Consider the following 57,671-nt stretch of genomic DNA (forward strand, 5'->3'; position numbering starts at 1 on the left):
CATTTCTGTCGGTACGTTTGAAATTATCTTTTTTGTCAAAAGAACGTTCTGATCTGTCGAATTTATTGAAGGAATCTTTTTTATCAAAAGATCGTGAAGAATCATTTTTATCAAATGAACGAGATCCTCTACCGAATGATTTTTCTGAATTATCTTTTGAACGGGAGGAATTATTATCTTTTTGGAATGATGGTCTGTCTGAGAATTTTTTAGATCCGAATGATCTATTTTCACGATTATCATCTTTTCTGAAAGATCCTCTTTCAGAAGAGTCGTTTGACCCGTATGATTTTTTTCCGAAACTATTGTTCTTATCGCTTCTAGATTTGAAGCCGTCTGAGTTGCCTCGTGACTTTCTGGAGTTGTCATCACGACTGTTCCTTTTATTGCTGAATGGCATTGTGTTTTACTAAAAATGTGAACAGCAAAGTTAGGTATAATTTTGGGTTTTGCGAAAAAATCCTTATCTTTTTGTCTTTTCCTGAATTTACTTCATTTTTAAACTAAAAAAGCCGCTTTAAAGTGCTTAGGAGGTAACTATTTGTTTTTTAAATAAATAGTGTTTACCTTTGTACCCTTGAATTTGAACCAAGCTATTTTTTGATCGATTAGAGTCGTGGATAGGATAGCATTAAGGGAGTAAATGATAAGAAAGAAAGTTTTATGTAGTAGTGTGATTTTGTTTGCTTTATTGCTGTCGAAATTATACTCAACCCCACACAACAACGCTTCGAACGGCGGTCAGATCGCCGAGCCAAAGCTCATCTTAATTCCAGCTCATTCTGGAAAAGATGAAGAGAAGAAAGAAAAAAGCAATTCGTTTGAATCTTATATGAGTTCATTGACATTTGCCGAAGATTCCTTACCTATGGATCGTCCGCTTGTGGAAAGTAAATTGCGCAAATTTTTCAATCGATTCTCGTTTAAAAAGACAGGATCATACGATATGCATAGAAAGGCAGAAACCTATTTGCCGATGATCGCAAAGATCCTTAAATCACATGGTATTCCGGAGGACTTTAAGTACATTCCATTGGTGGAAAGCGGGCTCAGTAAGGCTGTAGTTTCCTCCAAGGGGGCAGGTGGCTATTGGCAGTTTATGCCTGCAACAGCCCGTTTGTATGGATTAAGAGTCAATGGTAAAGTAGATGACCGGAAAGATCTTGTCAAATCTACGCATGCTGCTGCCAGGTACCTTAAATATCTGTATGCCCAATTTGGAAACTGGACTTTGGTGGCTGCTGCATACAATGTCGGTGATGGTAGTCTAAAGGGCTCCATGAGGAGGCAAAAAAAGGACGATTATTTTGCGTTGAAGTTGAATAATGAAACTGGTTCCTATGTATACAAGCTAGTTTCGATGAAGGAAATTATTGAACATCCGCAGAAACATGGCTATTCGCGTTATGCAAATAAAGAATTGGAGACTTTAGATAAGGAACCTAATATGCTGTAAAATCAGTTGAATTAAAATAATGGCTACAGTGCAATAGAAAAGGCTTNNAAGCCTTTTCTATTGCACTGTATTTCTAAGTAGTGTATTATCGATGGATTCTTATCTTAAATCGACTATATCGAATCCTTTGTAGTCATTTTTGTTAAATACGAATAGATTGTCTGAAAGTACCTTATTGCCCTGTTGTGAAGCTAATGTATATGTATAGCGGTTTCCACTTTTATCGAATATAGTGGTATCATAGATCAAATTCGTTGCTTTATTGATGCGTAGCTTTATCTTTGAATAGTTTTTTTTGCTATCCACTGGGGTTAAATTGACGACATTCAGTGTAAGTCCATTGATCTTTTCGGTATTGGTCAATGTATACTTAAAACCAGTTGTATAGAAGCTAAAGATGTTTGTTGCGTTGATCTCATTGGTCGAATTGCTGGCTTCCGAGATTTCAACTTCCTTTTCGGCTTTCATGATATTCCACTGTGTCTTGGAGTCTGATATCAATACTTGATTTTTGGTGTTCACCTGATATTTGTTGTTAGCCTTGTCCAGATATAGGGTTCCAGCATCAGCATGTGATCCTCCGTTCGCTTGTTTAATATGCAATGAGAAATTGGCCTGTATTGTTTTGTATGAATTGTACTTTTGGCTTACTTTCGTCAATAGCGTCTTAGCAGCCGCATCATTTTGTGCATAGCTGTTTTGACTGTATATCATAAATAGCAGCCCTACAATAAACCATAATTGTTTTTTCATTTTAGTTGTCCTTTTTTAACGTCTCCAAAAATTGTTCTAATGAATACTCATCTGGATAGAGCACTTCGCGTGCTTTACTTCCTTCAAATGGACCTACAATTCCTGCAGCTTCCAATTGATCGATGATTCGTCCTGCTCTGTTATAACCCAATTTTAATTTACGTTGGATTAATGAAGTTGAGCCTTGCTGATGCATGACAATCAATCGGGCAGCTTCTTCAAACAATTGATCGCGGTCTTTGGGATCGAAATCTGTACTACCAGAACCATCACCGTTTTCATCTACGTATTCCGGAAGCATAAATGCCGAAGGATAGCCTCGTTGTGCACCGATGTAGTCGGAAATCTGTTCAACTTCAGGCGTATCGACAAATGCACATTGGATACGTATCAGATCACTTCCAGTTGCCAGTAGCATATCACCTCGACCGATCAACTGATCTGCACCTCCTGTATCGAGAATGGTCCGTGAATCGACTTTTGATAAAACACGGAATGCAAGACGAGCAGGGAAGTTGGCCTTGATTGTACCGGTAATGATATTAACAGAAGGTCGCTGGGTCGCTATGACTAGGTGAATACCCACTGCACGGGCTAATTGGGCCAAGCGCGCAATTGGTGTTTCTACCTCTTTTCCTGCTGTCATCATCAAGTCGGCAAATTCATCAACAATAAGAACGATATAAGGTAAGAATCGATGACCCTCCTCAGGGTTTAATCGGCGATTGATAAATTTTGCATTATATTCCTTTAAATTACGTACCTGAGCATTTTTTAACAAATCATAACGTTGATCCATCTCTATACACAAGGAATTTAGCGTGTTAATTACTTTTTTAGTATCGGTAATAATGGCGTCTCCGTCATCAGGTAATTTCGCAAGGAAGTGTCGTTCCACTTTTTTGAATAAAGACAGTTCCACTTTTTTAGGGTCAACAAGTACAAATTTGAGCTCAGCCGGATGCTTTTTGTACAGCAAAGAGGTCAGAATGGCATTAATACCGACTGATTTACCTTGGCCGGTAGCACCTGCAACCAAGAGGTGGGGCATTTTCGCCAAATCTGCAATATACACTTCATTAGAGATTGTTTTACCTAAAGCGATAGGGAGATCCATTTCTGTTTTTTGAAACTTTTCTGTAGCCAGGACCGATCGCATGGATACCATCTCCGGATTGGAGTTTGGTACCTCAATACCGATTGTTCCCTTTCCGGGCATAGGTGCAATAATTCGGATGCCTAAAGCAGCAAGACTTAAGGCAATGTCATCTTCCAGATTCTTGATTTTTGAAATCCTTACGCCTGGTTTCGGTATAATTTCATACAGCGTTACCGTTGGACCTATGGTTGCTTTGATGCTTTCGATCTCTATGCTATAGTTTCTCAGGGTATCAACAATCTTGTTTTTGTTTGCTTCAAGTTCGTGTTGATTGATTGTTATTTTACCCCCACCATAGTCTCTCAATAAATCCAAAGTTGGGTGTTGATAACCCGAAAGATCCAATTTTGGATCATATTGTCCGAATTGCGCCACCAGGTCGCTGGCAGTAATTTCTTTTTCTTCTTTGATATCTTCGACAACCAGACCTGGTACTGCTTCCACTTCTAGTGATGGTTCAGGTTCTTTTTGGGACGGAGTTGCAACAGCTGGCGGTTGGTATTCACGTATTAGCGGTACTTCTGCGTCTTCAAATTCTTCATTCGGCTGGTCAATCGTAAAACTGATAGATGGTGTATTATCTGTTCGATCCATCGGACTATCATCAAATGATAGTACCACTTTGTCTTTCGGATCAATCTGTACATCAGGTATTGGATGATGGGTAAATGCAGGGCGTTGAAGCTCTTCTTGTACTTCTTTTTCCCGGGCAGATTGAAAACGCTCGTTGATGGATGTCGGCCGCTGGATAGATTCCCGGACAGATTGGATGGAATCATCTTCAATATGAATTTTATTCCTTAGGTTTTGCGTAGCGTATTCATCTTCGTCCTCCTGATCTATATCCTCCGAAAATGACTTGGATTTTCTATTGCTGAAAAGAACAAATTTGAAATCGAGGTTGTAAAGTAAGATTAATGTGGTCAGATAGGCAAAACCTAATATACACCCAACGCCCACAATGCCAACTTGCGCTTCCAATAATTTATTGGTCCAAAAGCCAAATTTACCCTCGAGCATATGTGGAGTGTCGGCCATAAATCCATGTAAGAAACCCAGTGTTACGGAAATAAAAACGATGGCGACAAAGGAATAGACCACAGTACGGTACAATGGAAGCAAAGATTTTTTAAACAGCAAGCGATATCCTAAAATAAAGAGCACTGGAATAAAAAGAAACGATGCAACGCCAAACCATTCGTACATGAACTGGTTGGCAAGCAATGCTCCAAACTTTCCTAATTTATTATCGACAACAGGTAGATCCACTGCTTCATCATTGATTTCTTCTACAGACCGGAATAATGTAGACCAGCCGCCATTGGTTTTAGCGATATAACTTTGATCGTCTTCCCAAGTGAATAGATAGGAGACGAAAGCTGTGGCAAAAGCCAACGAAAGGAAGATCAATAAAATTCCTAATATCTTGACCGCCTTTTGCTGTGCATCAGAATAATCTGTTGGTACAGCGTTTTTTAGACTTTTTTCTTTTTTAAATGTTGTCGATTCCTTTTGAGGGGCACGTTTGCCAGAAACTGAATTTCCTGTCTGCCTAAATGTATTTCCTTTGTTTGACATTGAAAAGCTCACAATTATACTGCGTACAAACTTAGTTATTTTGATAGTATTTTAAGGATGCCTATGACCTATTATTTTAAGTTTGTCGTTTTTTATGAATGAATAAATTTAGATGTCGCTAAAAAGCGTGATAGGTATAAGGACTAGCAAATACTATGCCCTGCAAATAGGTCGGTTAAAAGAATGGCGAATAGCTGTAATGGATTGCTGGTGCTTTGTATATTCTTGGAGTTGCAGTAAAATATGTAGTTTTACGAAAAATACAAAAGATAGCATGAACAAGTTTGAGATACGTAAAGCGACATTAGCTGATAAAGGACGAATTTGGGAAATTATACAGCAGGCAATTGCCTTAAGGAAGGAACAAGGCAGCAGGCAATGGCAAGATGGGTATCCGAATGAGGATGTCGTGCAATCGGATATTGATAAAGGATATGCCCATGTCGTTGAAGTAGCGCATAGGATTGTAGGTTATGTTGCAATCATTTTTGATGTGGAGCCTGCTTATGATGATATCGATGGGAAATGGTTGAGCAATGGTCCCTATGTCGGTATACACAGACTTGCCTCGGCGCAAGACCCCCATATGAAGGGTGTGGGAACGGCTATTATGCGGGGTGTTGAGGAGATTGCAATTGATCATTCGGTTTATAGTATCAAGGTAGATACTAATTTTGATAATGGCGGTATGTTGCATGTGTTTGAAAAATTGGGATACCAATATTGTGGTGAGGTGCATTTTAGAGGTGCGTCACGTAAAGCTTTTGAAAAACTACTAAAATAATCGGCTCAATTTTTTCATAATGAAAAAAAGCTTTCGACTGCATAATAAAAAGCCCCTTTTGATTTGCTCAAAAGGGACTTTTTTACCTATAGGGTTCAATAAACCACAAGCATTAATCTACAATAATCAGGTAGTAATTCTTTTTACCACGTTGTGCAACAATATATTTATTGTTTAGCAGGTGATTGATTGTAATTGAGGCGTCAATATCCGTAGCTTTTTCTCTATTGATAGAAACTCCCCCGCCTTGTAGCATTTTTCGGGCTTCGCCTTTTGAAGGGAATACTTGGGTCTGAACAGCCAGTAAATCAAGAATATTAATTCCTGCAGCGAGATCTGTACGAGCGATCTGGAATTGCGGAATACCTTCAAATACTTCTAGAACAGCCTCATGATCTAAGTTGTCCAAGAATTCCAACGAACCATTTCCAAAAAGAAATTCAGAAGTTTTGATAGCTGTTTCATAAGCTTCTTCTGAGTGTGTGCGAATGGTGATATCTTTTGCTAATGCTTTTTGAACTAAACGTAGATGAGGTGCAGCATCATGGTCTGCAATAATAGCCTCTATTTCGTTCTGAGGTTTTAGCGTAAAAATTTTGATCCAGTTTTTAGCATCATCATCGGACGTATTCAACCAAAATTGGTAATATTTATACGGCGAAGTTTTCTTTGGATCTAGCCATACCGCCCCAGATTCTGTTTTTCCAAATTTTTGGCCATCCGCTTTTTTGATCAATTGTGTGGTGATAGCATAGGCTGTTCCTTGATCCTGGCGACGAATCATTTCACTTCCTGTTACGATATTACCCCATTGATCGGACCCACCCATCTGAATTTTGCAGTTGTGGTGCTTCCAAAGGTAATAGAAGTCATATCCTTGAATCAATTGATAGGTAAACTCTGTAAATGAAAGCCCATTGTCACCTTCTAAACGTTTTTTCACAGAATCTTTTGCCATCATATAGTTAACGGTAATCATTTTACCAATATCACGGATAAAATCCAAAAATTTAAAATCTTTAAACCAATCGTAATTATTAACCATTTTGGCGTCATTTTCACCTTCTCCAAATTCGAGAAATTTGCCTAACTGTTTTTTCAGACAAGCTACATTATGCTGTAGGGTAGCTTCGTCCAACAAGTTACGCTCTGCAGATTTGAAAGAAGGGTCCCCAATCATCCCCGTTGCTCCTCCAACCAAAGCAACCGGCTTATGGCCCGCATTTTGGAAGTGGATCAAGGTCATGATTTGAGTTAAGTGTCCTACGTGTAGAGAGTCTCCTGTGGGGTCAAAACCGATATAACCAGCGACTTTTTCCTTATTTAGTAAGTCTTCAGTTCCCGGCATAATGTCTTGTAACATGCCTCTCCAACGTAATTCTTCTACAAAGCTCATTGTTAAATGGATTTAATTTTTTAATTTACAAGATGCAAAGATAGGAGATTAAGCGTATATTGAGCGAATAAATCCGTATAAAACCACACGCTAATAAGCTGGTATGAATTTTTTATCACATTTTTATTTTGAACGGTTTGCCACTAATCCCGAACGTATTGTAGGTGGATTACTACCCGATCTATTAAAGAATGCTGATAAATCTTTTATGCTAAAGCCTCGTCAGTATGAAGATGAGCTTTTGAATAATCCTTTATTGGAACAAATGTATATCGGTTGGAACCGTCATATTGAAGTGGATCGGCTTTTTCATAATTCAACTTATTTTTTTCATCATACGCATCAGCTAAAGTTACAAATTCAGCCGAGTTTGGTGGGATTGCCTATCCGGCCTTCCTTTATGGCACATATTGGGCTAGAGCTTTTGTTGGACCATATACTCACGCAAAAGAGTGCTGTTTCAGTCGATAAATTCTATGCCGCGTTAATACACGTCAACCAAGATGCCCTGCGGAAGTTTTTAGCAGTAAACCAGCTTCATGACATTCCGAAGTTTGAAAAATTCTATCATCAGTTTATAGACTGGAAGTATATTTACGACTATGCACAGGTGGAAAAAATTGCCGGGGCGCTTTTTAATATTTGTAGGCGATTGTGGCATTTTGACGTTTCAGCGCAGCAAAGACAGGCGCTTACGGAACAGCTGATTTCTTATCTGCATATACAGATGGCCGATTATCAGGAAATTTACCAGTATATTCAATATGAGCTGATGGACTTTAGTTAGCCTATCAGAAAATACCAATAGTATAAGACCTTGAAAATATTTATTTTCGCATAATTTTAAGTATCAAAACTAAATTTACATGTCACATAGACTTTTTCGGAAGAAAAGTGTTGATCAGATTCTCCATGACACTCAAAAAGAGGAGGGAACAGGCCTTGCAAAGGTATTGGGTGTAACCGATCTGGTTTCTTTGGGTATCGCCGCCATTGTTGGAGCTGGAATCTTCAGCACAATTGGATTGGCCAGTTATGAAGGTGGACCTGCAGTATCACTTCTCTTCGTTTTTACAGCTTTTGCCTGTGTTTTTACGGCATTGGCTTATGCGCAATTTGCCAGTACAGTTCCTGTTTCGGGCTCTGCGTATACCTATGCTTATGTGGCATTTGGTGAATTGTTTGCCTGGATCATCGGTTGGGCATTGGTTTTAGAGTACGCGGTTTCGAATACAGTGATTGCGATTTCGTGGTCGCAATATTTTGTCTCCATGCTGGAGGGCTTTGGGGTTCACATACCGCCTTGGTTATCCATGGCTCCAGGCTACGCTTACGATGCTGTAGACAAAATGAACCAGCATGGCGCGGCTGCCTTAACTGCAATCGATCAGCATGGGTTAGATGCTTTTAATAGTGCTCCGCGAATCGGAGGGCTACCCATTATTTTCGATTTACCAGCGGGAGTTATTACATTTTTGGTCACATGGTTGGTTTATATCGGTATAAAGGAATCTCAAAAAGCGAGTATGATCATGGTGATGATCAAAGTTGCTATTATTCTGGCGGTAATATTTGGTGGAATATTCTTCATAAAGCCCGAAAATTGGACACCATTTGCACCTAATGGCCTTAAAGGTGTACTCGGAAGTGTTGCCGCTGTGTTCTTTGCCTTCATCGGATTCGATTCGATATCGACAACTGCTGAAGAGTGTAAAAATCCGCAGCGCGACCTGCCTAAAGCCATGATTTATTGTTTATTGATTTGTACGGTACTGTATGTAGCCATAACCTTGGTATTGACAGGAATGGTCAACTATACAGAATTGAACGTAAAGGATCCATTGGCTTTTGTCTTTAAGTATGTCGGCTTTGATCATATGGCGGGAATTATATCGGTGACTTCTGTAATTGCCATCACTAGTGCCTTACTGGTATATCAACTGGCTCAACCAAGAATCTGGATGACTATGAGCAGGGATGGCCTGTTGTGGAAGAAATTTGCAACGATCCATCCCAAATATAAAACGCCTTCTTTCGCTACGATCGTCACGGGGTTGGTGGTAGCCATCCCGTCGTTATTTTTTAAAATGGACTTCTTTGTGGATCTGACGAGCGTGGGCACCTTTTTTGCCTTTATCCTTGTTTGTGCAGGCGTATTGTATATGGACTATTCCGGCTTATCTGCAAAATCGAAATTTAAGGTTCCTTATATCAACGGTAAATATTTGGTCGGTGGTGGACTGTTAATTGCTATTGTGCTCATTTTAATCTACGGCCAGGGAACGGTGCAAGAATGGAAATCGCTGTCGGCACTTGAAATTATAGAACATAAAATGCTCGTTATTATATTTTGGCTGATTTGGCTTGGGCTAAGTGTTTACAGTTTCAAAATGAATTTTTCTTTATTGCCTGTCGTTGGCATCCTGATCAACCTGTATTTAATGACCGAATTGGGCGCCAGCAACTGGATTATATTTGTGATCTGGCTCGTGGTCGGCCTGGCTGTGTATTTTATGTATGGCTATAAACATTCTAAGTTAAACAAGTTGACGCAAGTATAACAGATGACATCCTATTCAAAAAAGGAGCTATCTGTCGTAAGATAGCTCCTTTTTTGAATCCTTTATATAGTTATTAGAATCTCCATAGGAGGATCCGGCTTACTTTGTTGCCTTGTTCCATGCGGATCACCTCGGTCTCTTTTACATTTATTTTCTTTAGTTTGTGTTGTAGAAAGCGGATGTCTTCACGATGTGCTACTAACGTCGTAAACCATTTTACTTGATCTTTGTGAAACTGGCTTTCAAAGATCATGCGTGACAAGAAGGCTTTTTCACCGCCATCGCACCATAATTCGCTTCCCTGCCCCGAAAAAGTTTGTGTCACCGGTTTTTCGTCTATTTTAGCATCTTTTATACCTGTGGTTTTGCGGATGGATTGTTGTAAAGCTTCGGTTTGAGAGCTAAAAAATGGCGGGTTACAGATCACTACATCATATTTTTCACCTGGAAGGATAATATCTTTGAATATGGCCTTTGGATTATTTTGTAGGCGTATTTGTATGCTCTTTTTTAGGCTCATGTTTGTCCGTGTTATCTCGATTGCATTTTTGTATGCGCTCTTAATAATTTCGGAGCCTACAAAGCTCCAGCCATATTCCTGATGACCGATGATCGGGTAAATACAATTGGCACCAACACCGATATCGAGGATATGGATATTTCCGCCTTTTGGAATTTCATTGTTGTTGTCGCGCGCAAGCACATCCGCGATATAATGAATATAATCTGCACGACCTGGGATAGGAGGGCAAAGATTCTCTTTGGGAATGTCCCAGTGTTGAATATGATAGTATTTCTTTAGAAGCGCCTTGTTTAATGTCTTAACGGCATCAGGATTGTTAAAATCGATGGATTTTACTTTGTAAGCGTTTTCTATTACAAATTCCTTGAGCGAGGGTTCTACTTTGCTCAGTTCTTCAAAATTGTAGTTATCGAGATGTCTATTTCTAGGATGTAATTTCTTTTTTGGATTAGCGTCTGCCATGATGTATTATTTGCAACAAAAGTAATGCAATTCTATTGAATAAAAAAGGTGATGCTTTGGCATCACCTTGAGAAGTATTAATCTTTGCGTATGAGATGGACTTCTGAAGTCTGCGGAAAATTGAGCGGTACGCGCTCTATCGTAACAAAACTGGAATCCAAACCGAAACCTTTTTCTTCGGATAAGCTCATTTTTTTGAGGTAACCATAGATGTCCATAATAACCTTCTCTATCCATGTCATCTGATTGGTTTTGGAAAGTACTTTTTCTAAAACAACAAATTTAAAATCGCCTGGTATATTATGTTTACGTAAGGTATCGTACTGGCTAGTGATGTCAATTTCACCTTTTTTCACCATTTCTTCCACAACTTTTCTAAACAATAAACTGATGCGTTGCTCTTCTCTAAAGCCAAGTTTGAAATCAATTCGTATTAACTTCCCTGGGATAAGTTGATCGATCGAATATTCTTTGGTGTGTGGATGATCCATCACGTCAACATGTACCAGCCAATAGACGTCAGCCCGCTTTGGTTTTTTATTTATAATGGAATAAATAATTTTAGCTTCTATCTCTGATTTAAAATTTGCGCTTGTTAGGTACACTAAATGCGATGCATATGGTGGAACAGATTTGTCTTCGCTTAATTCTGAGATGATGGGGTAATATTTGTTGATATTGATAAAGTTGACATAGCGATTTTTAATTTTTCGCGCTGTATACCAACAGTACATCGTTACGAATAATGCCGTGGCAAGCATCAGGGTTAACCAGCCTCCGTGGGCAATTTTTACCCCATTTCCGACTAAGAAAGTTATCTCGATGACAAAGTAGGCGATCAAGAATAGGGCAATCACTGCTCGATTGACTTTTTTCATCGACAGAAAATAACCCATTAAGACTGTCGTCATCAAAACGGTTAGATTGATAGCGAGACCATAGGCTGCATCCATTCGGCTTGATTCTTCGAAAACCCAGATGACAATCATACAGCCTATCCATAAAATTAAATTTATGGAAGGAACATACAGCTGTCCTTTATGTTCGCTTGGATAGCGGATAGCAACTTTAGGCCATATATTCAATCGCACTGCTTCGGAAATCAATGTATAAGATCCGGATATCATGGCTTGACTCGCTATGACGGCCGCAATTGTCGCAATAGCGATACCATAGCCGATAAACCAATCGGGCATGATCGAGTAGAAGGGGTTTGATCCTCCTAGAACACGTCCCTCCTGGGTCAATAACCAGGCACCTTGTCCGAAATAATTTAATATCAGCGTGATCTTTACATAAATCCAGCTAATACGGATATTGTTTTTACCACAGTGCCCCATATCCGAATATAAAGCCTCGGCTCCGGTAGTACATAAAAACACCGCGCCAATCAATAATAGCGAATGCGGGTACGTAATCAGAATATGAAAGGCATAATAGGGGTTGATTGCTTTCATCACTTCCGGTGCAAGGTGGAGATGGGATAAACCAAGCACGCCAATAATTGAAAACCAGATGGTCATCAGCGGTCCAAAAACCTTTCCAACAACGGATGTTCCAAATCGCTGAATAATAAATAACAAGGATATGATTGTAACGACGATAGGAACTGTAGGTAACCCTGGGAATTTGATGTCTAGACCTTCAATAGCCGAAGATATTGTAATTGCAGGTGTGATCATTCCATCAGCCAATAAGGTGGCTGCACCTATCATCGCAGGGAAGATCAACCAAGGTGCGCGCTTACGTACCAAAGAATAAAGGGATAAGATGCCACCTTCACCTTTATTGTCTGCCCGTAGTGTAATCCAAACGTATTTAATCGTTGTTTGGAGGGTCAGCGTCCAAAAAACGCAGGATAGTCCTCCCAAGACCAGGTCTTTTTGGATGGCTCCTTGTCCCATGATTGCTTTGAAAACGTATAATGGGGAAGTTCCTATATCTCCAAAAACAATTCCTAAACTGATCAATAATCCGGCGAAACTCACCTTATTGATACTGCTGTGATGACTATTGTCTGCCATTTATCAATTATTTTATTTCAAAAATATACTGCAAAAATATACTTTTTGCCTGTACTTTAAGTAAGTACATTTGCTGCGCCAAATTTTAGCATTTCCTTTGACATGCGCAATAGCTGTTAAAATTTGTTAAAAGAAACTTGGAAAGGCTCTTCTTGATAAAAAACTTTTAAACAAAATACTAACTTTGTTGTTGATAATTCAAATAGTTAGCGTTATATTTGATTAAACCGTAACCAGTATTTGAAGTCTAATTTAACACTATGGGGAGAAATCTACTTAAAGCAGCTTTTTTAACACTATTATCCGCACTGACATTGTGCAGTGGAGGGGCTCGGGTGTATGCAAAGTCTCCTTATGACCCTACTTTTTCGCAACATATTTGGGACGGCAATGAGGCATTCGGAGGTGATAAAACGATCAAAGAGACCGAGAAATTGATCAATAATGTTAAAGTATTCTATAATCCGATTGCTGAACAGATAAACCTTTCTTTTAAATTGGCAAAATCCTCGGGTGTTTCTATCAAAGTCATGGACGCATTGGGCAATGAGATTCTTCAATTAATGAATGGTAATCTGGATTCGGGAATTCAAAATCTTTCTTTTGAGCATGGCGGAAAATTAACCACAGGATTTTACTTCGTAAGGGTAGTGGCTGGTTCTGAAACTGTTGTTAAAAGATTTTCTATTCGATAAGGAGATAATTTACAGCGTAATTCGTTAGTATACAAAAACAGCAGCGGGNNCCCGCTGCTGTTTTTGTATACTTTTAGTTGTAGGCTTTAGTCTTGTAATTCTTCGATCCAAAGGCCATCATCTTTAATGATTTTGATCAATTCGTCCAAGGCATGTGCAGAACTCACATTTTTCTTGACAACCTGCTGGCCCCTATACAATGTAACTTTATCAGGTCCCGCTCCAACATAGCCATAGTCTGCATCAGCCATTTCACCAGGGCCATTAACAATGCAGCCCATGATACCAATTTTTAACCCTTTTAAATGGTTCGTGCGGCTTCGAATCATTTGAGTAGTTTCTTGTAGATCAAACAAGGTTCTGCCACAGCTTGGGCAGGATATATATTCGGTCTTGGATATTCTGGATCGTGTTGCCTGCAAAATTCCGAAAGATAATGAGGCTATGTTTTCTAATGCTGTTGCAGGAGAATCAATCCAGATTCCCGATCCTAAGCCATCGATCAATAGCGCCCCTAGATCTGTCGATGCATAAAGCTGTATTTTGGAGATAGGTTCTTCGGGATTCATATATTCACCAATAGGGCCTGAGAAGTCTTCTTTTGGATAGGAGCGTTTGATAATGACGGGATTGTTGATGCCTATTTCCTGTAAATTACGGAAAAATTGCCTTTGATCTGCCATTCCGTGCAAGTAATCGGTTTCTACTATAAATACGACAGTTTTGTCAAGCTGTAAAGATTCAAACAATGGGGTCAATAAATCTGAATTGCAGATTTTGACCATATTCAACACCTTATCTTTATGGTCCGATGCTATGAATTGGTCCAAGGTAAAGAGGGGATGAATGTTGGTTTTATCCGCAAGTTTGAACCAGGTGTCGTAGTTGTAAATTTGCTTCAGGTTGGCTGGCATGGTGAAAGACGGTAAAGTATCTGCGAGATAGACAAAGTCTACAGACTGCTCCCCCATGTGATATTTATCTAACAGGATATCATAGCGATAGCCAACTTTGGTGAGTATCTGGGCGTCTTTCAAATTTTCTTTTGAGATATCAACGACAATCCTGGGAACTAAAGCCCCTCCGATGAATGTATTTACTTCTTGGCTGGTATAAGGGACAACGGGTGTGTCTGTGGATAATTGAACAATTTCTTGTTTGGGGTGGAGCTCGAGGTTTGCCTGCCGTTTGCTATATCGATTGACAAGTGCTATTGCAACAGGGGCTTCGCGTTCGGGCTCTTCGGTTAACGATACGCGTACAGTATCTCCCAGTCCATCCTCCAGCAGTGTTCCAATGCCGACGGCAGATTTTACACGACCGTCTTCACCGTCTCCGGCTTCGGTTACTCCGAGATGTAGCGGATAGTTCATGTTTTCGGAAACCATTTTTTCGACCAACAAACGGTAGGCTTTAACCATGACCTGCGGATTGGATGATTTCATCGAGATACAGAGATTATAAAAATTTAGGTCTTCGCACATCCGGATAAACTCCATGGCCGATTCGACCATGCCTTCAGGCGTATCGCCATAATGGCTCATAATTCTGTCGGATAAGGAACCATGGTTGGTGCCAATGCGCATGGCGGTACCGTTTTCTTTACAAATATTGACAAGTGGTGAAAATTTGTGATAAATGCGCTCCAATTCGAGTTTATATTCAGCTTCGGTATACGACAGCTGATCGAATTTTTTCTTGTCCGCATAGTTTCCGGGGTTGACCCTTACTTTTTCTACGATACGGGCGGCTACCTCGGCAGCATTCGGTGTAAAATGAATGTCAGCAACCAAAGGAACTTGATATCCTCTTCGCCGGAGTTCATTCTTTATATTGGCTAAATTATGTGCTTCTTTAATACTGGGAGCGGTAATACGAACGTATTCGCAGCCCGCTTCGACCATCCGAATGGTCTGTTCAACTGACCCAATCGTATCCATCGTATCTACCGTTGTCATACTTTGAATACGAATGGGATTATTGCCACCCATGGGGGTATCACCGATTTGAATTTCCCTTGTTTTCCATCTCGAATAATCTACCTTGGAATTGCAATAGATTCCAGGCAATGTCAACATATTACTTGTGTCCATATCTAACACAAAGTTAACTTTTCTTGACTAAAAATCGGCTGTCAATTAATATCTTCTAATTTTTATTGATGCAATACCACCGTTGATGTCAAAATCGAATTTTTGAGTAGCTGTTTCGTAATTTATCGATTTTACCTCTCCTTCGCTTTTGAGGAAATCGCCCTCATAATCTGTAGATGATAACGCATTGTCGCTTGTAATACGGCAGGCAGCGTTTTTTGGGATCATGATTTCGATAGAGGAGGCTCCGGCGTCTATTGAAATTTTTGTTGTAGCTAGTGGCTGACCTAATTTTAGTTTTAAACTTGTTGCACCGGCATCGATATCTAATGCCTCTATTTTATAGGGGGAAAGATCCAGCTTGGCATCGATCGCGCCGACATCAAAATTCAGGTTCCATACGATGTTGGGGTTTAAAGCAATAAAAGTATTATTATTTTTGCTATTGAAATCCTTGTTTTGGAATTTCCCTTTTAAGTTGATGTCAACTTTTTCGGTAGACTCTCCATTTACTGTTACGCCCAGTAAATATTCTTTTGAGGTATTATATGCCGAGAAGATATGTGACGTCGTGCTGCTATCATTTCTTAATGAGGTGGCGCCCAAATCAAGATTTAAGGTAGCACTATGGATTTTATCGTCCAGTGGTACGTTTAGCTTTTCTGTCGTATAATTCGTTTTATCATTTGGATCATCGTTATATTTGACGCCAAGGGTTTTACTTTTTAATAGCTGTGTTAAAAGTGGTTCTTTGGGTGTAGATAGGCCGATGTATGTCAGAAAACCTAAAATGACCACGGTAGAGCCAATGGTAACAAATTGTCCAATCTGTTGATCTTTGGGTACCAGCATACGAATTCCGGCAAGAACGATGAACAGCGGCCAATATCTAAAAATACCGGCCCAATTGAATGAAATTGTGTCAAGCTGTGACAATAATAAGACAACGCCTATAAAGAGAATGGTGATACCAGTTGTTATTCTTCGTGTATTCATAACTAATTCTGTTTGTTAATATATCTCAAAAGTAATTTGATTTGAGAGATACCGTATGAATGTTTAGGCTATTATACATAAAAAATCGGTAAATGTGACTAATTGATCGGTAAGTAATTTCGTTTTTCCTTTACTTTTTGGCTTTTCGCTTGTTTATATATTAGCGGGAATTAATTACCTTTAATGGATATCTCGGCTTAATATAGTCCTATAATTGACGTAATACATTGAAATTAAATAGATAACATGATCTTTCATCACATTGGTGCATATCTTATACTCCTTAAATCAGTATTTAAAAGACCGGAGAAGAGCCGGATTTATTGGAAGGAAACCGTATTGGCAATGACCGATATTGGTATTGGCTCGCTCGGCCTGATCGTCATTATCTCCACGTTTATTGGTGCTGTTATGACCATGCAAATAGCCTTTCAGATGGTTTCGGACTTGATCCCTAATTCGATTATAGGTTCTATCAATCGGGATTCAAATATCTTGGAATTGGGGCCAACGATCTCTGGATTGGTTTTAATGGGGAAAATTGGTTCGTCCATATCTTCACAGATTGGATCTATGCGTGTTACAGAGCAGATTGATGCCTTGGAAATTATGGGGATCAATGCTCCTGGCTATCTGATTTTGCCCAAAATTTTGGCTGGTGTCACCATGATTCCAATGTTGGTTATTATTTCCATCGTGTGCGCCCTGGTGGGCGGCTTGTTGGGGGGATCCCTTTCGGGAGCGGTTACGCAGGCCGATTATATTTTGGGGATTCAAGATGGCTTTAATGGTTTTACCGTAACGGTGGCGCTTGTGAAGGCAGTGGTCTTTGGATTTATTATTACATCGGTTTCTGCTTATAAAGGATATCATGTGAAGGGCGGGGCTTTGGAAGTTGGGCAGGCGAGCACGGAAGCTGTTGTGGTAGGCTGTATTACCATTCTAGCGGCGGATTATGTAATTACGGCACTAATGCTTTAAAAAGATTTTATGATTCAAATCGAAGATATTAACAAGTCGTTTGGTGATAATCATGTGCTGAAAGGTATCAGCGCGAATTTTGAACCCGGTAAAGTAAGTTTGATTATTGGTGGTTCGGGGTCGGGAAAGAGCACCTTACTGAAGTGTATCGTGGGGTTACATCAACCGGAAAAAGGAAAGGTCATTTTTGACGGCAAAGATTTTACACGGATGAATTTTGAAGAACGTGTTCCCATTCGTAAAGAAATAGGTATGCTTTTTCAGAATTCAGCATTATTTGACTCAATGACTGTTGAACAAAATATTATGTTTTCTTTGGATATGTTTACGGACATGTCGAAAGCGGAGAAATTAGACCGGGCAAACCATTGTCTAGAACAGGTTAATCTGGAGGGAAGGAATAAGCTATTTCCTGCCGAGCTCTCTGGTGGGATGAAAAAGCGGGTAGGTATTGCGCGTGCAATCAGTATGAATCCCAAATACCTTTTTTGTGATGAGCCTAATTCGGGTCTGGACCCTGAAACTTCTATTGTTATCGATGAGTTGGTTTTGAAGATTACCCAAGAATTAAAATGTACAACAGTTGTTGTTACGCATGATATGAATTCTGTGATGGGAATAGGGGAATATATTTTGTTTCTTTACCAAGGGGCGAAATTTTGGGAAGGTTCCAATAAGGATATGATGCGCTCGGATGTGAAAGAATTAAACAACTTTGTCTTTGCAAGTCCATTGATGAAAAGTGCTAAGGCCTCAATGGGGTAATAGTGGGTAAGATGATTGTTTTAGTGCGCCCGATTTTAGGCGTTGATCAGGGTTAGGATCATGCAGATTTCTTTTATATTGAAATTTAGCTTAGTTTTGTCGGAAAATTTTGATTTTGGCAGCAACAAATATACAACTATTGACTCCACAGCATTGGAGGGACTATGAACTCATTGATTGTGGTGATTTTGAAAAATTGGAACGCTTTGGTGATTTAATTCTGATCAGACCAGAGCCTCAGGCTGTATGGCCTAAGGCGTTGAGTGAAGCAGAGTGGAACAAGAGTTATCATATCAAATTCAAAGGTCGGTCGGCTACTTCTGGAGAATGGTTGAAGAAAAATCCGAAGGTTCAGGATCGTTGGCATATCGAATATAAAAATAGCGACGTGGCCATCAAATTTAGATTGGGCCTGACATCTTTTAAGCACGTGGGGATATTTCCGGAGCAGGCTGTAAATTGGGACTATATTTCGGAATCTGTTCGTTCGTTTAAAACGGAAAAACCGAAGGTTCTCAATCTTTTTGCATATACGGGAGGAGCATCTCTAATAGCGAAAGCTGCTGGCGCGGATACAACGCACGTGGATTCGATTAAACAGGTTGTTACCTGGGCGAATGAAAATATGGAAATTTCCAACTTGGATAACATTCGTTGGGTTGTTGAGGATGCGTTGAAGTTTGTAAAGCGTGAACTGAAAAGAGGTAATACCTATAATGGGATTATTTTGGATCCACCAGCTTATGGACATGGACCGAAAGGCGAGAAATGGAAATTAGAAGACCACATTATGGAAATGATGACAGAGGTTGTTCAGCTATTGGATCCTAAAGAACATTTTTTGATTTTAAATACGTATTCTTTAGGTTTCTCTTCGGTTATTGTGGAAAATTTAATTAAGACTGCTTTTCCGAAGGTTGAAAACTTAGAAATAGGCGAGCTATTTTTACAAGCAACTGCAGGGCCGAAACTTCCACTTGGCGTATTTGGTAAATTCCGTAAGATAGCGAAGTAAGACGGTCAAAAGATTGCTTATAACAAACACGGGGCGCTNNAGCGCCCCGTGTTTGTTATAAGATACAATTGTTTTAATATGCATTAGGCATTACATATGGATATCCTTCAACCGTAACGATGCTAGTTCCAACTGCTTTGGAATAGCTGTAATGATGTTCTGTGGGATATGTGATAAGTGTTGAGCTAGCTCATCATAGTAAGCAATTCCAGCTTGTAACTGCGCTTTAAACTTGGCTACGTACTTTATCTTTTTATCATTAATGATGTTTTGATTGTCTGTTACATATTTTTGAATATGATCAATATAAAGGTTGAGCTCGTTGATCAGGACAAATGGCCGATTGTTATTTTCAAAGACTGAGATACGGCCATAGATATGGTCTATCATTTCCCGTAAAGTATATTGTTTTTTAAACCAGACGAGATTTGGACCCGGGCAAATGGCTACGGCAGTCTGTTCTTTAGTCTTCTGGATATTGTATTTGAGATAGGCAGGCGCTGCGAGCCCTTCACAAAGGCAGGTTTTTTCGGTAATGGCCTCAAAAGCTTTTTCGTATTCAACAGCAGGCAGGTTCTGTTGTTTTAGTTCCTGTATCTTTTGATGTTGATATACGCGTGATGCGGTACATATGGGCTTGTCACTGAACTCTGTGTTCGAAATAAGATATTCTTTTTTGCAGGGGCTACCAGGACGGCCTTTTTTAATTCGTTCCACTCGTAAGTGCTCAGCGCCACTTTTTCTGAAGTTGTTGAAAGGAATCCCTAATGGAGATGCTCCACTGCAGTAGAAGTCTTCTTTTTCGGCAAGTTCCAATGCTTTCAACGTTTCTTGATCTACCGTGGTTGCTTCGGGTACCATTAGAAATGGAGATCCCCAGCCCACAGCATCAAATCCATAATAATCTAATAAAAATTGATGTTCTGAAGCGGTACCCACCCCGCCTTGAACCGTATATTTGATAACGGGAGGTATGGTTAGAAAGCGCTTTTGAGCAGTCCAATAATCTTGGTATATCTCGAAAAGTTCGGCTTTTAAACTTTCTTTCTTTTCTTTAAATTCTTGAAGGATTGGACCTAGAAGAAAGCCATCCGTTGCGAAAGCATGTCCACCACAGTTCAAACCGGATTCTATTCTGAATTCAGATACCCAAACCCCTCGTTTGGCGAGATATTTTGCCTGAATGAGTGCCGATCGGAAATCACTTACTTTTAATGTGACCTTTTTGTCGAACATACTTTCATTATCGGGGAAGAAAGCTGGCAATTCAGCAAGGTAAGCATATAAGTGTGGATTCATTCCGGCAGAAAGGATAAGCGAAGAATGAAGATTGGAATTTGCAAAGCCACGTAAGGCTGCTAGTGCATCAGAAAAGCGCTCGTCCAATACCTTGCCATCTTTATAATTTATCTTGTCAACTTTGGACATGATATTAACATCAATGTCACCCGGTTTTAGATAAGTGATCAATAAGTCTTGGAGTTCGGTCTTAATGGCCAGATTCGTTTCAATTTCCATAGCGTGATACAGTGGCTTGGATGGATGTGAATCTGGTAGAAGCTGAAAGTATTTTGCCAATTCGGAACCTTCTGTAAAGGGTTGATGTTTTAAGGCTGTAATTTGTTTATTGACCACAAATTGTACCATATTGAGGTATGCGGTGATTCTATTTGCCCGATAGTCTTCTTCAGATGTGAGGATCGGTTGATAGGGGATTTGATATTCTCCACAGTAATAGCAGCGCATGCGCTCGATTAGTTCATCGTCAACGATAGACATCACGGAGGAGATTCCGTACTGTGCAACCTTAATTGCGGAATCGATGGAGAAAGCTAAGCCTAATACGGGGATATGAAAAGTATGCGTCATTCTTAAATATTTCTTTTACGAAATAATGGAGAATAACGCTAAAAAAAAGTAATGATTGTTTTATGGGGAGATGATTGTAATCACTATTCAAATACAATTGTTTTGTAGTCGTTGCGCATGACACGATCCTCGCTAAGCAAGCGAATTGCCCGGCTTAAAACGGCTTTTTCTATTTCCTTTCCGGCAGTAACCATATCTTTTACAGTGTAGGTGTGGTTGACATGCCGTATGTCCTGGACGATGATTGGGCCTTCATCAAGTTGGTCGGTCACGAAATGGGCTGTGGCTCCAATAATCTTAACACCTCTTGCATGTGCCTGTTTATAGGGGTTGGCGCCGATAAATGCCGGTAGGAAGGAATGGTGGATGTTAACCAATTTATTCTCAAAGGTGCCAACAAACTCTGGTGATAAGATCCGCATGAATTTAGCTAAAATAATATAATCGAAATTATATTGTTTGATTTTTGCTATCAGTTGTTTTTCGAACGTTTCCTTTGTCAGGTTTTCATGTGAGATACAGTGAAAAGGAATGTCGAACTTTTCTGTAAAAGAGCGTAGCGATTCATAATTGCCAATGACAGCCTGCACTTCGGCTCCCCAAGTTTCGAAATGCTGTCGTACGAGTATGTCTGCAAGGCAGTGATGCTCTTTGGTCACCAAGACGACAATCTTTTTTCGGGTATTGGGGTTGATCTGTATTTGAGCAGAGGCAGGAAGAACCTCAGCCAAGGAGTCGGAAAGTTGTTTTTGCTCAATTACTAGACCGTTACAGACCACACGCACGAAGAATTTATTGGCTTCTTCATCTACATATTCGCGCATGGTGACAATATTGAGCTGATATTTTGCAAGCGTGTTTGAGATGTTAGCGACTAATCCAACGGCATCTTGACATTGGATCAGAATTAAGGTTTGGTTGTGCATGAAATTTGGTTGTAGGTTATTGAAAAAAGCGGGCTATCTTAACCCGCTTTTTTTGTTAGTTCTTCTTCAAGGTCAACTTCAACACGTAGATTTTCGACGATATGTTTTTGTCTATCTGGCGTGTTTTTACCCATGTAATATTCTAATAATTGTTGAATTTTATTGTCTTTGGACAAGATAACAGGATCGAGGCGGATATCTTTTCCGATAAATAAACCAAACTCGGAAGGTGATATTTCACCCAGACCTTTGAATCGGGTGATTTCGGGTTTAGCGCCTAATTTTGCGATTGCTTTTTGCCGTTCTTCGTCTGAATAACAATAAATTGTTTCCTTTTTATTGCGGACACGGAAAAGTGGGGTCTGCAAAATGGAAACGTGGCCCGCTTTAACGAGGTCTGGGAAGAACTGTAAGAAAAACGTTAATAATAGCAAACGGATGTGCATTCCGTCCACGTCGGCATCGGTAGCGATAACGATATTGTTGTAACGTAATCCATCTAGACCATCTTCAATATTGAGTGCATGTTGCAAAAGATTGAATTCTTCGTTTTCATAAACAATCTTTTTGGACATTCCATAAGAGTTAAGCGGTTTTCCTTTTAGGCTAAATACGGCTTGAGTCTGTACGTCGCGTGATTTGGTGATCGAACCAGAAGCAGAATCCCCCTCGGTAATAAACAGTGTTGTTTCTTGGTTACGTTCATTTTTATCGCTAAAATGCACTTTACAGTCGCGTAGTTTACGGTTATGAAGAGAGGCTTTTTTTGCCCTTTCGTTGGCCAGTTTTTTAATACCCGCGATGTCCTTACGCTCACGTTCGGATTGCAGTATTCGTTTCTGAAGGGCATCTGCCGTGGCTGGATTTTTATGCAGGTAATCATCCAGTGCCTTTTTTACAAAGTCATTAATGAAGCCCCTTACAGTAGGGCCTTCAGGACCGACACTTTGGGAGCCCAATTTTGTTTTAGTTTGAGATTCGAAAACAGGCTCTTGTACTTTGATGGCTATTGCTCCGATGATTGACGACCGAATATCCGATGCATCAAATTCTTTTTTGTAGAATTCGCGGATTGTTTTGACGAGTGCTTCACGAAATGCTGCCTGATGTGTTCCTCCTTGGGTTGTATGTTGTCCGTTTACGAAGGAATAATATTCCTCTCCATATTGTTGCCCATGCGTCATGGCAATTTCAATGTCTTCACCACGTAGGTGAATAATTGGATAGCGCATGGATTCGGCATCAATATTACGTTCCAATAAATCTTTTAGACCATGCTCGGAAATAAATTTCTGATTATTGAAATTAATGGTAAGACCAGAATTCAGGAACACATAATTCCAGATCATGTTTTCAACAAATTCAAGTCTGTATTTATAATTCCGGAAAATGGAGTCGTCCGGATAGAACGTTACCGCTGTGCCATTTCGTTGCGTTGTTTCTTTTTGTTCATCATGGACTAACTCTCCCTTAGAGAATTGAGCGATGCGGGTAATATTTTGTCGATAGGACTGTACGGTGAACTGACTGGACAAAGCGTTCACTGCTTTTGTACCGACCCCATTTAAACCGACGGACTTTTGGAAAGCCTTACTATCATATTTACCACCTGTATTGATTTTAGAAACAACATCAACTACAGAACCAATTGGAATACCACGTCCATAATCGCGTACGGAAACTTTATTCTCGTTTACCGTGATATCAATTGTTTTACCAGCTCCCATAACAAACTCATCGATGGAGTTGTCAACGACCTCTTTCAATAAAACATAAATACCATCATCATAGGCCGAACCGTCCCCCAACTTTCCAATGTACATTCCCGGACGAAGGCGAATATGCTCTTTCCAATCCAGGGACCTAATGCTGTCTTCGTTATATGTACTCATAAATTTATGTAGAACTTAGCTAACAAAAGTAAAAAAAATAAACTACGATAAGTAGTTTAAAAGGCTAAATTTTTTAGATATCTGCAGTTTATGTCCAGATGGTGAAAATTGCTGGTTTGCCGGGAAATGTTTACATTTAGTGTAAGTAATTTTAAAGCGAATTTAAAGCGAATAATATGGGATTATTTGATAAAATCAGGAATGAGTTTGTCGATATTATCGAATGGGTCGATAATAGTACAGATACAATTGTGTGGAAATTTCCAAGGTATCAGAATGAAATAAAAATGGGCGCACAATTGACCGTAAGGGAAGGACAAGCTGCTGTATTTTTAAACGAAGGTGTGGTGGCTGATGTCTTCTTTCAGCCTGGTCGTTACGAATTGGCGACTCAAAACATGCCGATCATGACAACCATTAGGGGCTGGAAGTATGGATTCAATAGTCCTTTTAAAGCGGATGTTTATTTTGTGAATCTTCGTCAATTTGTTAATCAGAAATGGGGTACCAAAAATCCAATCATGTTGCGGGATCCTGAATTTGGCCCCATTCGACTCCGAGCTTTTGGTAATTTCTCCTTTCAAGTGAAAGATGTTACTGTTTTTATGAAACAGCTTGTTTCAACGACGCCGGTATTTACGGTTGAAGATATCACAGAGCAGCTTCGAAACATTGCGGTATCGAGAGGGATGGATGCTATTGCGGAGTCCAAAATTCCTGCTTTGGATCTTGCATCCAACTACGATGAAGTGTCGGCCTTAATACAGCAGAAAATTGCATCCGATTTTGATGAGTTGGGGTTAAGTTTAACGAAGTTTTTAATTGAGAATATTTCTTTCCCAGAGGAAGTTGAAAAGGCACTTGATAAGCGAAGTAGCATGGGAGTTGTTGGTAATCTTGGGGCATATGCTCAATTTCAAGCTGCTAATTCGATGGAGAAAGCTGCAGAGAATCCAGCTAGTGGAGGTATCGTCGGCGCGGGTTTTGGCGCTGGATTGGGGGCAGGAATGGTTGGTCAGATGGGAAATATCTTTCAACAAAATAGTTTTGATGGAAACAATCCAACTGGAGTAGCGGGCGCAGGTGCTTCTTCTACACCCGCGGGTCCACCGCCGCTACCTAACAGCGTAGCTTATTATCTCGCGATTAAAGGAAAACAGGAAGGACCATTTGATCATGAGCAATTGAGTAGCCTTGTCAAGGATGGCACGCTGAATACAGCTACCCTAGTGTGGAGAGAAGGACTTGAGAACTGGATTGAAGCTGATAAGGTGAGCGATTTGAAAGGACTTTTTTCACAGATTCCGCCTCCAATACCGGGAGTTTAGGAAAGAAACGCATGACTGTATTGTATGAGTTTTGAAGAAAAAACCTCCGAGATAGAACAAGGACTGAAATGTCAGGGTTGTGGTGCAATTTTGACTTATCAGCCCGGTACTTCCTATTTAGCATGTTCCTATTGTGGAACCAGAAATGAAATAGCTGATCAGTTGCCAGAAAATGGGCGTATTGAATCAACGGATTATAAGGTCTTTGGAGCCGCGATGGAAGAACTCGAAGATGACCGATATAGTTATTTAGCTGAGGTTGTGCATTGCGGAAACTGTGGTGCAAATTCAAGGTTAAATGCGCACGTCACAGCGGATTTATGTGCTTTTTGTGCTTCACCATTGGTCATTGACCATCAGCAAAAACGTATTGTAAAACCGCATGGTGTTGTTCCTTTCGGTGTTGACTATAAAAGTGCCTTTGGGCTATTGACGCAATGGGCCGGGAAGGTATGGTTTGCACCGAATGACTTTAAGCGGATTTTTAACGCTAGGAATGACCGTCTAAAGGGGGTATATATTCCTTTTTGGTCTTATGATGCAGATGTGAATTCTGATTACGTTGGATCCCGAGGTGAGTATTATTATGTGACAAGGACGCGGCGTAATTCGGATGGCGAAACAGAAGAATACGAAGAAAGACGAACCAATTGGTATCCAACTTCGGGTACTGTTTATAGCCAATTCAAGGATATTGTTATTTCTGGATCAACCTCCCTTCCGGAAAAGTTTTCCGAAAAGATCGGGCCGTGGAATTTAGGTTATCTAAGACCTTTCAATGAGCAGTATTTGAGTGGTTTTATCGCGGAAACTTTCAGTGTAGATCATGTGAAAGCAGCAACAACTGCACGAGCGATTATGGACCGGGAAATCGAGCGACAGGTTGAGAACGACATCGGTGGCGATACGCAGGATATCGATTCCATTGACAGTGATTTTAAATCCATTAAATTGAAATACATTCTTTTGCCCATTTGGTTATCTGCTTATCAATACAAGGGAAAGAGTTATCAGATCATGGTTAATGCATTTAACGGTAAAGTTTACGGGCAACGGCCTTATAGCTTTTGGAAAATAGCTTTTTTGGTATTTGCGATCCTTATTGTTCTGTATTTATTAAGCTTTATGGGATAACAAATAGGTTAGTAAAAGAAAGCGCTGTCCTCAAACGAAGAGAACAGCGCTTTTTTGTATGCTAAAAGGTGCCTATTTGTTCAACGATAGTAGGAATCCAATGGTAAAGTTGGCATCCCAGTCAAAAACAAAGGTATCGCAGTTGGTCGCATCTTTAATTGCTTTATAAATGTTAACGCCGCTTTTTGTTTTTATTTTATCTGCGTTGTAGGAAGCTGGGTCGTTCAGAACGGTAAAACGTTCTTCACCTTGGCGCGTTTGTGAGGCAAGTTCAAAAGGAACGCCCCCTATAATAAAACAAACTTCTCTTTTATTTTCAGGAATCTTTTCACCTAATTTTTTTACTTCTGCATAGACAGCATCATCTTTGAGATCTTTCTCATAGTACTTTGCTCCAGGTGCTTCGACAGATTTTGTATCGCCATCGATCCATGAAATTTTTGTGTTACCAGACCCGATGTCAACAACAAATGCATTGTCTTCATATGCTTTTGGAAGGACCGATTTTAATGCAAGCTTTCCTTCTTGCTCTGCTGTAACCAAGTTGACCACAAAGCCCATTTTTCTAAGTTCACTACTAATGATAGTTGTTTTGGGTTCCTTTTGCGCTCCAGAGCTAATGACGAAATGTATGTTTTTCGATTTAACACCTTTATCCAGCATCATGCCGATATAGTCTTTTAATCCTTTGCGAATATCCTCGGTATTTGCCAATCCTTCATAAGCAAAAGACTTTCCAAAATCTTTGGAAACGATTTCCCAACGATTCTCTTTATCCATATTCACGACGAAGGAATTGAAACCAGAGGCGCCCACTTCAACCACTCCTTTGTATTCACCGTCAACAGGCTTTTCAGGTTGATAGTTGAATGAACGAGTGTCTTTCGAGCCCGATGAGTGGTTTGAATCCGCATTTTTGTGACTGGTTGAGTCTGTTTGTACAGTAGGGTTAGCATCAAATTTGCCCGATTGCATTGCCCAGTAACCGATTGCCAGAATAGGTAAGGCAATAATAATTGCTTTTATAGGCCATCTTAATCTTGCCCATGTTGATTTTTCTTCCATAATGTTGAAGTAATATAATTTTATAGTTAATCAAGTAGTGTAAATCCTTTATCCACTTTCTCTTCGGGCTTGAGCTCGTAGCTGGCGTCTGTCATCTGCGTTACATTCAACACCTTCAGATTACGTTCGTCTACTTTGCGGATGAATTCTTCCAGTTCACCCTGCGTTGGCGCTCCGCCGACAGTGATGTTGTTGTTTTGATCCAAGAAATCCAAATTGGACCGAATAGATGCTATATTTTGACTAATGGCACCTGTTGCGGCATTCATCGCTTCCTGAAAAGCCCAGCCATCTTTGATATTGAATACATCTGCAAGGCCGTCGGTGGCATTTTTCATTTTTTGGGTCGCTTCTAGCTTCTTGGAAATAATAGAAATGCTGCTATCTAAGGTGCTAACATAAATTCGGGCGGCACTTTCATTGTCTTTGAGTACTTCCAACACTTTAGCAAACTGATTGGCATATTGGACGTAGCTGCGCGCATTTTGCTCTTCTGATTCTCCTTCTTTTCCTAATAAAAAGGCTTTAGTACGGGTTTCTTTAGCATCTCTGGCATAAGCATTTGCTTTTTCTGCGTTATTTTTACTCGCTTCTTCTTTTGATTTTTCGTCGAGATTAGCTGCCTCTGCTGTAAAACGTTTGGCATACGTATATTTTTCTTCCGCAGTTTTCTGTGCTGTTTCGCCACTTTGAATCATATCAATGCGAACTCCATCGACATTGCTAATTTTTTCCTTTACTCGTTTCAGCGTGTCTTTTGCATCTCTTGATAGCAATTGTAGGGTCTCTATTGGGTTATTTCTAATGATTGATTTTTCTCCTTTAAAGAGTAAAACGGTGCCAAGGCGATGCAGTAGTGCGATGATTTTGGGGGCTAACAACAATAAGGTAATCAGGATAATACTAAATATGACAAAAAGTATGCTTTTTCCAGCATACTCCAACATAATCGGTAAATATTTGAAAAATGCAAATGCGCCACCGAGTAAAATTGCCCAAAAGAAAACCTTTGACGCAGTTTTTTTTGCTTCTGGGGATTGTAGCTGTGCAGGCAGATGATCGCCCAATACTTGAAATATCGGAAGTTGCGTCTTTATCTCAGCGGGAATGTTAACATATTGATCTTTTCTTTCCATTGATTTATTTTTATGTTATTGATTGATTAATCATACGCAATGCCGTATTGATTTCGGTAACGACCTCATCAACGGCTGCACTGCCGATGTTTATTTTTTGTTCAATGTCTTTAATTTTGGGTTCGTACTTTTCATTAATTTGCCCCAAAGCGAGCTGTTTTTTCTGTAAATCATCTTGCAATTTTGCAATATTTTCCGTTATTGTTTTGATTTCAGCATTCAGATTTGCAATCTCCAAGGTTCGGTCCTGTTCAGTCTTTTTCTTTTCAGCCTGTTTCTGTTCCGATTCTTTGGCAATGGTTTCTTTGAGTTTATTAGCATAATTTGTGCCAGTTGCTATCAATTTTTCTCTGGACAACGAACTGTCTACAAATTTAAGCGAGGTATAAGCTGCTTTGAGGGTGTTTTCCTCGACTTTACCCATTGCTGCTGCTGCATTCCATACCTCAAAAAAGTCTACCCCTTGTTCATTTAGTTTTTCCAGGATAGCATAGACCTTTAATTTCATCTCTTTAAGGTCGGTAGTTCCATCGTTGGCCGTTATGGGTATTGGGGGAGGTGTTTTTCCAGTTGTTGGCGGAGCTGGAGAATAGGATGGTTCCTTATAAGGGGTGTTTGGAATAGCATTTGGTGCAGGCGCCGATGGCGTTTGTGGGTGCTGGTTTTGTTGAGGTTGATCATCTTCAAAAATTAATTTCTTCAGACTGTTTAATATACCAGATCCTCTTTTAGTGTCGTCGTTGCTCATCATGTCATAGTTGCTTATATCTTTACTAAAATAATAAAAATTACTATTCTCTACTGGATTGACCGATAGAAAATCTATAATGGATGGGAAGAGCTATAGGCTGACATGAAAAGATGAAATTCTATTTTAGGGACTGAATTAGCTCTACGGGCATTGTAGACGGCTAAAAAAAGAGCGATAGCCCATCAATAATTGGTTATCGCTCTTTTGTTCATGGCGGTTATTGAATATTATCTGCCAAAATCATCCTGTACGCGAACGATATCGTCTTCGTCAGAAGGGTTGTTGGCATCTGTATGTTGCCAAATTTCTGCTAAAATACCGAATCCGTCCAATCCAATTAAACGGTGACGTTGTCCTTGGCGCAATCGGATTGTTTCCCCTTCTTTCAATGTAGATACAACAGATTCTTCATCTGTGTCAGAAACCATAACCCCTACGTTACCTTGGATAACCCGCCAGATTTCAGCCCGACGGTGGTGATATTGCCAAGATAGTCTTTTATCCGGTGCAACAATTAGAATTTTAGGACTTAATTTTCCGGATATTCTTAATTCTTGTACATCCATTCCGCCGAAATATTCATCGGCAAATTCCTGCGCCTGCGATTCGTCAATGACGAAAAATCCGCCCCAAGGACGCGCTGCATCTGATTTATCGATACGAAAACCTTTGGAAGTCAGCATTTCCTGTACATTTTCAAACAATGCAATTTTATCTATAGCCATATTACAATTCTAAAAATTTGTTATTCGTTAATTTAGCAGCTAAATATAAAAAAAAATCTATTAATAATTTAAGTTAACCGTTTTAGCAATATTTACATGCCGACTATAGTCGTTTCTTTGGTCGTGTTCAATCGCCATGTGCCGGGTAAAGTTAAAAATGAAATTGCTAATTTTGTGATCAATCTAATTTCAGGATATGTCAAACTTTCAAGTCGATCGGGAAAATACTGCATTTATGCAGGCTGTTGCTTTCGTTAACCAAACGAATCAAAACGTATTTATTACAGGGAAGGCAGGTACCGGAAAGACGACGTTTTTGAAGTATATAAAGGAGCATAGTTACAAGAAGATGGCGATTACGGCACCTACTGGCGTTGCGGCGATGAACGCAGGCGGAACGACTTTGCACTCTTTATTTTGGCTTCCTTTTGGAACTTTTATAGAAGATTATGAGTTGCGGTGGGATGAGCAGGATAGTCATATTTACAATAAATCACGTCTTTTTAGCACGATTAAACTGACGAAGCAACGCCGGGCGATTTTGCAGGAACTTGAACTGTTAGTGATTGATGAGGTCTCGATGGTTCGCGCAGATACCTTGGATGCGATTAATGTTATCCTTCAATCTGTTCGTCGCGATATGCGGCCTTTTGGCGGATTGCAGGTGTTGTTTATCGGAGACTTGTACCAGTTGCCGCCTGTCGTGAAAGATGCAGAGTGGAATGTGTTAAAAGATCATTACTCTTCTGTTTTCTTCTTCAATGCCAAGATATTGAGAGATAATCCTTTGGTGATGTTAGAACTTAATAAGATCTATCGTCAGCAAGATGAGGGCTTTATTTCCATTTTGAATGCGATACGAAACAATCAATGTACAAGTGATATGCTCAAGACCCTAAATGGTTACTATCAGCAGGACTTTGTTCCAAATGAAGCAGAGCAATATATTACATTGACCTCTCATAATCGAAATGCCGATGAAATAAACGGTGCTAAATTGGCATCATTATCTGGTAAAATGTTAAACCTTAAAGCGGTAGTAAAGGATGATTTTGCACAGGGCTCCTATCCTGCAGAGGAAACATTGTCATTGAAAATAGGAGCACAGGTCATGTTTATTCGCAACGATTCGGGAGATGAACGTAAGTATTATAATGGTAAGATAGGTACGGTAAAGGACATAGACACTGTGCAAGGAACTGTAACGGTTACCTTTCCTGATGGATCGGAGTCCGTAAGCGTTAAAAGGGAAACCTGGGAGAATATCCGTTATAATTATGATAAGGGGCAGGATCAGATCAAGGAGGAAATTTTAGGTACATTTTCACAATTTCCGCTTCGGCTCGCCTGGGCGATCACTATCCATAAAAGTCAGGGCTTAACATTTGAAAAAGCAATCATTGATGCGGGTACCTCTTTTGCAGCAGGTCAGGTTTATGTTGCATTGAGCCGTTTAACGAGTTTAGATGGACTTGTATTAAAGTCTATCATTCCTTCTTATGCCATTCGTACCGATTATCAGGTCGTTGAGTTTGCACAGCGCGCGCAGGCGCAGCCTGATATCAATTCGATTCTGGAGCAGTGTCAACGGAATTACCTTGGTCAGATTTTAATGCACGGTTTTCGGTGGGATGGCTTATTGGCGGAGACGTCTGATTTATTGAAGTCGCTCGAAGAACGTAACATTGATGGTAAGGAACAAGCGGTATTGTTTTTTCAGCAACTCGTCAAGCACCTGCAAATGCAAGAGAAAGTTGCCCATAAGTTTATCGTTGTTTTATATGATTTATTACGTGATAAAAATGCAATTGATTACGATGTTATCTGTGAGCGTTCTACCGCGGCAGTCAATTGGTTTTTGCCAAAAATGGATACCGATCTGATTGATGCGTTGAACAAACATATTGAAGAATATCAGATACGAAAACGTACCAAGAAATATATTGACGAGCTCAAAGCGCTATTGCTTGATTACAAGCGAAAACGCGAACAGTTGCAGCATTGTCTGCTTATTGCTGCTACACTATCCAAGCGGGAAGATTTTCAAACGGCCATGTTGGATGTAGCTGCCAGTGTGAAGACCAAAGAGAAAGATGATTTGGCTGCACAAACTGCAGAGGAAGAAGGGCCTAGAAAATTAGATACCAAAGAGATTTCTCTAGAAATGTTTAAGGATGGAATGAGCATTGCTGATATAGCAGGTAAGCGCGGGATGGTTGCAGGCACTATTTACGGACATTTGATTACCTTTGTAGGTACAGAAGTGGAGGCTACAGACTTGATCGAGCAAGAGAAGTTGGATCGTATACTAGAGGTGATCCGGACAAACCCGGATAAATCGTCTTCTGAACTTAAAATGCTTTTGGGGACAGATATAGACTACCCAGATATTAAAATTGGACAAAAAGTTTTGGGATTGTAGGCAATAAGGATTTATGATGTATATTTGTAACAAATATTGTGATGTAGTTTGTTGAGAGCCCATTGATAACCTTACGATTTCTTATGGAAGACAAGAAAGATCCTAACAAGTGGCTTGTGTTGACAACTATTTCTACTCAAATGGTTTTTACCATTTACGTATTTTATTTATTAGGAGATTGGTTGGACGGCAAGTTTCATAGTGATAACCAATTATGGATGAAAATCTGTACCCTTGCTGGGATTGGGATTTCTCTCTACCAGGTCATTAGACAAGTGAATCGATTAAACGATAGATGATAGTATATTTAAAGCAGGCACTTATTTTATTTTTTGTTGCGGTATTGGTATTTGCCCTTCATTTCTTTTTGTTAAAATCTTTTGATGGAATACAAAATCTTGACGATCTACATTTTCCATTGTATGAAATATATGTTTTTCAATTGATTTTATCGATTATTATTATGGCAGGAGTGCGTTACTTTTCGCAGCAATTCCCACCATATGTCGGTTTTATTTTCTTAGGATTATTGACGTTAAAATTTGTCCTAAATTATTTGTATATCCATAGCGGGCTAGCAAAACCACATGCTGATATTTTAAAATATAACTATTTGATCGTTGTCGTTTTATTCCTTTTGTACGATGTTGGATTTGCTTATAAGGCTTTAAACAAATCCTAAGGGAGAAAACGATAGTTTTTTCAAAAAAATGTAATATTAAAGTAGCTTTTGTGCTTTATATGTAGTATTTTCGCAAAAATTTTAAATAACATAATAGTAGTATCGTGAGTCTTAAAAGAACACTTCAATTTTTAGCAGTTATTCTGTTTGCAGTTGCGCCATTTTTAACAAAGGCCAATGAGAATGCACACGGAGAAAAATCGCAGGCTGAGGAAATCAATAGCCATATTGAGCATCACTTACAAGATGATTATTATTTTAGCTTCTTTTCCGACGAAGAGACAGGTAAGCATTTTGGCTTTTCGTTGCCAGTTATTTTGATTGACAATGGCTTGAAAGTTTTTATGGCTTCTGCATTTGATCACGGTAATAAGGTTGCTGAGGTTGATGGTCAATACTATGCATTATACCATGGGAAAATTTATAAGACCGATGCTACTGGTAATTTAGCTGGTCATGAATACCTCAAAAATGCCGATGGTAGTTATGTTATGACTGTAAACGAGAATGGAAAGGAAGTGAAAAAGGAATTTGAAACTTCTTATGTTGTCGGTTCTCATGAAATTCATGAAGCTACAGATTTTCATCCGTCTGTAGACATGCCTTTAGATTTTTCGATCACAAAGAGTGTTGTAGGTTTATTTTTGGCTGCGTTTTTAATGTTTTGGGCATTTATAAGTTTGGCTAAAACTTATAAAAAAGGTGCTAACAACTTACCTAAAGGTGTAGGACGTGTATTAGAGCCTTTGGTTATCTATGTGCGTGATGAGATGGCAATTCCAAACATTGGTCATCGTTATAAAGAATTTATGCCCTATTTATTGTCTGTATTTTTCTTGATCTGGATTTTGAACTTGGTTGGTTTGACACCACTAGGCTTTAACGTGACAGGTAACATTACAGTAACATTATGTTTGGCTCTCTTTACTTTTTTAATTGTAAATATCAAAGCAAACGCAAACTATTGGAAACATATTTTCTGGATGCCAGGTGTTCCTGTTCCATTTAAATTCGTTTTGGCACCAATTGAAGTGTTGGGGTTGTTTACAAAGCCATTCTCATTGATGGTTCGTTTGTTTGCAAATATTACAGCTGGTCACACGGTTGTGATGGGATTGATTGCAATTGTATATTTATTGCAACACCAATTGACAGTGGTGGGTAGTATCGGTGTTTCCATGTTCTTAACAATCTTCTTGATGGTTATTGAATTATTGGTTGCCTTCTTACAAGCGTTTATTTTTACGATGTTGTCATCCTTGTTTATCGGTATGGCTGTTGAAGAACATCACGATCATTAATTAGCAAATTTTTTAATTATTCAAATCATACATTATGTACAATTTAATTGGAGCCGGTTTAATCGTTATCGGTGCAGGTTTAGGTTTAGGTAAAATTGGTGGTTCTGCAATGGAAGCTATCGCTCGTCAACCAGAAGCAGCATCTAAAATCCAAACTGCAATGATTATCATTGGTGCCTTACTTGAAGGTTTAGCATTCGGTGCTTTATTATTAGGTAAATAGTCACAACGGTTTTATGATATAACCTGCAACGGTTGGTTGCAGGTTATATTATTCCTGAATCTTAAAAAATAAAAATTATCATTATATAGTATAACAATGGATAAATTAATACATTCGTTTTCGTACGGTTTGTTTTTTTGGATGGTCATCGTCCTTGTAGTTATTATCTTTTTATTAGGTAAATACGCTTGGAAACCAATTGTTGATGCCCTAGACGAACGTGAAAAAGGTATTGCAAGTGCTTTGGAGGCAGCTGAAAAAGCTAAATTGGAAATGGCTCGTTTAACAAATGAAAACGAACAATTACTGAAAGAAGCTCGCGCAGAACGCGACGTTATCCTTAAGGAGGCAAAAGAGCTTAAAGATAAGATCGTAGCTGAGGCAAAAACTCAGGCGCAAGCTGAAGGGGCAAAAATGATTGCTCAAGCGAAAGAGGAGATCAATGAACAAAAGAACAAAGCTTTGGCTGAGGTGAAGTCTCAGGTTTCTTCTTTGTCTTTGGATATTGCTCGTAAAGTGTTAAACAAAGAATTTGAGGACCAAGGAAAGCAAGAAGCTTTAGTAGCAGATTTGCTTAATGACGTTAAATTGAACTAATCCGGTCACTCAAATTACGAAATAGAATTATGTCAGTATTTAAAGTAGCATCGAGATATGCGAAGGCATTAATTGACTTGGCAGGCGAGCAAGGCTCACTGGAAACAATCAAGACCGATATGGATTCATTCATTGCGGTTTTGAAATCCAGTACCGAATTGCAAGCTGTTTTGGCCAATCCTATTGTCCCTTTGGATAAAAAGAAAAACATATTGGATGCGCTATTTAAAGATAAGATCAATCCAAATATCTTGGCGTTCTTTAAGATCATGATCAATAAAGGTCGTGGCGAAATTGTATATGCCACTGCTCAAGAATTTATTCGTGAGTATAATGAGGTAAAAGGAATTGTGAAAGCTACAGTTACATCTGCAGCACCACTTTCTGAAGCTAATTTGGCGGCGATGAAAGATGTACTTGCAAAGGAAACCAATGCTCAAGTGATATTGGTCAATAAAGTTGATCATCATTTGATCGGTGGTTTTGTGGTCAATATCGGCGATCGCCAGATTGACGCAAGTATTGCTGGTAAGTTGAATAAATTGGAAAGATATTTAAATCAGAATAATTAGTTTTTTTCTGAGATTTGAAGTAAAATAAATCAAAAAACCCCTTATAATAATTAAAATGATAGAGGTAAGACCAGATGAAGTTTCGGCAATTCTAAGAGAGCAATTGTCGGGCTTTAAATCAGAAGCCGAACTAGAGGAAGTGGGTACCGTACTTGCTGTAGGTGACGGTATTGCTCGTATTTACGGCTTAACTAAAGTTCAGTCCGGTGAGTTGGTTGAATTTGATAACGGATTACAAGGTATTGTATTAAACTTGGAAGAAGACAACGTCGGTGTTGTACTTTTAGGTCCTTCTGATGAAATCAAAGAAGGAGATACTATTAAACGTACTAACCGTATTGCATCCATCAAAGTTGGTGAAGGCTTGTTGGGACGTGTTGTAAATACTTTAGGTCAACCAATTGATGGTAAAGGACCTATTCAAGGTGATTTGTATGAAATGCCTATTGAGCGTAAAGCTCCAGGTGTTATCTACCGTCAGCCAGTAACTGAACCATTACAAACAGGTATTAAAGCGATTGATGCGATGATTCCAGTTGGTCGTGGTCAACGTGAGTTGGTTATTGGTGACCGTCAAACAGGTAAAACAGCTGTTTGTATTGATACAATCTTGAATCAGAAAGAATTTTATGATGCAGGGCAACCTGTATTCTGTATCTACGTTGCCGTAGGTCAAAAGAATTCTACCGTTGCGAATATCGTGCGGACATTGGAGGAAAGAGGTGCGATGGCTTATACAGTAGTTGTTGCTGCATCTGCTGCTGATCCTGCTCCACTTCAATTCTATGCGCCAATGGCAGGTGCTGCTATCGGCGAATTTTTCCGTGATACAGGCCGTCCGGCATTGATCGTTTATGATGATTTGTCTAAACAAGCTGTAGCTTACCGTGAGGTTTCATTATTGTTGCGTCGTCCACCGGGCCGCGAAGCCTACCCTGGTGACGTATTTTATCTACACAGCCGTTTGTTGGAGCGTGCAGCGAAAATCAACTCTTCGGATGATATCGCACGCAACATGAACGATTTACCAGAATCAATCAAACATTTGGTGAAAGGTGGTGGTTCATTGACTGCACTTCCAATCATCGAAACACAAGCGGGTGACGTTTCTGCTTATATCCCAACCAACGTAATTTCAATTACAGATGGTCAGATCTTCTTGGAGTCTAACTTGTTTAACGCAGGTATCCGTCCAGCGATCAACGTAGGTATCTCTGTATCTCGTGTAGGTGGTAACGCACAGATCAAACCGATGAAGAAAGTATCGGGTACTTTAAAGTTAGATCAAGCGCAGTACCGTGAATTGGAAGCTTTTGCTAAGTTTGGTTCTGATTTAGATGCTGCTACAAAAGCTGTGTTAGACAAAGGGGTTCGTAATGTTGAAATCTTAAAACAAGGTCAATACTCTCCAGTTTCCGTAGAGAAACAAGTTGCGATCATATACATCGGAACTAAGGGTTTATTGCGTAATGTTCCTGTAAATAAGGTTAGAGAATTTGAAGAGGAGTTCTTAACACAATTGGAACAACGTCATCCAGAAGTGTTGGCAGCATTTAAAGCTGGTAAGTTCTCTGATGAATTAACTGCAGTATTAGAAACAGTAGCTAAGGATTTAGCATCAAAATATTAATAGTAATGAGTATTTAGTATTGAGTCTATTGACAAGGCTCGATACTCAATACTAGGTACTTAATACTTAAAACAAATATGGCAAATTTAAAAGAAGTAAGAAACCGGATTACCTCCGTATCATCAACGCAGCAGATTACAAAAGCTATGAAGATGGTTTCGGCTGCTAAATTGAAGCGCGCTACTAACGCTATCTTACAATTGCGCCCATATGCGAATAAACTAAGAGATATTTTGGCGGATGTTTCTGCAAGCGTGGAGGGAAGTAATTCTCCGTTTACTGTAGATCGCGAGCCAAATAAGGTGTTGATCGTTGTTGTTTCTTCTAACAGAGGTTTGGCTGGAGCATTCAACGCAAATGTTATCAAAGCAACTAATAACTTGATCGCTAACAAATATGCCGAGCAACATGCAAAAGGAAATTTGAGTATCATTGGTATTGGTAAAAAGGGTTATGATTTCTTTTCGAAGCGTAACTTTAATGTGGTAGCTAATCACTCTGATTTGTTTTCTGATTTAAATTTTGGTGGGGTATCCGTGGTGACTGAATTTATCATGGAACAATTTAAAGAAGGTAATTTTGACCGTGTTGAAGTGGTGTACAACCAGTTTAAAAATGCTGCAGTTCAAGAGCTGACAGCGGAACAGATTTTACCTTTAATACCACCAGCCCAGGAAGACAAACAACATACGCATAAAGCAAAAATAGAAGCTGAGGTGGATTATATCATCGAGCCTTCCAAAGAGAAGATTATCGAAGAGTTGATTCCTAAAGCAATCAAAATTCAATTATACAAAGCTGTTTTGGATTCAAATGCTTCTGAACATGGAGCACGTATGACAGCGATGGATAAAGCGACAGAAAATGCAGGTGATTTATTAAAATCATTGAAGCTATCGTATAACCAGGCACGTCAAGCAGCAATTACAACAGAACTGACAGAGATCGTATCAGGGGCCGCTGCTTTATCAAACGGATAGTTTTTATTCGGGTAAAAACAAAAAAAAGGTGCTGATCTTATGATCAGCACCTTTTTTTTGAACTAAATTACCATCGAATTAAGGCTGATCCCCATGTAAATCCTGCTCCAAAGGCGGCCAGACAGATAAGATCACCGTTTTTAATTTTTCCTTCTTCCCAAGCCTCGCATAGTGCTATCGGCACAGAGGCTGCAGTGGTATTGCCATATTTCTGAATATTGTTGAATACCTGATCTTCCCTTAATCCAAGTGTTTTCTGTACAAATTGAGAAATACGAAGATTGGCCTGATGCGGAATCAATAAATCGATATCATTGGTTTTTAAATTATTTTTTTCCAATGCCTCTTGAATTACTTCAGGAAATTTGACAACAGCTTTCTTGAAAACAGCCTGTCCATCCATATTTGGAAATGCAGTCCCGTCTTCGAGCATCTCTTTGGTCATCAATAATCCTCCTAATTCCTGCTCGGGCCATTTGGGCATTTCATCCAGCCATATTCCGCTGGATGCCCCCGGGTAATACATAGCTAGCTTTTCGGCTTCTGCTCCGTCTGAATGTAAATGTGTACTCAGTATACCTTTGCCATCTTCCGCTGTTGGTTGCACGACGACCGCTCCTGCACCATCGCCAAAAATTACGGAAACAGCTCGTCCCCTGGTTGAAAAGTCGAGGGCAAAAGAATGTTTTTCTGAGCCGACGACCAGCACATTTTTATACATACCTGTTTTTACAAATTGGTCGGCTATAGAGAGGGCATATATAAATCCCGAACATTGGTTTCTGACATCCAGTGCGCCAACCTCATTCATCCCCATTTCCCTTTGTAGTAAAACCGCACAGCCCGGGAAATAATAATCTGGGGATAGTGTTGCGAAGATGATAAAATCAACATCCTGAGCGGTAATTTGGGCACGTTCTATAGCAATTTTAGCCGCTTCGACTCCCATTGTTGTGGTGGTCTCACCGATTCTGTCAGCATATCTACGTTCTTTAATTCCTGTTCGTTCCTGAATCCATTCGTCACTGGTATCCATAAAGCGTGTAAGATCATTATTGGTATAGACGTTTTTTGGAACGTAATAGCCGATTCCGGCAATTTTTGACTGTAACATAATAAATTCTGCTAATTGATTGTATTCTTCCCTTTTATAATGTCGTTAATTTAGAAAAAAATATTCTATTTTTGCAGCATGGGTACCCAAACTGCTGAAGAAACCTTTACGTTAGAAGAGATTTTAGCCTCTGTCAAAGAGTCTAATCGACTCATTTTATGGAATGATGAAACCAATACGTTTGAACATGTGATTCACTGCTTGATTTATCATTTGCAATATACCGAAAAGCAAGCCGAGAAGATTGCCTGGAAAGTACATACTGAAGGAAAATGTGCTGTATTGGAAGGGAGTTATACGGAGATGGAAATTTATCGCAAAATTTTGAAAGCCGAAGGATTAACTGTCTCTGTAGAATAACTTGCCATTCTTTTGTTACCGTAATAATCTGGTTACGCTTCTGTTTTGTCTATAAGTTTTAGTTTTCTTTGTAGATCATAACTATAAACTAAGCTGAAGCTCTCATGTTGTTTAACGCTAAATCGTTTAAATCTTTTTTATTTTTATTGTTTTCACCTGTTTTTCTTTTTGCTCAAACGGGTCAAATTAAAGCTATTTTAGTTGATAGCGCGACCGCTAAGCCTATATTATCCGCGAGTGCCACACTCCTGGATGCGAAAAATAATACCGTTGTGAAAGGTGGACAGTCTGTAGACCAAGGATTTCTTTTATTATCTGATATTAAACCCGGTAAATACAATATACGTTTTTCCTATGTCGGCTATGAAGCAAAATCTATTGATGCTGTAGAGGTCTTAGGAGGAAAGAGTAAAGATTTAGGCCGAATTGCTTTGAAGTCCATAGGTAATATCTTGAATGAGGTGGTTGTTGAAGGTAGGGTTCCAGCCATGCAAATTGGTATAGACCGTAAAACGTTCAATGTAGGTGAGAGTTTGGTGAGTGCTGGCGGAACTGCAACTGATGTATTAGCTAATGTCCCAACCCTACAGGTTGATCAGGACGGATCGGTCAGTTTGCGTGGGTCGAGTAGCGTGAAAATTTTAATCGATGGCCGAGAGTCCGCTTTAGCCGGAAGCGATGTGACTTCGTTGCTTCAAAGCCTACCTGCTAATTCAATCGATAAAGTTGAGGTCATTACCAATCCTTCTTCCAAATACGACGCTGAGGGACAGACTGGGATCATCAATATTGTTTTAAAGAAGAATATCAGAACCGGATTAAATGGTTCTATCAATACTTCTGCCGGGTCTTATGATAACTACATGGCAGGACTGACCTTGAATTATAGGGATAAAAAGTTTAATTATTTTGGATCTTATAATTTCAACAAACGCCATATGGTTGGAAGCGGTGCCGTTGATAATATCTTTAAAAATAACAATAGCCAGATATCAAATAATTCGGAATCATCAAGAAAAGGTAATAGTCATACGATAAAAGCTGGAGTGGACTATAGTCTTTCTGATAAAACTTCCTTGAGCCTTTCTGGTAATGTGAGCATAAGGGATAATAACCGTGGTGAGGACTTATGGTACCGTTATTTTAATCACCCAACCTTATCCGGCACGAGCACTAGAACTTCTCGCCAACTCGAGGATGATCTGGGCTATGAATTTACAATGGATTTTAGACATCAATTTAAGAGATCTGGTGAAGAACTGACCGCTAATGCCAGCTATGGCCGCGATAAGGAAGATGGCACAAATGTTTTTTTACAGGAGTTTACCTCTGGAACAACTAGTACAGGCCGAAATAATGTCAGTTCGGAAGACGGTAAAAATATCAATATACAAGCGGATTATGTGCTCCCTTTTTCAGAAGAGAGTAAATTTGAGGCAGGTTATCGTTCGCAAATCAGAAAGTCATTTGATACTCAATTCTCGGATACGTTGTCGGTAGCTAATGGTAGCTATCTGCCAGACTATGGCATCAGCAATGATTTTGATTTTACGTCTACTGTTCATGCCTTATATGCCAACTACCAAGGGAAACTATCGGATAGAATAGGTTATCAAGTAGGTTTGCGTGCTGAGCAATTTAACCTAAATTCTACTTACTTTTCAAAAGACCCAACTGTTATTGACAAGGAAACTAAGGCCAGTCAAGACTTCTTTCGTCTATATCCAACCTTATTTTTAACATACAATGTTGGTGATGACGGTGATAAAATTCAATTCAGTTATTCTAGAAGAGTTCAGCGAGCGAGAGGTTGGCAAGTCAATCCATTCTTGAATGTTTCAGATGACATGAACAGACGGCAGGGGAATCCCAATCTGAAGCCTGAAGATGTTCACGGCTTTGAGCTGAGTTTTGCCAAAACCTTCGGTAAGGTGAATTTGATTTCTTCTGCGTACTTCAATCATACCAATGAGGTGATGCAGCCTTATGTTTATTTTGTGGACACCTTGAGCAGTGTGACCTACAGCCGATGGGAGAACTTGACAAGTAGAAATCTCTCCGGATTTGAATTTATCTCTAAAGTCAATGCGACTAAGGATTTTGATTTTACATTCAATCTTAATCTGATCAATATCAATTTTAAGGCGAATGAGGCTTATAATGTTAAAGCATCCAATGGTTTTGCATACAATACCAACTTAACGGCTAATTACCGTTTTACGCCAACGTTTTCCGCTCAAGTTCGTGGTGAATATAACTCTTCGCGGGTGATGGCACAAGGAAAGATGAACGCTATGAAAGGTGTTGATGTGGCATTGAAAAAAGATGTGCTAAATAAGAAGGCATCTATTATGTTCAATGTTAGAGATGTATTTAATACACGGAAAATGCAGGGCTTTACTGAGACACCACAATTGAGTTCTAATTTTGAACACCGCTGGATGAAGAGAATGTTTACTTTGTCGCTTTCCTACCGGTTTGGTAGCCAAGATTTAAACAAATCAAAGAAGAAGGTGTCAAACACAAATGAAGTAGGGGAAGGAGAGGAATATTAAAAAATATTGCTCTTTGTAATCCCAAATGCTTAAATTTAATTTTAAAACAAACCTAAAACTAAAAAGAATGAAGGTATTAAAAACAGTTCTTGCGGTATCGGTGATTGCTTTTTCAGCACACTTAAATACTGCCATAGGGCAAACAAAGAAAGAAGTTCTTGCTTACAAAATTTTAGATTTACCACGTGTAGATATCAAGAAATTTAAAAAAAATAAGGCTGGAGCTTATGTTATTTTTGATGGTACTTCCATGGACGGCTGGAGAGGCTATGATAAGACTGTCGTTCCTAAACGATGGGTGATTAATGAAGGTGCAATCAAATTTGATAGCCAAGCTAATCTTGGAAAGGAAGATGGGGGAGATTTAATTTTTGCTCATGATTTCAAAAATTTCGAATTAGAAATGGAATGGAAAGTTGCCAAAGGAGCAAATTCGGGAATTTTCTTTTTAGCCAAGGAGGTTGAGGGACAACCGATATATATATCGTCTCCAGAATGTCAGGTTTTAGACAATGAAAACCATCCTGATGCAAAAATGGGTGTTGACGGAAACCGAAAATCGACATCACTATATGATATGATCCCGGCCAAACCACAGAATGGTAAACCATATGGCGAGTGGAATAAGGTTAAGATCAGGGTCAACAATGGAAAGGTAGAGCATTTTCAGAATGGTGTAAAAGTTGTAGAATATACATTGTGGGATAAGTCATGGATTGATTTATTGCAAAAGAGTAAATTCAGTGAAGAAAAGTGGCCTTTGGCTTTTGAATTGTTGAGCAATGTTGGTGGCGATAGTAAGTCAGGGCTTATTGGTCTCCAAGACCATGGAAACGATGTATGGTTTAAGAATATTACCGTAAAGGTATTAAAATAAAAAAAGCAGCTTTAAGCTGCTTTTTTTATTTATTATAGTATCGATTGTAATTCTTTTAAATCGATAATCATATGGGCGACATCCTCCGGCTTTTCGGCGCTAGTAGGGTTAAAGAAAATGGCGTCCATCCCAACATTTACCGCACCACGGATATCGGCATCAAGGTTATCTCCAATCATCAATGACAGCTGAGGTTGCGCAAAGGCTGTCGCCATGGCAAATTGAAATATTCTAGGATCCGGTTTGTTTACGCCGACTACCTCTGAAATAAAAATATGTTTGAAATATTTTCTTAAGTCGCTTTTTTCCAATTTTGTTTCACACGCTTCTTTAAAACCATTGGATATTAAGTGAAGATTATATCTGTCACCTAAATAGGTCAGCGTTTCATGAGCATTGGGGAACAGATTTGTTTTTTGGGGACAGATGGCAAGATATTCTAATTCGAATTCCTCAGGAAACAATTCGGGATCCACACCGAGTTCTGTAAAGGTATCGGCAAACCGTGCTGTCCTGAGTTCCGGTTTTGAGATCTTTCCGTGATGATAAAGTCCCCAAAGCCGATGATTGTTGATCGTATAAGTTTCTATAAAACGGGTGGACGACTCTTGATTAAACAAGCGATCAAACTTGTATTTAAAATATAACTCGTGAAGACTTTCTTCGGCATTTTTATCAAAATCCCAAATCGTATGATCCAGATCGAAGAAAATGTCTTTTTTTCCCTGATTAAACATATGCAAAACTAAAATAAAATCGTCTGAAATACGAAAGAGTATCCGTTATTTGATTGTTAAATTGGTAGAAAGCATGTTGCAGTGAAGATATATCAGGGATATTGTAATGAATTATTAATGTTGCGACTCCGTTAATTTTCTTCTTTGTGTCATAATCCTTCGGATATTTCCGAATACCTAGTTGAATACCTATTTTTGTCACATGAAGAAAGCGCTGTTACTCTTTTATTTTCTATTGTTTTATGCGGTTATGCAATTGATCTGGTGGGGGGTGATGTTCGTTCGATTTGACCCCAGTAAGCAGAACATGATCATTGGAGAAGGGATTTTCTTCCTAATTATTTTCCTATGGGGAGCATGGCGACTAAAACGACTGGTGGAAAGAGAGCAGAAATTATTGCAGCAACAGCAAAACTTTCTTTTAGCCATTACACATGAACTGAAATCACCCTTGGCTTCTGTCAAACTGTATATTCAAACGATTTTGAGGCGCGATTTGGATAAGGAACAACAGCAGACATTCTTGCGTAATTCACTAAAGGATATCGAGCGTTTGGATGATTTAGTGGAAAATGTGCTAATGACCACCAAATTGGATAGCCGCAATTATAGTATGCCGAAAGAGGATTTTAATTTTACTTCTTTGGTAGAACAGATCGTTGACAGGCTGCAAAAGAATTCGTGTAGTTCACAAGTTTTGAAACCTTATTTGGAAGCGGATATTATTATTCATGCTGATAAGTTTGCGATTAGTAATGTGGTGACTAACCTGATTGAAAATGCTATTAAGTATTCACCCGCATGTGCTATGGTGGATGTGAAATTATATACGGAGAATAGTAAAATAATTTTTTCTGTTGCTGACCATGGTATTGGTATCAGCGATGAAGAGAAAAAGCTTATCTTTAATAAGTTTTATCGGGTGGGCAGTGAGGCTACACGGAAAACCAAAGGCACAGGTTTGGGGTTATATATCGTGAAAACCGTGTTGCAGAAACACGACGCGACCATTAAAGTTAAAGATAACACTCCTAAAGGGAGTATTTTTGAAGTAACATTTGAAAGAAATGCAAAGTAAACAAAGAATATTACTTGTCGAAGATGAAGAACACTTGTTAGAAGCTATCAAGTTGAATCTCGAAATGGAAGGTTACCGTGTCACTACGGCTACCGATGGAAAAAAAGCACTAAAAGTCTTCAAGGAGGAGCGTTTCAACTTGGTTGTCTTGGATGTGATGATTCCGGAAATTGATGGATTTCAAGTTGCTGAAACTATTCGACTGCAAAATACAGAAGTTCCTATTATGTTTTTAACTGCCAAAAATAGCAGTGAGGATCGGATTACCGGCCTTAAGAAAGGAGCAGATGACTATTTGGTGAAACCTTTCAACTTAGAAGAGTTGATTCTGCGTGTTGGAAATCTAGTTCGCCGTGGCATGAAGCCTGATGATCTCAAAGAACTAAATTCTTATCAAATAGGAGATAAAACGATCTATTTCAATTCGTACGAACTGCATCATGCGGATGGTACGATAACTTCTTTGACAAAAAAGGAAACGATGTTGTTAAAGCTGTTGATTGAAAGACGTAATGAGGCGGTATCGAGGGAGCAAATATTGGAAACCGTGTGGAACTATGATGTTTACCCATCTACTCGGACAATCGATAATTTTATCCTGACCTTCCGGAAATATTTCGAGCCGGATCAAAAACACCCAATTTACTTTCATTCTATCCGCGGTGTTGGTTATAAGTTTACCGACAATAATGCCTAGGTAATAAGAGATGATGACAATTAAGGCTAGGATAGCCGTTATTTTTATCGCCGCGTTATTTTTGGGCTATGGCATATATCAAGGTCATTATCAGACTGCTGTACTAATAGCTGGTGGAATAGGCTATTTGATTTGGAGCCATTTCAGAGAAGGGTCTGTTTTTTTGGCTACACAGGCTTTTCATAGGCAAGATTATGAGAAAGCAAAAAAATTGTTGGCTGAAATTAAGAACCCCGACGCGCTGCGGAAAGGTAGACGTAATTTCTATGAATTTATGATGGGAAATATTGCGCTGAAAGAAGAACGTGTCGATGAGGCGGAATATCATTTCCAGTTAGCATCACGTCTGCCTTGGAAAAAAGATAATGAAAAGGGCATGGTTATGATTAATCTAGCAAACATAGCACTTCGAAAGTTTGATTACCAAAGAGCCAGAGCGTATGCAGATGTGGCCAATAAATTGCATCTGACGGCTAGACAGAACAGTATTATTACAAAAATAGAAAACGAAATTTCAAAACATTTATAGTGAGTACTACTTTACAAAACGACTTATTGATTAGGGCTGCATTCTCGCAGCAGACAGAGAGACCTCCTGTGTGGATGATGCGCCAAGCTGGGCGCTTTATGAAAGAATATTGGGATATCAAGAATAAATATTCCTTTCTGGAAATGTGCAAAACACCCGAAATCGCCGCTGATGTCACTATGCTTCCGGTTGATTTATTGGGTATTGATGCTGCTATTTTATTTTCCGATATTTTAGTAACCGCCGAAGCAATGGGCGGCGATCTTTCTTTTGAACAAGGTGTAGGACCTCGTTTTTCTAATCCTATTCGTTCTGTAAAGGATGCCGAAGCTTTATCCGTTAACTGTTTGGATAGATTGCAATATGTAGCTGATGCCATAAAGGTGATTCAGCAACGTCTTGATAGGCGTATTCCTTTGATTGGATTTGCAGGAGCACCGTTCACAATTTTAAGTTATTTGGTCGAAGGTGGATCTTCAAAAGATTTTAAGTTAACAAAATTGATGTTGAATAATCAGCCGGAGCTGGCCCATATGATTCTTCAAAAGATCGCCGATGTTACTGTTGACTATCTGAACATGCAGATCGAAGCTGGTGTTAATGCGATTCAATTATTTGATAGTTGGGCTTTAGCCTTATCATGGAATGATTACCGTGATTTCTCACATTATTATAATAAACAGATTATTTCAAGATTAAACCGTCAAGACATTCCAGTTATTTCATTTTGCAAGGGATCGTCTGTTTTTGCACCGATGATGGTTGAAGCGCAGCCTGATGTGATATCTATTGATTGGAATGCAGATTTAAAAAATATAAAGCAATCCCTACCACAGGGGATCGCTGTACAAGGAAATTTAGATCCATTTGTTTTGTATGCTGATAAGGCTGTAATCAAAAGGAAGATTACAGAACTCTTTGAACGTATGCGAGGTGAAAATGGGTTTATCTTTAACTTGGGGCATGGTATAATGCCAGATATTCCATTTGACAATGTAAAATATGCCATTGAAGTAGTGAAAGAATTTCGCTATTAATTGTGGTCTCTTAAAATATACAGAACGACTTGCGAAAGCAAGTCGTTTTTTTTACCAGGTCGGAAACTGATGATATTCGATTTTTGTATATTGGATGTAAGATTTATACAAATCATAGTTGCTGGTGACAATTGCTCCTAACTTTTCTTAATTTTGTAATTATGATCTATTTATATGCAAAAGCTGTTCACATTATCTTTGTAGTGTGTTGGATGGCTGGATTGTTCTATATTGTCCGACTATTTATCTACCATACGGAAGCTAAATCTAGGCCTGCAGAAGAATATGGCATTTTGCATAGGCAGTTTACTGTAATGGAAAGCAAATTGTGGTGGATTATAACCACTCCAGCAATGTACCTCGCTGTAGTCGCAGCACTAGTTATGCTTTATATGAATCCGGGTTTGCTGAAGATGGGCTGGATGCATGTTAAACTCACCTTCGTTTTAGGATTGATACTTTATCATTTCTCCTGCCAGCGGATTATGTTTCAATTACAAAGTGAGTCTTCCAATTGGTCTTCGACAAAATTGAGGCTATGGAACGAACTCGCTACAGTTTTACTATTCGCGATTGTTTTTACAGTAGTTTTAAAATCGGCCTTGAATTGGATATTTGGCGTTTTGGGACTGTTAATTTTATCGATTGCGCTGATGATGGCTGTAAAGCTTTATAAAAAATATCGGAACAAGAGTGTTGGGCGAAAGCGTTAAATTCTATGCTTTCTTAATCCTTTGTGATTCTTTATAGTCGAAAGATTATAAATAGAATAGGATTATGTATAGAAAAATTCTAAGTATGTTCTTGTTGCTGACTGTAGCAGCAGCTGGTTTTGCGCAACGATACAGACCTTTGGGTGGTACATTAAATATCTACTCTACAGATGTACCTTTTTTTCTTTATATTAATGACATTTTGTATAATAATAGAGCTTCAAGGGGTGTCAAAGTATCTCATTTGAAGAATAGGCGTTATGATTTGCGTATCGTGTTTGCCGATCGTCAGCACCGCACATTAAATGGTTCCGGAATACAACTTGTCGATAGAAATGGGCAATTCATGGACGTTGTGTTTTCTGTTAGTAACAGAAGAGGAAATAAGGGGATTATTTTAGAATCCATAAATCCTATTGATCGTTATGGCAATGGTAATTATCGTAACGACTTACTTTATGATAATCAGGATATATATAGGGATGAACAGTATGATGAGCCATATAGCCAATTGGAAAGTCGTGGCGATTCACCGGCCTATAATCGGAATGGCTATGATCATGACAGGAACAATAATCAACACAGGCAGCCGGAGGAATCCGAAATTTATCGTAATGGTGTAGATCGTCCTCATGGAAATGCTAAAGATGAAGGAAATGGTCAACTGGATAAAGAAGTATTCCTTAAAACAGATTCTAACCGATTGAATGACCTGTTGAATCAGAAAGAAAATGATCAGGATAAACTCGCGTTAGCTGCTCAGGAGTTACAAAATATGCAACTTCGTGTTTCTGAAATTGCCGATTTAATGGAATTGTTTATACGGGATGATAATAAGCTCACCTTTGCTAAATATGCTTATCCAACTTGTGTGGACAAACAGAATTATGAGAAAGTAGGGGATGCCTTATCATTTAGCTCAACCCGGGAAAAGCTTTTGGATTTTCTAAAGAAATAAAAAAGGAGCAATTTGCTCCTTTTTTATTCTCCGCCGAAGCAGATATATTTTAATTCCATATATTCATCTAAGCCATGTTTTGATCCTTCTCGACCAACTCCTGATTGTTTTACCCCACCAAAAGGTGCGGCTGCATTTGAAATAAGACCGGTATTGACACCGACCATGCCGGCTTCAAGTTGCTCAGCTACCCGGAAACAGCGATTGATATTTGTACTATAAAAATAGGAGGCGAGACCAAATTCAGTATTGTTGGCCATCGCTATGCCATCTTCTTCTGTTTTAAAGCTGAAAAGGGCGCAGATTGGGCCAAAGGTCTCCTCCCTAAATATAAGTGCTTCTTTTGGAATGTTCGTCAGAACAGTAGGCTGGAAAAATAGGCCTTTGATTACGTTACCTCCAGCAGCCAATTCGGCACCGTGATTTAAGGCATCTTGCACATGATGTTGTACTTTTTCTAAGCCTTTTGTATTAATAAGTGGGCCGACCTGGACACCTTTATCAAGCCCATTGCCAACCTTTAGTTTACTAACGGCTTGGGTAAGTTTCATTGAAAACTCATCGTAAACATCTTCTTGAACAAGAAATCTATTAATTGATACACATGTCTGCCCGGAATTTCTAAATTTACCAGCGATAGCACCTTCTACAGCTGCATCAATATCGGCATCGTTAAAAACTAGGAATGGGGCATTACCGCCAAGCTCCATTGATACTTTTTTGATGTTCGAGGCTGATTGTTCTATAAGTGTTTTTCCTACTTCGGTAGATCCTGTGAAAGAAAGCTTTCTCACCAGATCGTTCGTCGCTAACTCTCTTCCTATTCCGCTGCTATCTCTTCCTGTAATGACATTGAGCACCCCCTTGGGAACGCCTGCCTCTTCAGCAAGTTTCGCTAGTGCGATCGCTGAAAACGGGGTCTGTGAAGCTGGTTTGAGTACCACTGTACAACCAGCGGCCAATGCAGGAGCTACTTTTCGGGTCACCATCGCTATGGGAAAATTCCAGGGTGTAATTGCCGCGACGACACCTACACCTTGTTTAATTGTCATCATCCTGCTACCTTTATTCTGGGAAGGTATCGTTTCACCATAGGCTCTTTTTCCTTCTTCTGAAAACCACGCTACAAAAGAACTACCATAATCCACTTCTACCATAGATTCACTTAGTGGTTTCCCACTTTCCAAAGTCATGATTTCTGCAAGATCGTCCTTATGCTCTTGAATAAGATTGTACCATTTACGGAGGATATCGGAACGTTCCACTACAGTTGTGTTTTTCCAGCTTTTCCACGCTTTGTCAGCAAAATCTATCGCTTTACTGCAATCGGCCACTTTCAAATCAGGTAATGAAGCGATAACTTTTCCTGTAGCAGGATTTATGACGTCAAAAGTGTGTTTTGATGTAATAAATTTCCCATTGATATAAGCACTCTCAATTAAAAGTTTATTTTTCATCGATGTAAATTTTATTGTTACAAGTATAGTTTAAACACCTCAAATTGAAATTCTGTTCAATAATTTATTTCTCGTTCAAATGAACCTCTCTCTTTCAGCTTTTGAAGGTATCTTACAAGACTCATTTTTTCCAAACCATTGATAACGGTTTTTAGCAAAATAGTCATAAAGCGCATCTCTCCATGCAATGGGTAAAATCTTCAGTAAATAACATATGGTGTAGGGAAAACCCAATTGCTTAATGATTTTGAGCACAGCTTCACTTTTGATAAAGCTGCCTTCAGGAGATAAATAAACGATTGAATCAATGTTTTTGGGAATATTTTTCAGCGTGGCCCTACTAAATTCGGACTGCAGGGAACTAAATAAGAATTTTTTCTTACGATCTATTCTTAATAGTTTTTGAACAAACCGATTACAAATCAAGCAATCCCCATCAAAAAAAATGATATGTTTTCCTTGTTGTTCCATACGCTGAAGTTACTGCTATTTATTGAGAGTACTGCCATGAAAGGATCATAAAAAAGGAAGGAATTACTATGGCGGGGGGCATATGAGTGAAAAAAGCGGCGCTTTTTGAGACACCGCTTTTTCGAAATCGTCCTTATAAATTTTTCATGATCGTATGACCCATACGATCCCGTTTGGTTTTTAGATATTCTTCGTTAAATGGATTTGCTGTTATTTCAATAGGTACATTTTCTACAATTTCAAGACCATAGCCCACCAAACCAGCACGTTTTGTAGGATTGTTTGACATGAGGCGCATTTTTGTGACCCCCAGATTTCTTAGGATCTGTGCACCTACGCCATAGTCTCTTAAATCTGCCTTAAATCCTAATTGTACATTGGCATCTACTGTGTCTAATCCATTTTCTTGCAACTTGTATGCGTGTAGTTTATTGATCAGTCCAATACCTCGTCCTTCTTGATTCATGTACACGATGACACCTTTACCTTCCTGCTGGATCATTTCCATTGCCTTGTGCAGCTGAGGGCCACAATCGCATCGGCAAGACCCAAAAATATCTCCTGTAACACAAGAACTATGCACACGAACTAAAATAGGCTCGTCTTCATTCCAGTCACCTTTGTAAAGAGCTAAATGCTGTTCGCCAGTATCTTTCTGCGTAAAAGCTTTCATTTTAAAATCACCATATTGTGTTGGCATATTAACGGTGACTTCTTCATTGATTAAAGAGTCGTGTTTAAGGCGGTACTCGATCAGATCTTCAATACTTACGATCTTTAAATCGAATTTTTTAGCAACATCCATGAGTTCGGGAAGCCTAGCCATTTCGCCGTCCTCTTTTAAAATCTCAACCAATACACCTGCAGGTTCAAATCCTGCTAATCGAGCCAGGTCAACTGTAGCCTCAGTATGACCAGTACGACGTAGCACGCCGCCATCTTTTGCTATTAAAGGGAAAATATGACCTGGTCTACCTAATTCTTCGTAGTGAATATTAGGATCAATCATTGCTTTAATTGTTTTCGAACGGTCTGACGCAGAAATTCCTGTTGTACAGCCATATCCCTGAAGGTCAATGGAAACAGTAAAGTTCGTTTCATATACCGCTGTATTCTGCCCCACCATGAGATCAAGGTGTAATGCATCTGCTCTTTCTTTCGTTATCGGAGCACATACCAAACCACGCCCGTGAGTGGCCATAAAGTTTATGATTTCAGGAGTGGCATTGCGAGCAGCAGTGACAAAGTCTCCTTCATTCTCGCGGTCTTCGTCATCCACTACGATTACTACTTTTCCTGCTTGTATATCAGCGATCGCTTCTTCGATCGTGTTTAATTTGAAATCCATTTATTGATATATTGTAATTGGTACAAAGTTAGTGTAGAATCTAAATTTATTTATAATAGCCCTGTCACAATCTAATGTGATTCTTTTAAATTATTCTTTTTTAAAAACTTTTCTTTCACCCATTTCCATGCGGCTTCTACTTTTAACTTATATTGATCAATATCAAATAAAGCGGAGTCTGTTGTCGATTTATACGTTAGAAAAGCAGCAAGTGGTGTTAAGACAATGATTGCCATCCACATCCCCACACCCGATGATATCGCGCCGTCTTTAGCCGTTTTTTCAGCTACCGTAGAAATAATATGATAAATCAGAAAGAATATAATGGCCATAACTACAGGAAGACCAAGCCCTCCCTTTCTGATAATGGCCCCAAGCGGAGCTCCGATGGCAAACAACAAAAGACAGGAGACAGCAAGGGTAAACTTGCGATGCCACTCAATGCGATAGCGGATATCTTTCGATTTATAATCTTTAAACTCAAGCGTACGGCCATTCAGATCTTCCTTCAGATAATTCAACTGGTTTAGTGCATTCATAGTAACCTGTGAACGTTGTTCTTGAGGTACAAGATCGGTAATCAGATTTTTAAAAGGCTTGATTTTAGCTTCTTTGACCTTGGGCTGTCCAGGTTGATTGGCACTAAAATATTTCGAGTAGATATTATATCGCGTATCTAATGTCCGGGAAATTGCTTTTCCCATACTATCTAACTTAATATGATTCGAGTCGATATACATGTCCAACTGTTTCAAATTTAACATGGCATGGTGGCTCTTGAAGAGGTTTTCATCTGTTTTACCCTGTTGAAAGCTTCCCATATCAAACTTTTGCTCAGTTTCTTTGAATTTAAATCGCGTAAATTGCTGACGTGGATCGTAGGTTTTGGAGTTTTTAGTTCGGGCCTCCTCGTAACGTATACCATCCTTAAGTTTAAGAATCATATAATTGTTGTCGGGAGAATTGTAGATATAGCCTTCTTTTGCCATAAGTACATTATTGGCCGTATTGCCACCGCGGTGATCGTAGATCATCAAGTCGTAGAGAATTGTTCCCGCTTTGTTTTTTCCTCGGGCGCGGATGGAGTAGCCTGGGATCGTATTGTTAAATATTCCGGGTTTAATAAGGAAATCGGCCTTTTTATTACGTACATCTGTAAGTAATGTCCCCATTTTCAGATTAACTACAGGAAGGATATAGTCGGAGAAAAGAAAAGAACTTGTTGCGAAAATTGCGACGAGTACGAATAGCGGAGTCATCGCTTTGCGCAAAGATACGCCGGCAGCCTTAATTGCAACCAATTCATAGCTTTCACCCAAATTTCCAAATGTCATAATGGAGGAGAGTAACATGGATAAGGGCATTGCCATTTGAATTTGAACAACGCATTGATAGCCAATTAACTCCATGATTGTGTACCATTCGAAGCCTTTTCCAATCAAATCATCTATATACTTGAATAGAAAAAGCATCAATAGCACAAACATCACAATAAAAAATGTGACAATAAATGGTTTTATGAAAGCTTGAAGAATAAGTAAATGAACTTTTTTCATCCGTGACGCTAAGCAAATTGATGCCTTTGCATTAAGGCATCTCTACACCAAAGAACTCCCCTAGGAGTTCTTGGTGGATTATATTGCAAAGATAGGCTTTTTTATGCACCTATAACACTCTGAAGGTAGACTATTGAATTTTTCCAAATTAATTTTCTGTTTTCAAGATCTTCTTCTTTAGCGAAATCAGTTATTTTAAGAGCAACATCATTTGTTAGTTCATCTTGGTCGATCTCCAGATCGAAATAATAGGGATCATCATCGAGCCATTTAAAGCGTACGGATTTATTTTCTTTCGATGCTACAATTTTTGCTCGGTGTGGTTCATCATCCCAAATGAAAGTATAAACGGTGTCTTTATAGTTTACATCATCTGCAAACCATTGTGCCAATTCGTTTGGTTCTTGCAAATACGGAAATAAAATTCTAGGTGAAGAGTTGATGATATATTCTAGTTGGAATTTTATTTTATCTGCCATATAAATGTTTTTTTAAATATTAGTTTGTTTAAATCAAAAATAAGCTATATTTGCATTCCCAAAATGGCGGGGTAGCTCAGATGGTTANNGTTCGATTCTGCTCCCCGCTACAAATCTCTTCCAAAATTGCTTTTTATTGCATAAACTTATTATTTGTAATAATACATATTTATTTTGTTATTGCAAGTTTTTTTATGAAAAGTTGAGTCCTTATTTTGATAAATATTACGTTTTTAATACGATCAAATTTTTAAAAGTTATGTGCTTTTTTTAGATAATAAATTTACTTGGTTAAAAATGAGTTTGTTGCGCTTAATAGACGGTTTTAATACTAGATAATTGGTAAAAAAATAAAAAAATCTTTTGAATTGACACATGAAGTGGTATATTTGCATACCGAAACGGCGGGGTAGCTCAGATGGTTANNGTTCGATTCTGCTCCCCGCTACTAAAAGCATCAATCTCTTTAGGTTGATGCTTTTTTTATGTAAAATATCTTGTTTTACAAAATACCTTATTTTGGTGGCTAGAGGAAAGTATAGCCCTTTTATTGCCTTATGGAGAATAGTTATTTTTTTACCCCCTCTGAATACTGCTTGCCTCTTTAGATATTCGGCTAAAGAGATTAAGCGTTTTTAGCAAAATGCCTGTTCAAATGTTATTCGTTGGTGGTAGACAATCTGTATGTTTCATCAATTGTCGTCATAAGCAAGGCTTTTCCAATCTTCTTTCTGTAAATACTTTAACATCAAAAAGAATATGATCCATCCGAGTCCGGCTAAGATCCAAATTAGCGTTTCGAAGTGAAAGATTGTTTTATGTAAGAAGCCCAATATCCCCAAAAGGCCTAAGATGAATAAATTGGTTATTGCTTTAGAATTGGATTGGTTTGCTTTTGAAAACGGGTAGCTTTTGACCATAAAAAGCATAATCAAAATACTTTCAATGCCGCCAACTGCAGAAGATAATAGTAGATCATTAATTGAATTGAGACCAAATAGGGGTATACAGATACATAAAAACACGACGTTGAAAGGTAAAACATACTTAATGAGACAAGCCTTAAGAACGCCGGTCATCAACTGTCCCGGCTTGTGTATGGGAGCGGTATGATAGATCCAAGCTGCTTTATACTTGTTGCTTTGAGTAATAAGCTGGAAAACGGTTAAAATAGTGAGTAATGATAGATAGAACATAATGATATACAGGCCTGAATCCCGAATTTTTAATATCTTGTCTGCCATTGGGGGCTCTTCTCCAGTACGTATAAATAAAAAAGTAAAGTAAATAGGCAAATAAGCCAACGAAGGGTAGAGCTGTTGTTTAAATTCTCTTGTTTTAGCACTTATCAGCCATACAATGCCAAATCCTGCCTCTTCAACTGCGGATGAACATACTTTCGCGGATATCCATTTATAAACAGGCAGTTTAGATCCATGATTCTGCTTCAAAGGTAAATTTTCATTGGGGAAGCTGTCTGCGCTTGCCAATGCAGCTATTTTTGCATTAAATCCACGTGAAAATAACTTGATACAGGCATAGACACCTGCAAGGGGAGTGAGTGCCCCCAATATGGATAGCATGATAATGGGTAAATTTTGGTCTCCAAAGATTAAGGGTTGAAAAGATGCAATCCATGTACTCGGAAATATCCAAAGAAATCGGAGCTGTTCCATCGTCAAATGAGATTCTACAATAGATTGAATCAGATTTGGACCAACATAATAGGACAGGAAAAGAACCAGTGAGAGGCCTATCTGTATATAAGTAATAACATCTTTAAACTTTTGGATGGGCAGGTATTTAATACAGATCAGGTAAAATCCGTTGACACCGATGAGAGCGATTAAGGTGCTGAACATAAGCTGTAAACATAGAACAAGGACTGAAGTAATATCCCAATTAAACAATACATAAACAAGTACTGGTGCGGTTAGTGCAATTATTTGGTTAAACAGCTTTATTGCAATAAAAGTTATTCGCGCAATCGATAGGGTCCTGTCGTTAACTGGACGCGGCATAATGATATACTGGTCCCGGGTATCTAATAATATAGGTGAAAAATCAGTAACCAATGTAATACTAAGCATACTGATAAAGGTGAGCAGCATGATAGAAACAGCTAAATATCTATCTGGAATCGACAAAAGTATGGCCATGAATACCAAGCCAATAATCAGGTATAACACAAATTGTAAAATCGAAGACGATGAGGACGATTTCTCCGTTCTACGTCTCCGAAAACTAATAGGTTTTCGGTTTTCTAAAATGATTTTTGTTTGTAAGATGATCTTAAACTGTTCAAAATTAATACCTAAGCTTTTCCAAACCCCAGGAAACAGAAGAATAAACTTGAAGATGAGTTTTTCCATGTTATTGAATTGCTCTAATGATATTGGAGACATCCAATGTATTGCTGCCACTATTTGTTAATTTTGCAAATATATGCTCCAAAGATTCGTTAGCTTCTGTCTTTAGCTCCTCAATAGTACCATCCGCAATAATGCTCCCCTGGTTTATAAGTAAAATTCGATCGGATACTTTTTCGACAACATCCATCATATGGGAGCAGTAGAAAATTGTTTTTCCTTCTTTTGCAAGCAAGGAAATAAGCTCCTTAACAAAAATAACAGCATTGGCATCAAGTCCAGATAAGGGTTCATCCAGAACAATAATTTGAGGGTTGTGAATAATTCCAGAAATCAGTAGTACTTTTTGACGCATTCCTTTTGAGAAGGTGTCCATTCTATTATTTGCATTTGATTCAAGACCAAAAGCAGCCAATAACTTTAAGGAACGCTCCAGAATAATATTACTTTCCATTCCATAGAGTTTACCTACAAAATCTAGATATTCAATTGGAGTCAGTACTTCATATAATTCTGCATTCTCGGGAACATATCCTAACAATGTTTTCACGGCCAATGGATCTTCTTGAATGTTGATACCATTAATTTCTACAGTGCCTGTGAAATCTTCAATTAGTCCCGTCAATATTTTAACGGTGGTGGATTTGCCTGCCCCATTTGGGCCAATATATCCGATAACTTGGCCTGGGAATATGTCGAGGTTGATTCCTTTCAAAATTTCCTTGGTTCCGTACGATTTTTTGAGGTCAACGATCCGGATGAGCGGTAATATACTTTGCATATGATAACAATCTTCAAAGTAAACTTACGTAAAAATTGGGAGTTATGGTTACTGTTGAGATCGGTATAGACTGTATTTTTT

Annotated in this window: 51 protein-coding genes and 1 pseudogene; 28 read left to right on the forward strand and 24 right to left on the reverse strand. The window is 39.0% G+C overall.

Annotated features, from left to right (window positions below; genetic code table 11):
• A pseudogene (locus B2W36_RS16465) lies at positions 1 to 400 on the reverse strand (hypothetical protein); the annotation flags it as partial.
• Between the two features lie 243 nt (positions 401 to 643).
• Between B2W36_RS16465 and B2W36_RS16470 the strand changes: the two are divergent.
• Entirely contained in the window at positions 644 to 1,456 is an 813-nt protein-coding gene (locus B2W36_RS16470) for a lytic transglycosylase domain-containing protein (protein ID WP_293888784.1), read from the forward strand.
• Positions 1,457 to 1,555: 99 nt separating this feature from the next.
• Here B2W36_RS16470 and B2W36_RS16475 read toward each other — a convergent pair whose 3' ends face one another.
• A complete protein-coding gene (locus B2W36_RS16475; RefSeq protein ID WP_293885338.1) occupies positions 1,556 to 2,209 on the reverse strand; it encodes a LolA family protein in 654 nt (217 codons plus the stop codon).
• Position 2,210: 1 nt separating this feature from the next.
• Positions 2,211 to 4,946 carry an FtsK/SpoIIIE family DNA translocase gene (locus B2W36_RS16480; protein WP_293885336.1) on the reverse strand — a complete coding sequence of 912 codons (2,736 nt, stop codon included), beginning with the start codon at positions 4,944 to 4,946 and terminating at the stop codon, positions 2,211 to 2,213.
• A gap of 274 nt (positions 4,947 to 5,220) precedes the next feature.
• On the opposite strand from B2W36_RS16480, the gene B2W36_RS16485 reads away from it, so the two are divergent.
• Positions 5,221 to 5,730 (forward strand): GNAT family N-acetyltransferase, encoded by a 510-nt coding sequence (locus B2W36_RS16485; RefSeq protein ID WP_293885334.1) that lies wholly within the window; start codon positions 5,221 to 5,223, stop codon positions 5,728 to 5,730.
• A gap of 112 nt (positions 5,731 to 5,842) precedes the next feature.
• Here the strand turns inward: B2W36_RS16485 and tyrS are convergent, their stop codons facing one another.
• On the reverse strand, positions 5,843 to 7,126 hold the full coding sequence (gene tyrS, locus B2W36_RS16490) for a tyrosine--tRNA ligase (protein ID WP_293885332.1): 1,284 nt from the start codon (positions 7,124 to 7,126) through the stop codon (positions 5,843 to 5,845).
• A gap of 103 nt (positions 7,127 to 7,229) precedes the next feature.
• Here tyrS and B2W36_RS16495 point away from each other — a divergent pair, with 103 nt between their 5' ends.
• Positions 7,230 to 7,913, forward strand: a complete 684-nt coding sequence (locus tag B2W36_RS16495) for a hypothetical protein (protein ID WP_293885330.1) — start codon at positions 7,230 to 7,232, stop codon at positions 7,911 to 7,913.
• A gap of 79 nt (positions 7,914 to 7,992) precedes the next feature.
• Complete coding sequence (locus tag B2W36_RS16500; protein ID WP_293885328.1) at positions 7,993 to 9,687, forward strand: amino acid permease; 1,695 nt, start codon at positions 7,993 to 7,995, stop codon at positions 9,685 to 9,687.
• A 73-nt stretch (positions 9,688 to 9,760) separates the two neighbouring features.
• Here the strand turns inward: B2W36_RS16500 and rlmF are convergent, their stop codons facing one another.
• Positions 9,761 to 10,672: a 23S rRNA (adenine(1618)-N(6))-methyltransferase RlmF gene (rlmF, locus tag B2W36_RS16505; protein ID WP_293888786.1), complete on the reverse strand. Its 912-nt coding sequence runs from the start codon at positions 10,670 to 10,672 to the stop codon at positions 9,761 to 9,763.
• Positions 10,673 to 10,749: 77 nt separating this feature from the next.
• Complete coding sequence (locus B2W36_RS16510) at positions 10,750 to 12,696, reverse strand: KUP/HAK/KT family potassium transporter (protein WP_293885326.1); 1,947 nt, start codon at positions 12,694 to 12,696, stop codon at positions 10,750 to 10,752.
• A 260-nt stretch (positions 12,697 to 12,956) separates the two neighbouring features.
• On the opposite strand from B2W36_RS16510, the gene B2W36_RS16515 reads away from it, so the two are divergent.
• Complete coding sequence (locus B2W36_RS16515; RefSeq protein ID WP_293888788.1) at positions 12,957 to 13,391, forward strand: T9SS type A sorting domain-containing protein; 435 nt, start codon at positions 12,957 to 12,959, stop codon at positions 13,389 to 13,391.
• A gap of 86 nt (positions 13,392 to 13,477) precedes the next feature.
• On the opposite strand, the gene ispG is transcribed toward B2W36_RS16515, so the two are convergent.
• Positions 13,478 to 15,484 (reverse strand): (E)-4-hydroxy-3-methylbut-2-enyl-diphosphate synthase, encoded by a 2,007-nt coding sequence (gene ispG, locus B2W36_RS16520; protein WP_293885322.1) that lies wholly within the window; start codon positions 15,482 to 15,484, stop codon positions 13,478 to 13,480.
• Between the two features lie 45 nt (positions 15,485 to 15,529).
• Positions 15,530 to 16,480 carry a LiaI-LiaF-like domain-containing protein gene (locus B2W36_RS16525; protein WP_293885320.1) on the reverse strand — a complete coding sequence of 317 codons (951 nt, stop codon included), beginning with the start codon at positions 16,478 to 16,480 and terminating at the stop codon, positions 15,530 to 15,532.
• Between the two features lie 246 nt (positions 16,481 to 16,726).
• Between B2W36_RS16525 and B2W36_RS16530 the strand changes: the two genes are divergently transcribed.
• The 3 genes from B2W36_RS16530 to B2W36_RS16540 all read left to right on the forward strand — a co-directional run bounded on the left by B2W36_RS16530 (position 16,727) and on the right by B2W36_RS16540 (position 19,241).
• Positions 16,727 to 17,461, forward strand: a complete 735-nt coding sequence (locus B2W36_RS16530; RefSeq protein WP_293885318.1) for an MlaE family ABC transporter permease — start codon at positions 16,727 to 16,729, stop codon at positions 17,459 to 17,461.
• A 9-nt stretch (positions 17,462 to 17,470) separates the two neighbouring features.
• The gene (locus B2W36_RS16535) at positions 17,471 to 18,226 is read left to right on the forward strand and encodes an ABC transporter ATP-binding protein (RefSeq protein ID WP_209581341.1); all 756 of its coding nucleotides are present in this window, start codon (positions 17,471 to 17,473) and stop codon (positions 18,224 to 18,226) included.
• A gap of 109 nt (positions 18,227 to 18,335) precedes the next feature.
• Positions 18,336 to 19,241 (forward strand): class I SAM-dependent methyltransferase, encoded by a 906-nt coding sequence (locus B2W36_RS16540; protein ID WP_293888790.1) that lies wholly within the window; start codon positions 18,336 to 18,338, stop codon positions 19,239 to 19,241.
• Between the two features lie 90 nt (positions 19,242 to 19,331).
• Here the strand turns inward: B2W36_RS16540 and B2W36_RS16545 are convergent, their stop codons facing one another.
• From B2W36_RS16545 to B2W36_RS16555, 3 genes are all read right to left on the reverse strand, one after another.
• Complete coding sequence (locus B2W36_RS16545; RefSeq protein ID WP_293885314.1) at positions 19,332 to 21,110, reverse strand: hypothetical protein; 1,779 nt, start codon at positions 21,108 to 21,110, stop codon at positions 19,332 to 19,334.
• A gap of 83 nt (positions 21,111 to 21,193) precedes the next feature.
• On the reverse strand, positions 21,194 to 22,036 hold the full coding sequence (gene purU, locus B2W36_RS16550; protein WP_293888792.1) for a formyltetrahydrofolate deformylase: 843 nt from the start codon (positions 22,034 to 22,036) through the stop codon (positions 21,194 to 21,196).
• 38 nt (positions 22,037 to 22,074) lie between these two features.
• A complete protein-coding gene (locus tag B2W36_RS16555) occupies positions 22,075 to 23,928 on the reverse strand; it encodes a DNA topoisomerase IV subunit B (RefSeq protein WP_209581351.1) in 1,854 nt (617 codons plus the stop codon).
• Positions 23,929 to 24,104: 176 nt separating this feature from the next.
• Here B2W36_RS16555 and B2W36_RS16560 point away from each other — a divergent pair, with 176 nt between their 5' ends.
• Positions 24,105 to 25,256: an SPFH domain-containing protein gene (locus B2W36_RS16560; RefSeq protein ID WP_293888794.1), complete on the forward strand. Its 1,152-nt coding sequence runs from the start codon at positions 24,105 to 24,107 to the stop codon at positions 25,254 to 25,256.
• Between the two features lie 24 nt (positions 25,257 to 25,280).
• A complete protein-coding gene (locus tag B2W36_RS16565) occupies positions 25,281 to 26,390 on the forward strand; it encodes a zinc finger domain-containing protein (RefSeq protein ID WP_293888795.1) in 1,110 nt (369 codons plus the stop codon).
• A 72-nt stretch (positions 26,391 to 26,462) separates the two neighbouring features.
• Here the strand turns inward: B2W36_RS16565 and B2W36_RS16570 are convergent, their stop codons facing one another.
• From B2W36_RS16570 to B2W36_RS16585, 4 genes are all read right to left on the reverse strand, one after another.
• On the reverse strand, positions 26,463 to 27,455 hold the full coding sequence (locus tag B2W36_RS16570) for a hypothetical protein (RefSeq protein WP_293888797.1): 993 nt from the start codon (positions 27,453 to 27,455) through the stop codon (positions 26,463 to 26,465).
• A gap of 26 nt (positions 27,456 to 27,481) precedes the next feature.
• The gene (locus B2W36_RS16575) at positions 27,482 to 28,591 is read right to left on the reverse strand and encodes a hypothetical protein (RefSeq protein WP_209581360.1); all 1,110 of its coding nucleotides are present in this window, start codon (positions 28,589 to 28,591) and stop codon (positions 27,482 to 27,484) included.
• Positions 28,592 to 28,601: 10 nt separating this feature from the next.
• Positions 28,602 to 29,342, reverse strand: coding sequence for a hypothetical protein (locus tag B2W36_RS16580; protein ID WP_293885305.1), 741 nt, complete (start codon positions 29,340 to 29,342; stop codon positions 28,602 to 28,604).
• A gap of 227 nt (positions 29,343 to 29,569) precedes the next feature.
• On the reverse strand, positions 29,570 to 30,067 hold the full coding sequence (locus B2W36_RS16585; RefSeq protein ID WP_209581364.1) for a phosphoheptose isomerase: 498 nt from the start codon (positions 30,065 to 30,067) through the stop codon (positions 29,570 to 29,572).
• Positions 30,068 to 30,263: 196 nt separating this feature from the next.
• On the opposite strand from B2W36_RS16585, the gene B2W36_RS16590 reads away from it, so the two are divergent.
• The 9 genes from B2W36_RS16590 to atpG all read left to right on the forward strand — a co-directional run bounded on the left by B2W36_RS16590 (position 30,264) and on the right by atpG (position 38,474).
• Positions 30,264 to 32,489, forward strand: coding sequence for a helix-turn-helix domain-containing protein (locus B2W36_RS16590; RefSeq protein ID WP_293885303.1), 2,226 nt, complete (start codon positions 30,264 to 30,266; stop codon positions 32,487 to 32,489).
• An 83-nt stretch (positions 32,490 to 32,572) separates the two neighbouring features.
• Entirely contained in the window at positions 32,573 to 32,788 is a 216-nt protein-coding gene (locus tag B2W36_RS16595) for an AtpZ/AtpI family protein (protein WP_209581368.1), read from the forward strand.
• Entirely contained in the window at positions 32,785 to 33,171 is a 387-nt protein-coding gene (locus B2W36_RS16600; protein ID WP_293885301.1) for a hypothetical protein, read from the forward strand. Before B2W36_RS16595 ends, B2W36_RS16600 begins: the two co-directional genes overlap by 4 nt.
• A gap of 104 nt (positions 33,172 to 33,275) precedes the next feature.
• Positions 33,276 to 34,472, forward strand: a complete 1,197-nt coding sequence (gene atpB / locus B2W36_RS16605; RefSeq protein ID WP_293885299.1) for a F0F1 ATP synthase subunit A — start codon at positions 33,276 to 33,278, stop codon at positions 34,470 to 34,472.
• A 34-nt stretch (positions 34,473 to 34,506) separates the two neighbouring features.
• On the forward strand, positions 34,507 to 34,695 hold the full coding sequence (gene atpE, locus B2W36_RS16610; RefSeq protein WP_021188666.1) for an ATP synthase F0 subunit C: 189 nt from the start codon (positions 34,507 to 34,509) through the stop codon (positions 34,693 to 34,695).
• Positions 34,696 to 34,791: 96 nt separating this feature from the next.
• Positions 34,792 to 35,292 carry a F0F1 ATP synthase subunit B gene (locus B2W36_RS16615; protein WP_209581373.1) on the forward strand — a complete coding sequence of 167 codons (501 nt, stop codon included), beginning with the start codon at positions 34,792 to 34,794 and terminating at the stop codon, positions 35,290 to 35,292.
• A 29-nt stretch (positions 35,293 to 35,321) separates the two neighbouring features.
• Positions 35,322 to 35,864: a F0F1 ATP synthase subunit delta gene (locus B2W36_RS16620; protein ID WP_209581382.1), complete on the forward strand. Its 543-nt coding sequence runs from the start codon at positions 35,322 to 35,324 to the stop codon at positions 35,862 to 35,864.
• 55 nt (positions 35,865 to 35,919) lie between these two features.
• Positions 35,920 to 37,494 carry a F0F1 ATP synthase subunit alpha gene (gene atpA / locus B2W36_RS16625; RefSeq protein WP_209581384.1) on the forward strand — a complete coding sequence of 525 codons (1,575 nt, stop codon included), beginning with the start codon at positions 35,920 to 35,922 and terminating at the stop codon, positions 37,492 to 37,494.
• A 77-nt stretch (positions 37,495 to 37,571) separates the two neighbouring features.
• Positions 37,572 to 38,474: an ATP synthase F1 subunit gamma gene (gene atpG / locus B2W36_RS16630; RefSeq protein ID WP_293888800.1), complete on the forward strand. Its 903-nt coding sequence runs from the start codon at positions 37,572 to 37,574 to the stop codon at positions 38,472 to 38,474.
• Between the two features lie 67 nt (positions 38,475 to 38,541).
• Here atpG and B2W36_RS16635 read toward each other — a convergent pair whose 3' ends face one another.
• Entirely contained in the window at positions 38,542 to 39,588 is a 1,047-nt protein-coding gene (locus B2W36_RS16635) for a 3-oxoacyl-ACP synthase III family protein (RefSeq protein WP_293888802.1), read from the reverse strand.
• A 78-nt stretch (positions 39,589 to 39,666) separates the two neighbouring features.
• On the opposite strand from B2W36_RS16635, the gene B2W36_RS16640 reads away from it, so the two are divergent.
• The 3 genes from B2W36_RS16640 to B2W36_RS16650 all read left to right on the forward strand — a co-directional run bounded on the left by B2W36_RS16640 (position 39,667) and on the right by B2W36_RS16650 (position 43,380).
• Positions 39,667 to 39,948, forward strand: a complete 282-nt coding sequence (locus B2W36_RS16640; protein WP_209581393.1) for an ATP-dependent Clp protease adaptor ClpS — start codon at positions 39,667 to 39,669, stop codon at positions 39,946 to 39,948.
• Positions 39,949 to 40,052: 104 nt separating this feature from the next.
• On the forward strand, positions 40,053 to 42,503 hold the full coding sequence (locus B2W36_RS16645) for a TonB-dependent receptor domain-containing protein (protein WP_293888804.1): 2,451 nt from the start codon (positions 40,053 to 40,055) through the stop codon (positions 42,501 to 42,503).
• Positions 42,504 to 42,570: 67 nt separating this feature from the next.
• The gene (locus B2W36_RS16650; protein ID WP_293888806.1) at positions 42,571 to 43,380 is read left to right on the forward strand and encodes a 3-keto-disaccharide hydrolase; all 810 of its coding nucleotides are present in this window, start codon (positions 42,571 to 42,573) and stop codon (positions 43,378 to 43,380) included.
• A gap of 32 nt (positions 43,381 to 43,412) precedes the next feature.
• Here B2W36_RS16650 and B2W36_RS16655 read toward each other — a convergent pair whose 3' ends face one another.
• On the reverse strand, positions 43,413 to 44,117 hold the full coding sequence (locus B2W36_RS16655) for a YjjG family noncanonical pyrimidine nucleotidase (RefSeq protein WP_293888808.1): 705 nt from the start codon (positions 44,115 to 44,117) through the stop codon (positions 43,413 to 43,415).
• A gap of 202 nt (positions 44,118 to 44,319) precedes the next feature.
• Here B2W36_RS16655 and B2W36_RS16660 point away from each other — a divergent pair, with 202 nt between their 5' ends.
• The 6 genes from B2W36_RS16660 (at position 44,320) to B2W36_RS16685 (ending at position 49,129) form a co-directional block, all read left to right on the forward strand.
• The gene (locus tag B2W36_RS16660; RefSeq protein WP_209581404.1) at positions 44,320 to 45,195 is read left to right on the forward strand and encodes a sensor histidine kinase; all 876 of its coding nucleotides are present in this window, start codon (positions 44,320 to 44,322) and stop codon (positions 45,193 to 45,195) included.
• A complete protein-coding gene (locus tag B2W36_RS16665) occupies positions 45,185 to 45,892 on the forward strand; it encodes a response regulator transcription factor (protein WP_070563139.1) in 708 nt (235 codons plus the stop codon). The genes B2W36_RS16660 and B2W36_RS16665 overlap by 11 nt, the downstream gene beginning before the upstream one ends.
• 10 nt (positions 45,893 to 45,902) lie before the next feature.
• Complete coding sequence (locus B2W36_RS16670; protein WP_293881477.1) at positions 45,903 to 46,421, forward strand: hypothetical protein; 519 nt, start codon at positions 45,903 to 45,905, stop codon at positions 46,419 to 46,421.
• Positions 46,421 to 47,458, forward strand: coding sequence for a uroporphyrinogen decarboxylase (gene hemE / locus B2W36_RS16675; protein ID WP_293881478.1), 1,038 nt, complete (start codon positions 46,421 to 46,423; stop codon positions 47,456 to 47,458). The genes B2W36_RS16670 and hemE overlap by 1 nt, the downstream gene beginning before the upstream one ends.
• A 161-nt stretch (positions 47,459 to 47,619) precedes the next feature.
• Complete coding sequence (locus tag B2W36_RS16680) at positions 47,620 to 48,171, forward strand: CopD family protein (RefSeq protein WP_293881479.1); 552 nt, start codon at positions 47,620 to 47,622, stop codon at positions 48,169 to 48,171.
• 64 nt (positions 48,172 to 48,235) lie between these two features.
• Complete coding sequence (locus tag B2W36_RS16685) at positions 48,236 to 49,129, forward strand: DUF4476 domain-containing protein (RefSeq protein WP_293888810.1); 894 nt, start codon at positions 48,236 to 48,238, stop codon at positions 49,127 to 49,129.
• A gap of 23 nt (positions 49,130 to 49,152) precedes the next feature.
• On the opposite strand, the gene B2W36_RS16690 is transcribed toward B2W36_RS16685, so the two are convergent.
• The 7 genes from B2W36_RS16690 to B2W36_RS16720 all read right to left on the reverse strand — a co-directional run bounded on the left by B2W36_RS16690 (position 49,153) and on the right by B2W36_RS16720 (position 57,590).
• Complete coding sequence (locus tag B2W36_RS16690) at positions 49,153 to 50,586, reverse strand: NAD-dependent succinate-semialdehyde dehydrogenase (protein WP_293888812.1); 1,434 nt, start codon at positions 50,584 to 50,586, stop codon at positions 49,153 to 49,155.
• A 75-nt stretch (positions 50,587 to 50,661) separates the two neighbouring features.
• A complete protein-coding gene (locus B2W36_RS16695) occupies positions 50,662 to 51,057 on the reverse strand; it encodes a thiol-disulfide oxidoreductase DCC family protein (protein WP_293888814.1) in 396 nt (131 codons plus the stop codon).
• A gap of 133 nt (positions 51,058 to 51,190) precedes the next feature.
• The gene (locus B2W36_RS16700; RefSeq protein ID WP_293881844.1) at positions 51,191 to 52,405 is read right to left on the reverse strand and encodes a bifunctional 3,4-dihydroxy-2-butanone-4-phosphate synthase/GTP cyclohydrolase II; all 1,215 of its coding nucleotides are present in this window, start codon (positions 52,403 to 52,405) and stop codon (positions 51,191 to 51,193) included.
• A 71-nt stretch (positions 52,406 to 52,476) separates the two neighbouring features.
• Positions 52,477 to 53,961 (reverse strand): LptF/LptG family permease, encoded by a 1,485-nt coding sequence (locus B2W36_RS16705; RefSeq protein WP_293881846.1) that lies wholly within the window; start codon positions 53,959 to 53,961, stop codon positions 52,477 to 52,479.
• 101 nt (positions 53,962 to 54,062) lie between these two features.
• Entirely contained in the window at positions 54,063 to 54,440 is a 378-nt protein-coding gene (locus B2W36_RS16710) for an START-like domain-containing protein (protein ID WP_028070596.1), read from the reverse strand.
• A 692-nt stretch (positions 54,441 to 55,132) separates the two neighbouring features.
• Entirely contained in the window at positions 55,133 to 56,812 is a 1,680-nt protein-coding gene (locus tag B2W36_RS16715) for a hypothetical protein (protein ID WP_293888816.1), read from the reverse strand.
• Position 56,813: 1 nt separating this feature from the next.
• Positions 56,814 to 57,590 carry an ABC transporter ATP-binding protein gene (locus tag B2W36_RS16720; RefSeq protein ID WP_293888818.1) on the reverse strand — a complete coding sequence of 259 codons (777 nt, stop codon included), beginning with the start codon at positions 57,588 to 57,590 and terminating at the stop codon, positions 56,814 to 56,816.
• Between the last annotated feature and the right edge of the window lie 81 nt (positions 57,591 to 57,671).

The sequence above is a fragment of the Sphingobacterium sp. UBA3549 genome, assembly GCF_002376635.1.
In the GTDB taxonomy this organism is placed as follows: domain Bacteria; phylum Bacteroidota; class Bacteroidia; order Sphingobacteriales; family Sphingobacteriaceae; genus Sphingobacterium.

What these genes read in the sequence shown, in the direction of transcription:
- B2W36_RS16690 (WP_293888812.1), bottom strand. Translation starts at nt 50,586, where the DNA reads ATGAAAAATAAACTTTTAATTGAGAGTGCTTATATCAATGGGAAATTT.
- B2W36_RS16570 (WP_293888797.1), bottom strand. Translation starts at nt 27,455, where the DNA reads ATGGAAGAAAAATCAACATGGGCAAGATTAAGATGGCCTATAAAAGCA.
- B2W36_RS16515 (WP_293888788.1), top strand. Translation starts at nt 12,957, where the DNA reads ATGGGGAGAAATCTACTTAAAGCAGCTTTTTTAACACTATTATCCGCA.
- B2W36_RS16545 (WP_293885314.1), bottom strand. Translation starts at nt 21,110, where the DNA reads ATGACGCATACTTTTCATATCCCCGTATTAGGCTTAGCTTTCTCCATC.
- rlmF (WP_293888786.1), bottom strand. Translation starts at nt 10,672, where the DNA reads ATGGCAGACGCTAATCCAAAAAAGAAATTACATCCTAGAAATAGACAT.
- B2W36_RS16640 (WP_209581393.1), top strand. Translation starts at nt 39,667, where the DNA reads ATGGGTACCCAAACTGCTGAAGAAACCTTTACGTTAGAAGAGATTTTA.
- B2W36_RS16495 (WP_293885330.1), top strand. Translation starts at nt 7,230, where the DNA reads ATGAATTTTTTATCACATTTTTATTTTGAACGGTTTGCCACTAATCCC.
- B2W36_RS16655 (WP_293888808.1), bottom strand. Translation starts at nt 44,117, where the DNA reads ATGTTTAATCAGGGAAAAAAAGACATTTTCTTCGATCTGGATCATACG.
- B2W36_RS16615 (WP_209581373.1), top strand. Translation starts at nt 34,792, where the DNA reads ATGGATAAATTAATACATTCGTTTTCGTACGGTTTGTTTTTTTGGATG.
- B2W36_RS16530 (WP_293885318.1), top strand. Translation starts at nt 16,727, where the DNA reads ATGATCTTTCATCACATTGGTGCATATCTTATACTCCTTAAATCAGTA.
- B2W36_RS16525 (WP_293885320.1), bottom strand. Translation starts at nt 16,480, where the DNA reads ATGAATACACGAAGAATAACAACTGGTATCACCATTCTCTTTATAGGC.
- B2W36_RS16670 (WP_293881477.1), top strand. Translation starts at nt 45,903, where the DNA reads ATGATGACAATTAAGGCTAGGATAGCCGTTATTTTTATCGCCGCGTTA.
- B2W36_RS16710 (WP_028070596.1), bottom strand. Translation starts at nt 54,440, where the DNA reads ATGGCAGATAAAATAAAATTCCAACTAGAATATATCATCAACTCTTCA.
- B2W36_RS16685 (WP_293888810.1), top strand. Translation starts at nt 48,236, where the DNA reads ATGTATAGAAAAATTCTAAGTATGTTCTTGTTGCTGACTGTAGCAGCA.
- B2W36_RS16665 (WP_070563139.1), top strand. Translation starts at nt 45,185, where the DNA reads ATGCAAAGTAAACAAAGAATATTACTTGTCGAAGATGAAGAACACTTG.
- B2W36_RS16715 (WP_293888816.1), bottom strand. Translation starts at nt 56,812, where the DNA reads ATGGAAAAACTCATCTTCAAGTTTATTCTTCTGTTTCCTGGGGTTTGG.
- B2W36_RS16500 (WP_293885328.1), top strand. Translation starts at nt 7,993, where the DNA reads ATGTCACATAGACTTTTTCGGAAGAAAAGTGTTGATCAGATTCTCCAT.
- atpG (WP_293888800.1), top strand. Translation starts at nt 37,572, where the DNA reads ATGGCAAATTTAAAAGAAGTAAGAAACCGGATTACCTCCGTATCATCA.
- B2W36_RS16705 (WP_293881846.1), bottom strand. Translation starts at nt 53,961, where the DNA reads ATGAAAAAAGTTCATTTACTTATTCTTCAAGCTTTCATAAAACCATTT.
- B2W36_RS16480 (WP_293885336.1), bottom strand. Translation starts at nt 4,946, where the DNA reads ATGTCAAACAAAGGAAATACATTTAGGCAGACAGGAAATTCAGTTTCT.
- B2W36_RS16565 (WP_293888795.1), top strand. Translation starts at nt 25,281, where the DNA reads ATGAGTTTTGAAGAAAAAACCTCCGAGATAGAACAAGGACTGAAATGT.
- B2W36_RS16660 (WP_209581404.1), top strand. Translation starts at nt 44,320, where the DNA reads ATGAAGAAAGCGCTGTTACTCTTTTATTTTCTATTGTTTTATGCGGTT.
- B2W36_RS16470 (WP_293888784.1), top strand. Translation starts at nt 644, where the DNA reads ATGATAAGAAAGAAAGTTTTATGTAGTAGTGTGATTTTGTTTGCTTTA.
- B2W36_RS16600 (WP_293885301.1), top strand. Translation starts at nt 32,785, where the DNA reads ATGATAGTATATTTAAAGCAGGCACTTATTTTATTTTTTGTTGCGGTA.
- B2W36_RS16585 (WP_209581364.1), bottom strand. Translation starts at nt 30,067, where the DNA reads ATGGCTATAGATAAAATTGCATTGTTTGAAAATGTACAGGAAATGCTG.
- B2W36_RS16580 (WP_293885305.1), bottom strand. Translation starts at nt 29,342, where the DNA reads ATGATGAGCAACGACGACACTAAAAGAGGATCTGGTATATTAAACAGT.
- ispG (WP_293885322.1), bottom strand. Translation starts at nt 15,484, where the DNA reads ATGGACACAAGTAATATGTTGACATTGCCTGGAATCTATTGCAATTCC.
- B2W36_RS16555 (WP_209581351.1), bottom strand. Translation starts at nt 23,928, where the DNA reads ATGAGTACATATAACGAAGACAGCATTAGGTCCCTGGATTGGAAAGAG.
- B2W36_RS16635 (WP_293888802.1), bottom strand. Translation starts at nt 39,588, where the DNA reads ATGTTACAGTCAAAAATTGCCGGAATCGGCTATTACGTTCCAAAAAAC.
- B2W36_RS16720 (WP_293888818.1), bottom strand. Translation starts at nt 57,590, where the DNA reads ATGCAAAGTATATTACCGCTCATCCGGATCGTTGACCTCAAAAAATCG.
- B2W36_RS16680 (WP_293881479.1), top strand. Translation starts at nt 47,620, where the DNA reads ATGATCTATTTATATGCAAAAGCTGTTCACATTATCTTTGTAGTGTGT.
- B2W36_RS16595 (WP_209581368.1), top strand. Translation starts at nt 32,573, where the DNA reads ATGGAAGACAAGAAAGATCCTAACAAGTGGCTTGTGTTGACAACTATT.
- B2W36_RS16560 (WP_293888794.1), top strand. Translation starts at nt 24,105, where the DNA reads ATGGGATTATTTGATAAAATCAGGAATGAGTTTGTCGATATTATCGAA.
- B2W36_RS16475 (WP_293885338.1), bottom strand. Translation starts at nt 2,209, where the DNA reads ATGAAAAAACAATTATGGTTTATTGTAGGGCTGCTATTTATGATATAC.
- B2W36_RS16575 (WP_209581360.1), bottom strand. Translation starts at nt 28,591, where the DNA reads ATGGAAAGAAAAGATCAATATGTTAACATTCCCGCTGAGATAAAGACG.
- B2W36_RS16645 (WP_293888804.1), top strand. Translation starts at nt 40,053, where the DNA reads ATGTTGTTTAACGCTAAATCGTTTAAATCTTTTTTATTTTTATTGTTT.
- B2W36_RS16590 (WP_293885303.1), top strand. Translation starts at nt 30,264, where the DNA reads ATGTCAAACTTTCAAGTCGATCGGGAAAATACTGCATTTATGCAGGCT.
- B2W36_RS16535 (WP_209581341.1), top strand. Translation starts at nt 17,471, where the DNA reads ATGATTCAAATCGAAGATATTAACAAGTCGTTTGGTGATAATCATGTG.
- purU (WP_293888792.1), bottom strand. Translation starts at nt 22,036, where the DNA reads ATGCACAACCAAACCTTAATTCTGATCCAATGTCAAGATGCCGTTGGA.
- tyrS (WP_293885332.1), bottom strand. Translation starts at nt 7,126, where the DNA reads ATGAGCTTTGTAGAAGAATTACGTTGGAGAGGCATGTTACAAGACATT.
- B2W36_RS16650 (WP_293888806.1), top strand. Translation starts at nt 42,571, where the DNA reads ATGAAGGTATTAAAAACAGTTCTTGCGGTATCGGTGATTGCTTTTTCA.
- B2W36_RS16510 (WP_293885326.1), bottom strand. Translation starts at nt 12,696, where the DNA reads ATGGCAGACAATAGTCATCACAGCAGTATCAATAAGGTGAGTTTCGCC.
- B2W36_RS16695 (WP_293888814.1), bottom strand. Translation starts at nt 51,057, where the DNA reads ATGGAACAACAAGGAAAACATATCATTTTTTTTGATGGGGATTGCTTG.
- atpA (WP_209581384.1), top strand. Translation starts at nt 35,920, where the DNA reads ATGATAGAGGTAAGACCAGATGAAGTTTCGGCAATTCTAAGAGAGCAA.
- atpE (WP_021188666.1), top strand. Translation starts at nt 34,507, where the DNA reads ATGTACAATTTAATTGGAGCCGGTTTAATCGTTATCGGTGCAGGTTTA.
- B2W36_RS16700 (WP_293881844.1), bottom strand. Translation starts at nt 52,405, where the DNA reads ATGGATTTCAAATTAAACACGATCGAAGAAGCGATCGCTGATATACAA.
- B2W36_RS16485 (WP_293885334.1), top strand. Translation starts at nt 5,221, where the DNA reads ATGAACAAGTTTGAGATACGTAAAGCGACATTAGCTGATAAAGGACGA.
- B2W36_RS16620 (WP_209581382.1), top strand. Translation starts at nt 35,322, where the DNA reads ATGTCAGTATTTAAAGTAGCATCGAGATATGCGAAGGCATTAATTGAC.